The 57,671-nt window shown below is 41.4% G+C and carries 45 protein-coding genes (2 of these 45 only partly in view); 22 read left to right on the top strand and 23 right to left on the bottom strand.

Annotated elements, in window-relative coordinates; translation table 11 throughout:
- From ilvD to V2H41_RS02410, 7 genes are all read left to right on the top strand, one after another.
- On the top strand, window positions 1–109 hold the end of the coding sequence (ilvD, locus tag V2H41_RS02440) for a dihydroxy-acid dehydratase (RefSeq protein ID WP_330973528.1). The gene continues 1,574 nt to the left of window position 1, outside the view; 109 of the gene's 1,683 nt are visible here — the last part of the coding sequence; the start codon falls outside the window, past its left edge; the stop codon is at window positions 107–109.
- A 2-nt stretch (window positions 110–111) separates the two neighbouring features.
- Window positions 112–606 carry a DinB family protein gene (locus tag V2H41_RS02435; RefSeq protein ID WP_330973527.1) on the top strand — a complete coding sequence of 165 codons (495 nt, stop codon included), beginning with the start codon at window positions 112–114 and terminating at the stop codon, window positions 604–606.
- A gap of 47 nt (window positions 607–653) precedes the next feature.
- A complete protein-coding gene (gene ilvB, locus V2H41_RS02430) occupies window positions 654–2,390 on the top strand; it encodes a biosynthetic-type acetolactate synthase large subunit (protein WP_330973526.1) in 1,737 nt (578 codons plus the stop codon).
- 57 nt (window positions 2,391–2,447) lie between these two features.
- The gene (gene ilvN, locus V2H41_RS02425; protein ID WP_330973525.1) at window positions 2,448–3,035 is read left to right on the top strand and encodes an acetolactate synthase small subunit; all 588 of its coding nucleotides are present in this window, start codon (window positions 2,448–2,450) and stop codon (window positions 3,033–3,035) included.
- A 25-nt stretch (window positions 3,036–3,060) separates the two neighbouring features.
- Complete coding sequence (locus V2H41_RS02420) at window positions 3,061–3,522, top strand: DinB family protein (RefSeq protein WP_330973524.1); 462 nt, start codon at window positions 3,061–3,063, stop codon at window positions 3,520–3,522.
- 21 nt (window positions 3,523–3,543) lie between these two features.
- A complete protein-coding gene (ilvC, locus tag V2H41_RS02415; RefSeq protein WP_330973523.1) occupies window positions 3,544–5,025 on the top strand; it encodes a ketol-acid reductoisomerase in 1,482 nt (493 codons plus the stop codon).
- Between the two features lie 123 nt (window positions 5,026–5,148).
- A complete protein-coding gene (locus V2H41_RS02410) occupies window positions 5,149–6,606 on the top strand; it encodes an ATP-binding cassette domain-containing protein (protein WP_330973522.1) in 1,458 nt (485 codons plus the stop codon).
- Here V2H41_RS02410 and V2H41_RS02405 read toward each other — a convergent pair.
- Entirely contained in the window at window positions 6,581–7,726 is a 1,146-nt protein-coding gene (locus tag V2H41_RS02405; protein ID WP_330973521.1) for a methionine aminotransferase, read from the bottom strand. The genes V2H41_RS02410 and V2H41_RS02405 overlap by 26 nt on opposite strands.
- A 121-nt stretch (window positions 7,727–7,847) precedes the next feature.
- Here V2H41_RS02405 and ilvA point away from each other — a divergent pair, with 121 nt between their 5' ends.
- From ilvA to V2H41_RS02380, 5 genes are all read left to right on the top strand, one after another.
- Window positions 7,848–9,092 carry a threonine ammonia-lyase IlvA gene (ilvA, locus tag V2H41_RS02400; protein ID WP_330973520.1) on the top strand — a complete coding sequence of 415 codons (1,245 nt, stop codon included), beginning with the start codon at window positions 7,848–7,850 and terminating at the stop codon, window positions 9,090–9,092.
- 284 nt (window positions 9,093–9,376) lie between these two features.
- Entirely contained in the window at window positions 9,377–13,891 is a 4,515-nt protein-coding gene (gene gltB, locus V2H41_RS02395; protein WP_330973519.1) for a glutamate synthase large subunit, read from the top strand.
- Window positions 13,892–13,990: 99 nt separating this feature from the next.
- The gene (locus V2H41_RS02390; protein ID WP_330973518.1) at window positions 13,991–15,496 is read left to right on the top strand and encodes a glutamate synthase subunit beta; all 1,506 of its coding nucleotides are present in this window, start codon (window positions 13,991–13,993) and stop codon (window positions 15,494–15,496) included.
- Window positions 15,497–15,586: 90 nt separating this feature from the next.
- Window positions 15,587–16,402, top strand: coding sequence for a helix-turn-helix domain-containing protein (locus V2H41_RS02385; RefSeq protein WP_330973517.1), 816 nt, complete (start codon window positions 15,587–15,589; stop codon window positions 16,400–16,402).
- A gap of 74 nt (window positions 16,403–16,476) precedes the next feature.
- The gene (locus tag V2H41_RS02380) at window positions 16,477–18,930 is read left to right on the top strand and encodes a TonB-dependent receptor (protein WP_330973516.1); all 2,454 of its coding nucleotides are present in this window, start codon (window positions 16,477–16,479) and stop codon (window positions 18,928–18,930) included.
- Window positions 18,931–18,984: 54 nt separating this feature from the next.
- On the opposite strand, the gene V2H41_RS02375 is transcribed toward V2H41_RS02380, so the two are convergent.
- Window positions 18,985–19,743 (bottom strand): DUF6515 family protein, encoded by a 759-nt coding sequence (locus V2H41_RS02375; RefSeq protein WP_330973515.1) that lies wholly within the window; start codon window positions 19,741–19,743, stop codon window positions 18,985–18,987.
- A gap of 165 nt (window positions 19,744–19,908) precedes the next feature.
- Here V2H41_RS02375 and V2H41_RS02370 point away from each other — a divergent pair, with 165 nt between their 5' ends.
- Together V2H41_RS02370 and V2H41_RS02365 are read left to right on the top strand one after the other, a co-directional pair.
- Window positions 19,909–21,027: a M42 family metallopeptidase gene (locus V2H41_RS02370; RefSeq protein ID WP_330973514.1), complete on the top strand. Its 1,119-nt coding sequence runs from the start codon at window positions 19,909–19,911 to the stop codon at window positions 21,025–21,027.
- A 247-nt stretch (window positions 21,028–21,274) separates the two neighbouring features.
- On the top strand, window positions 21,275–24,577 hold the full coding sequence (locus tag V2H41_RS02365) for a TonB-dependent receptor (RefSeq protein ID WP_330973513.1): 3,303 nt from the start codon (window positions 21,275–21,277) through the stop codon (window positions 24,575–24,577).
- 61 nt (window positions 24,578–24,638) lie between these two features.
- On the opposite strand, the gene V2H41_RS02360 is transcribed toward V2H41_RS02365, so the two are convergent.
- Both V2H41_RS02360 and V2H41_RS02355 read right to left on the bottom strand, forming a co-directional pair.
- On the bottom strand, window positions 24,639–25,295 hold the full coding sequence (locus V2H41_RS02360) for a peptidase M10 (RefSeq protein ID WP_330973512.1): 657 nt from the start codon (window positions 25,293–25,295) through the stop codon (window positions 24,639–24,641).
- 9 nt (window positions 25,296–25,304) lie between these two features.
- Window positions 25,305–27,689, bottom strand: a complete 2,385-nt coding sequence (locus V2H41_RS02355) for a 3-hydroxyacyl-CoA dehydrogenase/enoyl-CoA hydratase family protein (RefSeq protein WP_330973511.1) — start codon at window positions 27,687–27,689, stop codon at window positions 25,305–25,307.
- 323 nt (window positions 27,690–28,012) lie between these two features.
- Here V2H41_RS02355 and V2H41_RS02350 point away from each other — a divergent pair, with 323 nt between their 5' ends.
- Complete coding sequence (locus V2H41_RS02350) at window positions 28,013–29,689, top strand: glutamine--tRNA ligase/YqeY domain fusion protein (protein WP_330973510.1); 1,677 nt, start codon at window positions 28,013–28,015, stop codon at window positions 29,687–29,689.
- 95 nt (window positions 29,690–29,784) lie between these two features.
- Here the strand turns inward: V2H41_RS02350 and V2H41_RS02345 are convergent, their stop codons facing one another.
- The 10 genes from V2H41_RS02345 to V2H41_RS02300 form a co-directional block, all read right to left on the bottom strand.
- Window positions 29,785–30,891, bottom strand: coding sequence for a metallophosphoesterase (locus V2H41_RS02345; protein WP_330973509.1), 1,107 nt, complete (start codon window positions 30,889–30,891; stop codon window positions 29,785–29,787).
- Window positions 30,892–30,903: 12 nt separating this feature from the next.
- Complete coding sequence (locus V2H41_RS02340; RefSeq protein ID WP_330973508.1) at window positions 30,904–31,815, bottom strand: endonuclease/exonuclease/phosphatase family protein; 912 nt, start codon at window positions 31,813–31,815, stop codon at window positions 30,904–30,906.
- Between the two features lie 68 nt (window positions 31,816–31,883).
- Window positions 31,884–32,804, bottom strand: a complete 921-nt coding sequence (locus tag V2H41_RS02335) for a glycerophosphodiester phosphodiesterase family protein (RefSeq protein ID WP_330973507.1) — start codon at window positions 32,802–32,804, stop codon at window positions 31,884–31,886.
- Between the two features lie 44 nt (window positions 32,805–32,848).
- Window positions 32,849–34,252: an FAD-dependent oxidoreductase gene (locus V2H41_RS02330; RefSeq protein WP_330973506.1), complete on the bottom strand. Its 1,404-nt coding sequence runs from the start codon at window positions 34,250–34,252 to the stop codon at window positions 32,849–32,851.
- A 6-nt stretch (window positions 34,253–34,258) separates the two neighbouring features.
- Window positions 34,259–35,494, bottom strand: coding sequence for an MFS transporter (locus V2H41_RS02325; RefSeq protein ID WP_330973505.1), 1,236 nt, complete (start codon window positions 35,492–35,494; stop codon window positions 34,259–34,261).
- Window positions 35,495–35,794: 300 nt separating this feature from the next.
- Window positions 35,795–36,661, bottom strand: a complete 867-nt coding sequence (locus V2H41_RS02320; protein WP_330973504.1) for a DUF6263 family protein — start codon at window positions 36,659–36,661, stop codon at window positions 35,795–35,797.
- Between the two features lie 34 nt (window positions 36,662–36,695).
- The gene (locus V2H41_RS02315; RefSeq protein WP_330973503.1) at window positions 36,696–37,529 is read right to left on the bottom strand and encodes a DUF2911 domain-containing protein; all 834 of its coding nucleotides are present in this window, start codon (window positions 37,527–37,529) and stop codon (window positions 36,696–36,698) included.
- 75 nt (window positions 37,530–37,604) lie between these two features.
- On the bottom strand, window positions 37,605–38,513 hold the full coding sequence (gene xerD / locus V2H41_RS02310) for a site-specific tyrosine recombinase XerD (protein ID WP_330973502.1): 909 nt from the start codon (window positions 38,511–38,513) through the stop codon (window positions 37,605–37,607).
- Window positions 38,514–38,517: 4 nt separating this feature from the next.
- Window positions 38,518–39,174: a hypothetical protein gene (locus tag V2H41_RS02305; protein ID WP_330973501.1), complete on the bottom strand. Its 657-nt coding sequence runs from the start codon at window positions 39,172–39,174 to the stop codon at window positions 38,518–38,520.
- Window positions 39,175–39,302: 128 nt separating this feature from the next.
- The gene (locus tag V2H41_RS02300; protein ID WP_330973500.1) at window positions 39,303–39,659 is read right to left on the bottom strand and encodes a YraN family protein; all 357 of its coding nucleotides are present in this window, start codon (window positions 39,657–39,659) and stop codon (window positions 39,303–39,305) included.
- A 36-nt stretch (window positions 39,660–39,695) separates the two neighbouring features.
- Between V2H41_RS02300 and manA the strand changes: the two genes are divergently transcribed.
- Together manA and nth are read left to right on the top strand one after the other, a co-directional pair.
- The gene (manA, locus tag V2H41_RS02295; protein ID WP_330973499.1) at window positions 39,696–40,898 is read left to right on the top strand and encodes a mannose-6-phosphate isomerase, class I; all 1,203 of its coding nucleotides are present in this window, start codon (window positions 39,696–39,698) and stop codon (window positions 40,896–40,898) included.
- Between the two features lie 116 nt (window positions 40,899–41,014).
- The gene (gene nth / locus V2H41_RS02290; RefSeq protein ID WP_330973498.1) at window positions 41,015–41,665 is read left to right on the top strand and encodes an endonuclease III; all 651 of its coding nucleotides are present in this window, start codon (window positions 41,015–41,017) and stop codon (window positions 41,663–41,665) included.
- On the opposite strand, the gene V2H41_RS02285 is transcribed toward nth, so the two are convergent.
- The 5 genes from V2H41_RS02285 to V2H41_RS02265 all read right to left on the bottom strand — a co-directional run bounded on the left by V2H41_RS02285 (window position 41,658) and on the right by V2H41_RS02265 (window position 46,094).
- Window positions 41,658–42,563: a sucrase ferredoxin gene (locus tag V2H41_RS02285; protein ID WP_330973497.1), complete on the bottom strand. Its 906-nt coding sequence runs from the start codon at window positions 42,561–42,563 to the stop codon at window positions 41,658–41,660. The two genes, nth and V2H41_RS02285, sit on opposite strands and share 8 nt — an antisense overlap.
- An 11-nt stretch (window positions 42,564–42,574) precedes the next feature.
- Window positions 42,575–43,762 (bottom strand): cupin domain-containing protein, encoded by a 1,188-nt coding sequence (locus tag V2H41_RS02280; RefSeq protein ID WP_330973496.1) that lies wholly within the window; start codon window positions 43,760–43,762, stop codon window positions 42,575–42,577.
- Window positions 43,763–43,864: 102 nt separating this feature from the next.
- Window positions 43,865–44,089 (bottom strand): hypothetical protein, encoded by a 225-nt coding sequence (locus V2H41_RS02275; protein WP_330973495.1) that lies wholly within the window; start codon window positions 44,087–44,089, stop codon window positions 43,865–43,867.
- A gap of 130 nt (window positions 44,090–44,219) precedes the next feature.
- Window positions 44,220–45,488, bottom strand: coding sequence for a hypothetical protein (locus tag V2H41_RS02270; protein ID WP_330973494.1), 1,269 nt, complete (start codon window positions 45,486–45,488; stop codon window positions 44,220–44,222).
- Window positions 45,489–45,647: 159 nt separating this feature from the next.
- Window positions 45,648–46,094, bottom strand: a complete 447-nt coding sequence (locus tag V2H41_RS02265; protein WP_330973493.1) for an Hsp20/alpha crystallin family protein — start codon at window positions 46,092–46,094, stop codon at window positions 45,648–45,650.
- A 295-nt stretch (window positions 46,095–46,389) separates the two neighbouring features.
- Here V2H41_RS02265 and V2H41_RS02260 point away from each other — a divergent pair, with 295 nt between their 5' ends.
- The 4 genes from V2H41_RS02260 (at window position 46,390) to V2H41_RS02245 (ending at window position 50,267) form a co-directional block, all read left to right on the top strand.
- Complete coding sequence (locus V2H41_RS02260) at window positions 46,390–46,806, top strand: BrxA/BrxB family bacilliredoxin (protein ID WP_330973492.1); 417 nt, start codon at window positions 46,390–46,392, stop codon at window positions 46,804–46,806.
- A 139-nt stretch (window positions 46,807–46,945) separates the two neighbouring features.
- Window positions 46,946–48,232 (top strand): prolipoprotein diacylglyceryl transferase, encoded by a 1,287-nt coding sequence (locus tag V2H41_RS02255; protein WP_330973491.1) that lies wholly within the window; start codon window positions 46,946–46,948, stop codon window positions 48,230–48,232.
- Between the two features lie 164 nt (window positions 48,233–48,396).
- A complete protein-coding gene (locus V2H41_RS02250; protein WP_330973490.1) occupies window positions 48,397–49,254 on the top strand; it encodes a sigma-70 family RNA polymerase sigma factor in 858 nt (285 codons plus the stop codon).
- A 119-nt stretch (window positions 49,255–49,373) separates the two neighbouring features.
- Window positions 49,374–50,267 carry an SDR family oxidoreductase gene (locus V2H41_RS02245; protein WP_330973489.1) on the top strand — a complete coding sequence of 298 codons (894 nt, stop codon included), beginning with the start codon at window positions 49,374–49,376 and terminating at the stop codon, window positions 50,265–50,267.
- An 18-nt stretch (window positions 50,268–50,285) separates the two neighbouring features.
- Here V2H41_RS02245 and V2H41_RS02240 read toward each other — a convergent pair whose 3' ends face one another.
- The 4 genes from V2H41_RS02240 to V2H41_RS02225 form a co-directional block, all read right to left on the bottom strand.
- On the bottom strand, window positions 50,286–51,875 hold the full coding sequence (locus V2H41_RS02240; RefSeq protein WP_330973488.1) for an ATP-dependent DNA ligase: 1,590 nt from the start codon (window positions 51,873–51,875) through the stop codon (window positions 50,286–50,288).
- Window positions 51,872–52,900, bottom strand: a complete 1,029-nt coding sequence (locus V2H41_RS02235) for a ligase-associated DNA damage response exonuclease (protein ID WP_330973487.1) — start codon at window positions 52,898–52,900, stop codon at window positions 51,872–51,874. The genes V2H41_RS02240 and V2H41_RS02235 overlap by 4 nt, the downstream gene beginning before the upstream one ends.
- 148 nt (window positions 52,901–53,048) lie before the next feature.
- Window positions 53,049–53,273: a hypothetical protein gene (locus tag V2H41_RS02230; RefSeq protein WP_330973486.1), complete on the bottom strand. Its 225-nt coding sequence runs from the start codon at window positions 53,271–53,273 to the stop codon at window positions 53,049–53,051.
- A 286-nt stretch (window positions 53,274–53,559) separates the two neighbouring features.
- Window positions 53,560–53,802, bottom strand: a complete 243-nt coding sequence (locus V2H41_RS02225) for a hypothetical protein (RefSeq protein ID WP_330973485.1) — start codon at window positions 53,800–53,802, stop codon at window positions 53,560–53,562.
- Between the two features lie 281 nt (window positions 53,803–54,083).
- On the opposite strand from V2H41_RS02225, the gene V2H41_RS02220 reads away from it, so the two are divergent.
- Window positions 54,084–57,671: the 5' portion of a translocation/assembly module TamB domain-containing protein gene (locus V2H41_RS02220; RefSeq protein ID WP_474064769.1), read on the top strand. The gene runs 1,401 nt beyond the window's last position; only the first 3,588 of its 4,989 coding nucleotides appear in the window; the start codon lies at window positions 54,084–54,086; the stop codon falls past the right edge of the window.

Here is a 57,671-nt window from a genome sequence, read left to right as displayed (position 1 = left end):
CAAAGCCAACTGGCAACGCCCGCCGCTTAAAGCCACCAATGGGGTATTGTACAAATACGCAAAACTGGTGAAAGATGCTTCTGAGGGATGTGTAACCGACGAAGATTAAAAATGACAAAAGAGTATTTCAAAGAGCTAGCTTCCTACAATGCTTGGGCTAACGCCCAAGTTTGTAACTGGATCCTGCAATTAAGCAACGAGCAGTGGGGCCAACAGATGACAAGCAGCTTTAACAGTATTGAGGCAACCGTACTACATGTCGTCAGTGCCGAAAATATTTGGCTGCAAAGGTTTCAGGAGCTCGAACACACAGAATGGTTGCAGTCATCGTTCAGCGGAACAAAAGAAGAGCTTGTGGATATTTGGAGAAATGTGTTCAGAGATATAAAAACCTTCCTAGAGACTTTTGAAGAAAGCAAGCTCCATGCGCCTCTGCATTTTAAAACATTGAACGGAACCCCTGATGCAAAACCTTACTATCAGGTCTTTGCTCATATGTTCAATCACAGCACGTATCACAGAGGACAACTGGTAACCATGCTGAGGCAAGTGGGCTTTACGGAAGTAGCATCTACCGACTTATTAAACTTTTACCGACAATCATAAAAGTCTTGACCTTATCGCATGGTGCGATAAATAAAAAGAAAGTTATTATGGAAACAGCAACAACACCACAAACAAAAACAACCGCACCCGAAGTAAAAGAAATCAGCGGTAGTGTAGCTGTATTGGAAGCATTAATAGCTGAAGGCGTGGATACCATATTCGGATATCCGGGCGGTGCTATAATGCCTATTTATGATGCGCTCTATGATTATAACGATAAAATCAAACATATACTGGTCCGTCATGAACAGGGAGGTATTCATGCCGCACAGGGTTATGCACGTGCCAGCGGGAAAGTAGGTGTGGCTTTTGCTACCAGTGGCCCCGGTGCCACCAACCTGGTAACAGGTTTAGCCGATGCTCAGATAGACTCCACTCCTATTGTATGTATCACAGGTCAGGTGTTCGCACATCTGTTAGGTACTGATGCTTTTCAGGAAACCGATGTAATCAACGTCACCATGCCGGTTACCAAGTGGAACTATCAGGTTACCGATGCAAGCGAAATTCCTTCGGTAATGGCTAAGGCTTTCTATATTGCCCGCAGTGGCCGTCCGGGTCCGGTACTGATAGACATCACCAAAAACGCACAGCTTCAATTATTCAAAGCAGCCCCTTATCAAAAATGTACCCATGTTCGCAGCTATCGCCCTAAACCTATCGTGCGCAAAGAGTACATTGAACAAGCGGCCGAGCTGATTAATAAAGCGGAAAAACCCTTCGTAATTTTTGGTCAGGGAGTAATATTGGGCAATGCCGAAAAAGAGTTCAAAGCGTTTATTGAAAAAGCCGGTACTCCTACGGCATGGACCATTATGGGAGAAGGTGCTATTCCTACCGACCACCCGCTGGGCGTAGGTATGCTGGGTATGCATGGTAATTACGGTCCCAACGTTCTAACCAATGAATGTGATGTACTCATCGCTGTAGGTATGCGTTTCGATGACCGCGTAACCGGACGTCTAGACAAATACGCCAAACAGGCACAAGTAATCCATTTAGATATTGACCCTGCAGAGATTGACAAGAATGTAAAGACCACTGTGCCTGTATGGGGCGACTGTAAGGAAACATTACCACTCCTTACTGCATTAATCGAAAAGAAAGAGCATACTGCCTGGTTAAATAAGTTTAAAGAATACGCCGAGGAAGAATACAATCAATGCATTCAACCAGAAATGTATCCTCAGGGCGATATAATGAGCATGGCTGAGGTTATAAGAGAACTCAATGAGCTTACTAAAGGTGAAGCCATCATCGTTACAGACGTAGGCCAACACCAGATGGTAGCCTGTCGCTATGCAAAATTCAATCAATCCCGAAGCAATATTACTTCTGGTGGATTGGGAACCATGGGCTTTGGCCTGCCGGCCGCTATAGGGGCCAAATATGGCGCACCTGATAGAGAAGTAATTGCTGTTATTGGCGACGGAGGTTTTCAGATGACATTGCAAGAACTGGGTACCATTATGCAGTTTGGCGCACCCGTAAAAATTCTAATATTGAACAATGAATTCTTAGGCATGGTACGTCAGTGGCAGCAACTGTTCCACGACAAACGATACTCCTTTGTAAATATTACTAGTCCAAACTTCGTTACATTAGCCAAAGCTTATGGAATAGAAGGTAATTCTATAAGCAAACGCGATGATCTAAAGACTGCACTTAAAATCATGCTGGAACACAATGGTAGCTATTTGCTGGAAGTAATGGTAGGCCGTGAAAATAACGTGTTCCCCATGGTACCACAGGGATGTAGTGTGGCAGAAATTCGATTAAAATAAAAAGGTTGTAGCCCCGATTGCAGTAAAACAGTTGAACTCAATTTAACTATTAACAAAATGAAACAGCAATATACAATTACCGTTTATGCTGAAGACCGAACAGGTTTGCTGGCACGCATTACCATTATCTTCTCCAGACGTAAAATCAACATTGACTCCTTAAGCACCTCTGCGTCCGAGATTCCTGGTATCCATCGCTTCAATATCGTGATTGACGAAACAGAAGAAGTCGTAAGAAAACTTTGTCGCCAAATAGAGAAACAGGTAGATGTATTAAAAGCTTACTACAACCTGAACGAGGAAATTGTATGGCAAGAGCTTGCATTATACAAAGTTCCTACCTCTGAGGTTACAGATAAGATGGTCGTAGAACGCATTCTGAGAGAGTATGGAGCAAGAGTCGTTTCAATCAATAACGACTATACCGTGTTTGAATGCACAGGACACAGAGAGGAAACTGACAGGCTGGTGAAAGTATTTGAAAAATATAATCTCATTGAGTTTGTACGTGGCGCCCGTGTAGCTATCATCAAAAAAAGCGAAGGCTTTCACAAAAAAATCAAAGAATTTGAAGCTAAAGAGCCAGGTGAAGAAGCCGTCGAGAACGAATATCTCAATCAAAATGACAAAGTGTTCACAATGTAATTTATTTTAGTTCATTAAAACAGATATGTTTATTCTCGACAACATAAATACTATAAATAAAAAAATAGTTGAAATCGTCTCCGAAACGGAGTTGGATGTTATTAATAAAATTCCAGAAGGCTTTAATAACAATATAGCCTGGAACTTTGGCCATATTGTAATCAGTAGTTACAGTCTGGCATTTCTTGCCACCGGGGCCGACACAAGCATTCAACTACCATATGTAGAGCAATATAAAAGAGGTAGCAGCCCCCAAGGACCTGTATCGCAGGAAGAAATAAACGAATTAATATCTTTAGCTGATAATTTTACCGCTGAAGTACGTGCGGCATTAGATGCAAATAAATTCAGCCATATCAACACTTATACTACCCAAACTTTTGGTGTACCTATAACAAACATTAACGATATGCTGACAACCATTGCTATGCACAACACACTTCATTGGCAGATTATAAAAGACTATAAAAGAATCCTTAAATCATAAATCTTAAATATTAAAACAACAATGGCGAATTATTTTAACACGTTACCATTCAGAGAGCAGCTAAAACAATTAGGTGTTTGTGAATTCATGGATAAAGATGAGTTCGCAGATGGTGTTAATGCGCTGAAAGGAAAAAAAATCGTTATCGTAGGTTGTGGTGCTCAGGGTTTAAATCAAGGGTTAAACCTGAGAGATAGCGGACTGGATGTTTCCTATGCTTTGAGAAAAGAAGCTATAGAGCAAAAAAGAGCAAGTTGGAAAAATGCTACCGACAACAACTTTCAAGTAGGTACGTACGAAGAGCTGATTCCTATCGCTGACTTGGTAATCAATCTTACACCCGACAAGCAACACACCAGCGTTATCAACGCGGTTATGCCATTGATGAAAAAAGGTGCTACATTATCGTATTCACATGGCTTCAATATTGTAGAAGAAGGCATGCAAATACGTAAGGATATTACCGTAATTATGGTGGCTCCCAAAAGCCCGGGTAGCGAGGTAAGAGCGGAATATCTGCGCGGCTTTGGAGTGCCTACGCTTATCGCCGTACACCCCGAAAACGATCCGGAAGGAAAAGGCTTAGAGTGGGCCAAAGCCTACTGTGTAGGTATCGGCGGACATCGTGCCGGTGTACTGAGATCATCTTTTGTGGCTGAAGTGAAATCAGACCTAATGGGAGAACAAACCATTCTTTGTGGTCTGCTACAAACAGCTTCGATTTTGTCGTTCGATAAGATGATTGAAAAAGGTATCGACCCCGGCTATGCTGCCAAACTCGTACAATATGGAGTAGAAGTTATTACCGAAGCATTGAAGCACGGCGGTATTACAGGCATGATGGATCGCCTGAGCAATCCAGCTAAAATAAAAGCCTTTGAGGTGGCTGAGGAGCTGAAAAGCATCATGCGCCCATTGTTCGAAAAACACATGGACGATATCCTCAGCGGTGAATTCAGCAAAACCATGATGGAGGACTGGGCAAATGGTGATGCCAAATTGCTGAAATGGAGAGCTGAAACTGCTGAAACTGCATTTGAAAAAACTCCAGCAGGAGATATGCCTATTAGCGAACAGGAATATTTTGATAACTACACCCTAATGGTGGCCTTCATCAAAGCGGGCGTGGAACTAGCATTCGAAACCATGGTGGATGCAGGCATTAAACCCGAATCTGCCTATTATGAGTCATTACACGAAACCCCGCTAATCGCCAACACAATTGCTCGTAAGAAGCTTTACGAAATGAACCGCGTCATCTCTGATACAGCTGAATATGGTTGTTACCTGTTTGATCAGGCTTGTAAACCGTTGTTGGCAGATTTTATGAAGAAAGTGGATACCGACTTAGTAGGTAAAAACTTTAATGAAGGTAAAGACAATTCGGTAGACAACCAGTTGCTGATTAAAATCAACGAGGCTATCCGCAATCACCCCGTTGAAGACGTAGGTCGTGTATTGCGTAAAGCAATGACAGCAATGAAGTCTATCAAAGCATCTTAATATTTCACATATTTCGTAGCCCGGTTCCCCGGGCTATGCTATAAATACACAACTATAAACATTGCTGCGAGTGCACAAACTAATTTTGTTGCACTCGCGGCAATTAAATTTTATATCTGTTCCATGACGAGATTGAGGATTGAAAACCTATCGGTACATTACGGTACTAAAACTGTATTAGACAATATAGCATTTAAGGCTGATGCAGGCAGTTGTTGGATCATACGTGGTATAAGCGGGAGTGGGAAAACCACATTAGGACTAGCAATTGCAGGAAGAATAAAATATATGGGTGATATCCATATACAGTATGACGAGAACAGCCCTCTTCCCGCACAGACATTATATGTAGAGAACTGGTATCGTTTTACTAACCTTGAAGGGGATCGAAATTTTTATTATCAACAACGCTATAATCGCCAGCAACGAAGAGAAACTTTAACAATTGAACGTGAACTAGAAGTATTCGGAGCAACACATGCTTTACAAAGAGAAACTCTTGACAAACTCATTGCTGCTTTTAACTACTCAAAAGTATTGGATGAGCAGCTCTTTGAAGTTTCCAGTGGCGAACATAAAAAACTACAGCTGATTAAAGCCCTATGGCTGCGGCCACAACTGCTGATTATAGATCAGCCCTATACTGGATTAGATACCGCATCCCGAAAAACATTGAATCATTTGTTTTACACCTACACGCAGGCGGGAGGTACGCTGTTACTTTTAGGCAACGATCCAGAACTACCAGAAGGAGATTTGCACTTTGCAACAATGAACCATGGCAAACTAGCATTAGGAGATCATCTTCCTACAAGCATTAAAAAGGCATTGAAACCGCTGCCCGATTTTCTAAAAACATCACCTGAGTATACCAGCACAAATTTAATCAGCATGAAGGATGTAAACATCCATTATGATGAAAAGTATGTACTCCGCGACATCAATTGGGAAGTGAATGCTGGAGAACGATGGCTTCTGCAAGGCCCTAACGGCTCAGGCAAATCTACTTTATTAAGTCTCATTACCGCCGACCACCCACAGGCATATGCACATGACATAAAACTTTTTGGCGTACGACGCGGCAGTGGCGAAAGCATCTGGGACATTAAAAAACGTATTGGCATGATATCTCCAGAGTTGCACTGGTATTTCGATACCACCGCAAGTGTGGCAGATAGTATAGCCTCCGGATTCTTTGACGCCAATGGATTGTATCAACCTTTGAGGTATTCTCAAAAAGTACAGTTAGAAGAGCTGTTACACTTTCTCGATCTGTACGATGTAAAAAATGAGCTGCTGGCAACCCAGCCCTTGGGCAAACAACGACTGGCATTGTTGGGACGTACCATTATCAAGAACCCGCAACTACTAGTGCTGGATGAACCCTGCCAAGGATTGGATAATGAACAGACGCAATACTTCAACGACTTAATAGACGAAATCAGCAAAAACGGTATAACGATTATATACGTTGGGCACTTCGAATCACTATTACCCAGCTGTCTAACTCACAGACTAGTATTACAAGAAGGTCGTATTGTAGAACGTACCACTACTACACACGACGCAAAGCTTCCGTAGCAGCCTTTATCACGTTATCTTCCTTTGCAAAGCAAAGACGAATAACTTTGGAATTTTGTGAAGCTTTATAAAACGCGCTCAGTGGTATGGTAGCGACTTTATGCTCCTTAGTCAACCACTGAGCAAATGCTACATCATCGATATCACTAATGGCACTATAATCATATAACTGAAAATAAGTGCCGATGCTCTTATTGAGCATCTTGAAGCGAGATTGTTGCATCCCCTCCATTAGCAAATCCCTTTTGTTTTGCAATAACTTCGCGGCAGCTTCTCTTTCATATATTTCCAAATATTTTGCAAGTGCATACTGGGCAGGTGTATTAACACTAAAAGTTAGATACTGATGTATAGAACGAAATGCCTCTGTAATTTCCTTTGAAGCCACACAATATCCCACCTTCCATCCAGTAATATGAAAGGTTTTACCGAATGAATAAATAGAAATGACTTTATCCTGCAAACCTTCTTGCAAAAATCCGGGAACATGCTTATATCCATCATAAACAATACTGTCATACACTTCATCCGAAACCACATAAATATCCCTGTCTTGAATCAACAATGCCAGCTGTTGCCAGTCGTCTTTCGTCCAAACGTACCCCGTAGGATTATGCGGCGTATTAATCAGTATAGCTTTGGTTTTCTCTGTGATGGCGTCTGCAAGCTGCTGCCAATCCATTTTAAAACCATTGGCAGCATCTAATGTAACTTTTACCGGTACCCCACCGTTAATTTCTATAGCTGGAAGATAGCAATCGAAAGCAGGTTCCAGATAAATCACTTCACCACCTTTATCTATTAAGGCTGTAAGCGCAGTATAAATACCATATGTAGCCCCTGGCGTGATCGTCACCACATGCGGCGAGCAGAAATTCGTATTATACCGTTCATTTAGTTCCTGAGCAATCATCTCGCGCAACTCAACCAATCCTTGCATGGGAGCATACTGATTATATCCATTCACAACGGCTTCTTGTAGTAATACATGCAGCTCCTGCGCTATAGGATAATCAGGCAACCCTTGCGAGAGATTATAAGCATTTTCCTCACGCGCAAGGTTGGTCATGGACGTAAAAATATTCAGGCGAGGTGCCGAGTGTTTCGAATGCAGTTTCATCAAAAAGAATTAGGTTATGCAAATATGCAACAAGTTCTGCTTTAAAAAAGATTTCTCATAACCGTATCCAACCCATGTTTGTATTTTTGCTGAACTATTTAATAACATTTATCATAAACATATGCATTCCGTAACAGTCGAAGCTGTAACTGCCGCCGCACAAAGACTCCAATCCGTAGTTACCCGAACGCCCTTACAGCTGAACATATCTTTAAGTCGTCGCTATAAAGCCAATATATATTTAAAGCGCGAAGATCTTCAACTGGTACGATCATATAAGCTACGCGGTGCTTATAACTTGATGAGCTCTTTGCCTCAAGAACAACTCGACTGTGGAGTGGTGTGTGCCAGTGCAGGTAATCATGCACAAGGATTTGCTTTCAGCTGCAAAGCCCTCAATATTAAAGGCACCATTTTTATGCCTTCCATTACTCCCAAGCAGAAAATTACACAAACCAAAATGTTTGGTGAGGACAATATTGAAATTATCCTCACTGGTGATACCTATGACGACTGTGCCAGTGCTGCCAAAAAGTTTACGGAAGAAAACAACATGACCTTTATCCATCCTTTTGATGATGAAAAAATAATCGAAGGACAGGCTACTGTGGGATATGAAATATGTGAACAACTGAAAGATATCGATTACGTCATTGTTCCTATTGGCGGTGGAGGCCTCTGTGCGGGTGCTGGCAGCTATATCAAAACAATCAGTCCTGCCACTAAAATCATCGGCACCGAACCAGAAGGCGCTCCTTCCATGACGGAAGCACTGAAAGCCGGCCATCCCGTTGAATTAAACAACATCGACCGCTTTGTGGATGGTGCAGCTGTAAAACGAGTAGGTGATATAACTTTTGCAATTTGCCTGGACATTCTTGATAATGTAATTCTAGTGCCGGAAGGGAAAATATGCACCACCATTCTGGAACTGTACAATAGAGATGCTATTGTTGTAGAACCTGCCGGCGCACTTTCTATTGCAGCCCTTGATTTCTTAAAGGACGATATAGAAGGTAAGAATGTAGTATGCATTGTAAGTGGTAGCAATAATGATATCGACCGCATGCAGGAAATCAAAGAGCGTAGCTTACAGTATGAAGGATTAAAACATTACTTTCTTATCAACTTTGCACAAAGACCCGGTGCTTTAAAACAGTTTGTAAATAATGTACTGGGACCAGACGATGATATCACACGCTTTGAATACATGCAAAAGACTAATAAAGAAAGTGGGCCGGCACTCATTGGCATTGAATTGAAAAACAAAAACGATTACAACCACCTCATCGAGCGCATGCAAAAACTGAATATACAGTTTAAAGAACTAAACAAAGACGACTCTTTATTCAGCTACCTAGTATAAATCATCATCTCATTTTCTTGGCAATATCCTGAGAAGGAGAAGGATTTTTATGCCCTAAACGCAACTTCTCGTTGCAGGAATTGAAGTAAGAAAACAGCACTTTTCAATTAAATAAAATCTAAGAAAAACGGCAAACTTTTGTAAAAATTCAATAACTTGGAAATTTCTTTATTTTTTTTATCCTTTTTGACGATTTTTTAACTATTTTACATGGCTCACGATTGCCTGCTCCATATTGAAAAGCTAAATTTTTATGTAAAAAATTTATAAGAGGAACGTAAGGTATGACAAAAAACAAAGGTCTCTATGACCCCGCCTTCGAGCGCGACGCATGTGGTATTGGTTTTGTCGCCAATATTAAAGGTAACAAGAACCATCAAACTATTTCAGACGCGCTTACGATTTTAGAAAATATGGAGCATCGAGGAGCCTGTGGTTGTGAAGCCAACACAGGTGATGGGGCAGGAATTATGATTCAGATCCCCCATGAATTTTTCTACGATGAATGTCTCCACTTAGGTATTACACTACCTGCTATTGAAGAGTATGCTGTAGGTATGGTATTCTTCCCTAAAGAATCACGAACACGAGAAGAATGCCGCGACATCTTCAACAGGGCTGCTGAAAAGTTGGGCATGCGTGTTATACACTGGCGCAAGGTGCCGGTAAATAACTCAGACATTGGCCCTAGCGCCCTAGAGGTCGAGCCTACTATCGAGCAGGTTTTTGTAGAGCGTCCTGCTGGTGTAAAAACAGCCATCGAGTTCGAACGTAAGCTGTTTGTATTACGCAAGTACGCAACCCACATTACCAGTAACGCAGTTAAGAAAGATCCCATTGGTTTCTACATAGCATCTCTATCATGCCGCACCTTAATTTATAAGGGGCAGCTTACTAGCCATCAGGTACGTGAATACTTTCCTGATCTTTCCGATAAACGTGTAGTAAGTGCATTTGGATTAGTACACTCTAGGTTTGCGACCAATACATTCCCATCTTGGAGATTGGCACAACCTTTCCGCTTTATTGCACACAACGGAGAGATTAATACCTTACAAGGTAATCTAAACTGGTTACGCTCCGCTGAGTCCAGCTTCGAATCGCCTTTGTTTAGCGACGAAGAAATGGATATGCTGGTACCTATCGTGAGCAACGATCAGAGCGACTCTGCATGTTTAGATAATATGATAGAGCTGCTGTATCTGACCGGCCGTTCATTACCCCATGTAATGATGATGCTAATACCTGAAGCATGGGATGGTAATGAAGACATGGATCCAGTAAAGAAAGCCTTCTATGAGTTCCATGCCTGCTTGATGGAACCATGGGATGGCCCGGCTTCTATCTCATTCACCGACGGGAAAATCATCGGTGCTACACTGGATAGGAACGGCTTACGCCCATCGCGCTACTGCGTTACTAACGATGGACGTGTAATCATGGGTTCCGAAACAGGAGCTTTACCGGTAGATCAGAGTATCGTAATAGAAAAAGGAAGATTGCAGCCTGGCAAAATGTTCCTAGTGGATATGGAACAGGGCCGCATTATTAGCGACGATGAACTAAAACGCGATATCTGCTCCAGAAAGCCTTATGGCGAATGGCTGAACAAATATAAAATCCGTTTGCATGAGCTTCCTGAGCCTCGCGTAATGTTCAGCGATCTTAGTTCTGAACAAATCTTTAAATATCAAAAAGCATTTGGTTATACCTCAGAAGATATAGAAAACATCATCATGCCTATGGCTACCGATGGTAAAGAGCCGGTAGGATCCATGGGTGTAGATGCTCCGCTCGCTGTATTGAGCGATCAACCTCAACATTTAAGTCATTACTTTAAACAATTATTTGCACAGGTAACCAACCCGCCCATCGATCCTATCCGTGAACGGATGGTAATGTCGTTAGCAACATTCGTGGGTAATAATGGAAGCCTGCTAATTGAAGATGAAAAAGACTGCCACGTTGTGGCACTGAAGCAGCCTGTATTAACCAACTACGAGCTGGAGAAGTTGCGCAGTATCGATACAGGAAGCTTCCAGGCCAAAACCCTGCAGTGTTACTTCGTAGCCGATGGTAAGCCCGGATCTTTACGCCGTGCATTGGACCGATTGTGCCGTTATGCCGAAGATGCAGTAAATGACGGCTTCGAGGTATTGGTATTGCAAGACCGCGCTATCGATGGTCAGCATGCTGCGATCCCTTCGCTGCTCGCAGTTTCGGCAGTGCATCATCACCTTATCAGAAAAAGCCTGCGTGGAAAAGTAGGTTTAGTTGTTGAAGCCGGTGATGTATGGGAAGTACACCACTATGCATGTTTGCTGGGCTTTGGTGCTACCGCCATCAATCCTTACTTGGCACTTTCTACAATTAAACTGTTAAAAGAAACCGGTAAGATAAAGACCGATAAATCTGTAGAAGAACTTGAGAAAAATTACATCAAAGCTGTAAATGAAGGATTGTTGAAAGTATTCTCTAAAATGGGAATCTCCACCCTACAGTCCTATCAAGGAGCACAGATATTCGAAATTATCGGTATCAATAAAGATGTAGTAAACACCTACTTTACCAATGCCACTTCACGTATCGAGGGTATGGGCTTGGACGAAATTGCCCGTGAAGCATTGGCAAAACATAGCTTTGCATTCACTCGTAAACAGTTGCCGGTGGACATGCTACCCACTGGAGGTTTCTATCAATGGAAACGCAAAGGTGAAGCCCACTTATTCAATCCGCAAACCATCCACTTGTTGCAGTACTCAACAAGAATGGGCGATTACAACTTGTTTAAGAAGTTCACCAAGCTTATCGATGAGCAAAGCAAAAAAGCAATCACACTCCGCAGTCTGCTCGACTTCAAACGCACGCGTCCTTCTATTCCAATAGAAGAAGTAGAACCTGCTGAAAACATTTATAAAAGGTTCGCTACTGGTGCAATGAGCTTCGGCTCTATCAGCTGGGAAGCACACACTACCTTGGCAATAGCCATGAACAGACTAGGAGGTAAAAGCAATACCGGTGAAGGTGGTGAAGACGAGATTCGTTATAAACCACTTGAAAACGGCGACAGCATGCGTAGTGCTATCAAACAGGTAGCTAGTGGTCGCTTTGGTGTTACCAGCTTGTATCTTACAGAAGCAGATGAACTGCAGATAAAAATGGCTCAGGGTGCAAAACCCGGTGAGGGTGGACAGCTTCCAGGGCATAAAGTGGATGAGTGGATTGGTCGTACCCGACACTCTACTCCGGGTGTAGGATTGATTTCTCCTCCCCCACACCACGATATTTACTCTATTGAAGACTTAGCTCAATTAATACACGATTTGAAGCATGCCAACCGTCATGCACGCATCAATGTAAAACTGGTAAGTAAAGCCGGTGTAGGAACTATTGCTGCAGGGGTAACAAAAGCTAAGGCCGATGTAGTATTAATCTCAGGACACGACGGTGGTACTGGAGCTTCTCCATTAAGCTCTATTCGCCATGCAGGTCTGCCTTGGGAACTGGGTCTGGCCGAAACACAGCAAACCTTGGTGAAAAATAAACTACGCAGTCGTGTAGTATTGCAAACCGATGGTCAGTTACGTAGTGGTCGTGATATCATTATCGCCACCATGCTGGGTGCCGAAGAATGGGGTATAGCTACTGCAGCCCTAGTGGTAGAAGGTTGTATTATGATGCGTAAATGTCATCTGAATACCTGTCCGGTAGGTATCGCCACTCAAGACCCCGATCTTAGAAAACGCTTCTCTGGAACTGTAGAGGCTGTAGTCAACTTCTTCAAGTTCCTGACTCAAGAAGTACGTGAACTGATGGCTGAACTCGGCTTCAGAACTATCGATGAAATGGTAGGTCAGGTAGATGAGCTGAAAGTAAGAGAGGGAATTGATCACTGGAAATATAAAAATCTGGATCTCTCTCCTATTCTTTATAAAGAGCCTGCTGAAGAAGGTGTAGCAATTTATCACTGCGAAGAGCAGGATCATGGTTTGGATTCCATCATCGATTGGAAGTTTATTGAAGCTGCCAAACCGGCGCTGGAAAACGGTACTCCGGTAAAAGCTTCTTTCGATATCGTAAACACCGACCGTGCCGCAGGTACCGTACTGTCGCACGAACTTACCAAAAAATATCGCGATGCAGGCCTTCCCGAAGATACCATTCACCTGCAACTGAAAGGTACCGCTGGACAAAGCTTCGGAGCCTTCTGTAATCAAGGAATTACGCTGGAGTTAGAAGGCGATGCAAATGACTATTTTGGTAAGGGTTTAAGTGGTGCCAAACTAATCATCTATCCTAATAAAAAAGCAGGATTCGTTCCGGAAGAAAATAGTATTATCGGTAACGTAGCCTTTTATGGAGCTACCAGCGGCGAAGCCTATATCCGTGGAAAAGCCGGTGAAAGATTTGCCGTGCGTAATTCCGGTGCTATAGTAGTTGTGGAAGGCGTGGGTGATCATGGTTGCGAATACATGACCGGAGGTAGAGCCATTATACTGGGCGAAACCGGTAGGAACTTCGCAGCCGGTATGAGCGGTGGTATCGCCTACATTTACGATGCAGCACAAAAGTTTGCTCGTAACTGTAATATGGAAATGGTAGAACTGGATCCCTTAGAAGCGGACGATGTGACTTTCCTACAACAATACATAGAAAGGCACTATAAGTACACCGAAAGTACCGTAGCTAAGTTTATCCTGGACGACTTTGAAAACCAGCTTAAAAACTTTGTAAAGGTATATCCAACCGAGTACAAGAAAGCTATGCAGGCCAAAGTAGCACAAAAACAAACTGCATAAACGACTACCATGCGGAACATAGCTGATTGGATTTCCGATCATCTATGTTCCTTCTGTAATTAATCTCAATATCAAAAAATTAGAAATCTTATATAACAAATGGGCAAACCAACAGGATTTTTAGAATTTACTAGGGAGCTTCCTTCCAAAAAGCCGGTGGAGGAGCGAATCCAACACTATCGCGAATTCGTGGAGCTTTTCCCTGAGGAAAAGTTAAACAACCAGGCAGCCCGTTGTATGGACTGTGGCATACCTTTCTGTCATAGTGGTTGCCCGCTCGGAAACGTTATTCCCGAATTTAATGACGCCGTTTATAGAAAAGATTATCGCGAAGCATACGAAATATTAGCATCCACTAATAACTTTCCTGAGTTTACAGGACGCATCTGCCCAGCACCATGTGAAATGAGTTGCGTACTGGGTATCAATCAACCTCCTGTAACCATTGAAGAGATCGAAAAACATATTATCGAAATCGCTTTCGAAAAAGGCTTCGTTACTAAAAAAGTACCTAACGTTAGAACCGGCAAAAAAGTTGCCGTTATCGGTAGCGGACCGTCAGGTCTGGCGGCAGCGGCACAACTGAACTACGCAGGTCACTCTGTAACCGTATTTGAACGCGATGAACAACCCGGAGGTTTATTACGCTATGGTATTCCAGACTTCAAGCTGGAAAAATGGGTGGTAGACCGGCGTATTGCTTTGTTACAGGAGGAAGGAGTAGAATTCAGATGTCACGCTAACGTGGGGGTAAATGTTAAGGTGAGCGATATCATGCGTCAGTACGATGCTATCGTACTTTGCGGTGGCTCTACTGTACCTCGCGATCTTCCTATTCCAGGACGTAACCTGAAAGGTGTTTATTTTGCAATGGAATTCCTGAAGCAAAATAATAAGCGCGTAGCCGGAAAAGATTTCTTAGCACACAAAGACATCGAGAGCAATATTCTTACCGAAGAAGTATTAGCAACCGGTAAAAACGTAGTGGTGATTGGTGGTGGAGATACCGGTAGCGACTGCGTAGGCACCAGCAATCGTCATAAAGCAGCTTCTGTAACACAGTTCGAATTGCTACCCATGCCTCCGAAAGAGAGAACTCCTTCGATGCCATGGCCTACTTATCCCATATTACTTAAAACTACTACCAGCCATGAAGAAGGAGCACAGAGATACTGGAGCATTTCTACCAAAGAGTTCATCGGCGACGAAAACGGGCATCTTAAAGCGTTAAAAGTAGTAGATGTGGAATGGTCTACACCAGCTCCTGGTCAGCCTGCCCGCTTTACCGAAGTTCCGGGAACAGAAAGAGAAATCCCCTGTGAACTGGCGCTGCTGGCCATGGGATTCGTACATCCGCTGCATCAGGGATTATTGGAAGAATTGGGTGTAGAATTGGATAACCGTGGCAACGTAAAAGCTGAAGAAGGGAAATATGCTACTAATATACCTAAGGTATTTACTGCAGGCGATATGCGTCGGGGTCAAAGTCTTGTAGTATGGGCAATCAGCGAAGGACGCGAATGCGCGCGCAAAGTCGACGAATACCTGATGGGTACTTCCCTACTGGAAAGCAAAGAAAGTTCTATACTAATGAATTTTCAATAAACAAAAAGAATATCATAAATAAAAAAATCCCTTTATGAAAAGGGATTTTTTTATTCGATAACAATCGAATGAAAGATACAACAACAATGCATGCCATCGAATATCGAAATCAAAGACAAAGCCAAGGATAGCACAGGGATAAAGGTTCAAACTTTTAGAAAAAATATTAGAAAAACCAACCCTCACAAGCATAATAGCTACTTGGAATTAATCTACTTATCTCAAGGAAAAGGTTCGCATACTATAGATGCTGAAACCTTCCCTATTGAGCCACCCGTTCTTTTTGTAATCAGACAGGATCAATTACATTTTTGGGATATCACAGTAGAACCCGAAGGATTTGTACTTATTCTTAAAAAAGAATTTGCAGAACAATATTTTGACCCGGAATTAAAATATTTATTTACCCAACTTCATCAATACACCAAATTAAGTGAACCTTCTCAGGAAGCACCATCTATTAGCCACATCTTTCATCTGTTGGAAGAGGAGCTAAAATTGAATACTTATCCCGATATCACATTTTTAAGTCTTCTCAAAGCCTTACTTGCAAAAGTGTTGCGTACAGCATCAGTGTCAAAACCTCAGGCCGGAAGTTTGTATGCTTCATTTATCCAACTACTGATCTCATCCAAAAATCAGATGAATACAGTATCACATTATGCAAAGCTACTTCATACCACACCACAAAATCTAAATACTGCCTGCAAAAAAGAAACGGGCAAGGCTGCAGCAGGAATAATTGCTTCACATGTAACCGCAGAAGCGACAAGGCTTTTGTTATACACCCAACTATCTATTTCGGAAATTGCATACCTCCTTAACTTTAAAGACAACTCACACTTTTCTAAATATTATAAGAAAAATACAGGCACCACGCCTTCTTTCTTAAGAAAGCATCCATAAATACCATATTTTTTTCAAATAGACCACACAAATAGGTTGCTTCTACGCAACTTCGTGATCTCTAACAAGCTTTTATGACACAACGATTACTATTCATGGCATGGATATGTGCCTTCTCCTTGTCTTTAAACGCCCAATCTGTAATAAGTGGAACTATTGTAGATAGTGTAGAACAAAAACCACTCCCAGCCGCTACCATACAAGTACTAAGTGCTAACGGCTCAATAATAAAAAGCGAAAAAACCAATGATAAGGGCTACTTTAAGATAACTACACCCCACATATCAAAGGGGAAAATAATAATTAGTCATATTAATTTTCAACCTCTAGAAATAACGCTACCATTAGAAATACAGCCAACCTACGACCTAGGCATACTTTATTTATTGCCCCAATCCTATTCATTAGCAGCTGTGGTGGTGGAAGGACGTAAAGCTCCTGTATCATTTAAAGTAGATAGACAAGTATATAAATCTTCTCAGTTTACCAATGCGGCTAATGGAACAGCGGTGGACGTAATTCGCAATCTACCCGCCATTTCGGTAGACGCTAATGGGACCATCTCCTTTCGAGGGTCCAACAGCTTTTTAGTGCTAATTAATGGCAAACCTACACAGGGAGATCCTAGCTTTGTATTGAGCCAATTACCGGCAGGAGCCATTGAAGATATAGAACTCATTACAAGCCCTTCTGCCGCTTATGATGCTGATGGGAAAAGTGGGATTATTAATATTGTAACAAAAGATAGTGTAGAGGACGGTTGGATCATTCAGGCCAATCTTATGGGAGGCGCACCCCCTATTAATGATTTCGACAATAAACGTTACAACCATCCTAAACGTTATGGCTTCGATGTTTTAGCAGGGTATAATAAAAATAAATGGAACATAAATGCAGGTATCAACTATTTGCGCAATGATCTGGCAGGATTTAGAGAGGGGGATGTATACACTATCATTGACGAGGTAAAAACATCCTTCCCTTCTACAGGAGAGCGGAGTTATAAAAGATATAATTATGGTGCCAGAATGGCTGTGGATTTCCAAGCTAATTCTTCCAATACCTTTTCAACGGGCTTCTATATCGGAAAAAAATATCAAAGCCGGGTAGCCGATCTATTGTATCATAACTCCCGAGAAAATTTAAATACAGGGGCGATCACCTACTTTAATTATTTCAACGAAAATACACAGAATAAAGAAGGAATTTTTACATTAGCCAACCTAGACTATATACATACCTTTGAAGATAACTCTAAAATCAGTTTCTCTGGGTTATTTGAACAGGCTAAACTATCGGGTACCACATACAATCTTAATCTCCAATATCCGCAGCTAATAGATACCATTCAATATACGGTAAATCCTAGCACCAATCCATTAAAAGCATACAGAGGAAAAGTAGACTACTCTAAAGACATTGCTAATGGCAATCTTCAAATAGGATATCAGTACAGATACGATATACAAAATGGCGACTTTTTGTATCTTACTAAAATCAATGGTTCTAATGATTTTGAAACCGATCCTACATTTCCAAGTAAGGTCGATGTAAAGAATCATATTCATGGCGGATATGTACAATACAGTGGTAGAGCTGATAAATTAAACTACTCAGCAGGACTACGATTGGAACACTCCGAGCGAAACTTATATTTTTCACAGAGCAGTGAAAACAACAAGCTATCTCTTACCAATCTCTTTCCATCCGTACAATTGCGCTACGCCGCATGGAATAAAGGTGTGATAAAAGCAGGGTATAATCGACGTATCAAACGAACCAATAATTATGAGCTCAATCCCTTCCCCGAAAGAGAACACTCTGAAACGCTGGAACAAGGTGACCCGAATCTTCTTCCCGAACTCACAGGGACTTATGAGCTGGGTATAGAACAAGGTTTAAAAAGAGGTAATTTTTTTATCACTTTATATCACCAACGAATACTGAACCCTATTCAACGCGTAAACAAAGTATTTAATGATACCATTTTAAATAGAGTGTTCACAAATGCAGGAAAAGCCACACAAACCGGTGTGGAGGCAAATTTAGATTGGCAGCTTACCCACGTATGGCGCTTTTTATTAGGCGGCAACCTATACAAATACAAAATCAAAGGGGCCATTTTTCATGGAACCATCCCTGTAAACAATCAAAAATGGGTATACAGTATCAATAGTACACAGTCGTTCGCATTGCCCAAAAATTGGTTACTGCAATTAAGCGTTAACTATCTTTCCTTAAGAGCTACGGCGCAAGGGGAAGATGGTGCGTTTTTAACACCGCATTTTACGGTGAAAAAAACAACGACTGATAAACGATGGTATTTCCAATTGCAATGGCTGAATATAGATGCCGGCATAAAGATATCTAACCGCCAGCGTATTACCACTTGGGGTAACGACTTTTATACAACCACTAATTACATTTATGAACCTGACCAACTACAACTTTCGGTGGGCTTTAATCTCCTTAGAAAAAACCGAAAAATTAAACTACCACAGAGTGAAATTGGAGAAAAAGAGTTTTAATAAAAAAAGAGCCGTCGTTAATACGATGGCTCTTTTTCAAAACAAAAAAAACAATCACGGCTTCTTTTTTACCACTTCATAGAGAACCTTTCCATCCTCTCTCACCTCTTTATAATAAAACCCATTAGGTGAAACATATTGTTTCTCTCCATCCACAATTACCTCTCTCGAATTTTTAGGCAACTGCTCAAAACGATCTCCAATTTCCGGCTCAATAAAATAGAAACTAGAGCTATCTTTAGAAGAATGGGATGGCACTTCATCTCCCGATGATTCTTCGTAACGATAAGATGGTGTTCTTTCTGCATCCTCTTTTTCATCGGTGTACAACTCACCATTCTTACCTTTTATGATATATACGGTATTACCGGCATCGTCCCTGTCTTTGTAATAGAACACCCCATCCTTCTCATAGTAATACTTCCCGTTAATTTTTGTCAACTTAGCACCGATGGGAATTCTATGTAGTGTCGCTCCCACCGGTGGTTCCACCACTTCAAATCCGCCATCTTCTCGCTCGCGGAAATAAGTATTGTTTTTATAATAATAAGTAATACCGTTAATTTCTTTTCTCACAGCCCCTGCAGGCAAATGATGAGTTCTGGCTCCGGGAGGGGGCAATACCACATTCACGCCCACACCCACAGCAGGTCCCCAATAACCGCCAAATAATCCACCTACTCCCACCGCTATCACAGGGCGCGTGCGGTATACTGGATAGGGGCGATAATAGCGTACCCGCTGTGCATTAATCTCACTATAAAAAAGAAAGAAAAAAACTACCCAAAAGGCTGAAAATAAAAAACGCTTCATTCCCTTTTGTTTTTTTGAAAGACGCGCTAAAAACTAAAAAGGCTGCATGCGATAAAATAAATTTTATAGAGGGCTTTTCGCTCCATCAGACCTGCATTTTCCCCATTTATTTCTATATTCACATCCAGTATTATTATTTACATTTGAACTTCATACAATTGATTTATGGCAAAGTCTACAAATACGAAAAAGAAAACCACTCAAAAACAAGTTATTACACCAACCTCACTACAATTCCTCAAAGATTACATCAATACCCCTTCTCCGGTAGGTTTTGAAAGTGCAGGTCAGAAGGTATGGTTGGACTATCTGAAACCTTATATTGATGAATATTTTACTGACCCTTATGGAACAGCTGTAGGTGTTATCAATCCCGGCCAGCCCTTTAAAGTAGTTATCGAGGCGCATGCCGATGAAATTAGCTGGTTTGTAAACTATATTAACGAAAGTGGACTATTATTCCTAAAAAGAAACGGTGGCGTAGACCATCTAATTGCACCAGGTCAGCGGGTATATGTGCATGGCAAAAAAGGCATCGTAAAAGGTGTATTTGGATGGCCGGCTATTCATACCCGTATTGGCAAGGATAATGAGACCCAGCCTAAAGTAGAAAACCTGTGTATCGATTGTGGCGTACGTAGCAAAAAAGAGGTAGAAGCCCTAGGGATTCATATCGGAGCGGTAGTTACTTATCAAGACGGCTTTGATGAACTGGCCAATGATTTCTATGTAGGTCGGGCATTCGATAATCGTGCAGGTGGTTTTATGATTGCTGAAGTAGCTAGATTGATTAAAGAAAACAAAAAGAAGCTCCCTTATAGCTTGTATATTGTAAATGCCGTTCAGGAAGAAATTGGATTACGCGGAGCAGAGATGATTGCGCGCCGTATTAAACCCGATGTGGCTATCATTACCGATGTTACACACGATACTAATCACTTCTTAATCAATAAAAAAATAGAAGGAGATATTTCCTGCAGTAAAGGTCCGTCACTGGCTTATGGTCCGGCTATTCATAACAAACTCTTAGCCTTTGTGGAGAAAATTGCGGAAGAGAAAAATATCCCTGTGCAATGGCGAGCATTAAGCCGTAGCACTGGTACTGACACCGACTCATTTGCTTATGCCAACGATGGATGTCCTTCTGTATTGATTTCATTACCATTGCGCTACATGCATACTACAGTAGAAATGGTGCATAAAGATGATATCGAAAATACCATAAGGCTTATGTATGAAACTTTGCTGCAGTTAAGCCCAAAAACAAATCTAAAATACTTGTAGTACCGATTAACTATTTTCATAATACTTTAAAACCTGCCTGGAATGGCAGGTTTTTTTATTAAAAACATAAACGGTTCATTAAAAATTTCTCAAAAAATCCCGTTGAATATAACAAATAATAAAATAAACTGTACGGTTGATTGCAGTCAATTTCTTTAAACCTCTTAATCCGTTTACAATTTGTTAACATATAGTAAGGAAATGTTAAAATTTATTATGTTTCTTTGCCATATTAAAACTCAGTTACATGCTCAAAAAAATCCTTCTCTCTATCACACTAATTATTTTTACAGTTGCACTTCGGGCCCAGGTAACTACTAGTAGTATTACAGGAAAAGTTACCGACCATGCAGGAGCACCCTTACAAGGAGCTACTGTTGTTGCAACCCACACGCCCACAGGTACTGTATACAAGGGCGTAACCAATGATAATGGTAATATCAACCTAGGAAATGTTCGCGTAGGCGGTCCTTACAAAATTGAAATTAGTTATGTAGGACTCGCACCCGATGTTCAGGAAGATGTATATCTTGAACTGGGTCAGCCTTACGTATTGCAGGTAAAACTGCAGCAAGCCGGACAGACAATGGAAGAGGTACTTGTGGTAGGTAGAGCCAATGCGTTAATGAAAAGGAACCGTATCGGAACTTCCACCACCGTAACCCGAACCCAAATTGAAAACCTACCATCCATCAGCAGAAGTGTGAACGATCTTACCCGCCTGGCTCCTCAGGCCAACGGAACCGCTATTGGTGGTGGTAACTATCGCTCTAACAACTTCACCGTAGATGGTGCTAACTTTAACAACCAGTTCGGTATTGGTCAAAATGTACCTGCTGGTGGTTCTCCTATCTCCTTGGACGCGATTGAACAAATTACCGTAAACGTAACCCCTTACGATGTTCGTCAGACAGGGTTTACTGGTGCCGCTATCAATGCAGTTACCCGTTCCGGTAGAAACGAGTTTTTCGGAACTGCTTTTTATACCGGCAGATCTGATAAACAGCAAGGTTATAGAGTCGAAGACTTTAACATTACCAACATCGCTCCTTTAAAAATTCAACAGTATGGAGCTAGCTTGGGAGGTCCTATCATCAAAAACAAACTGTTCTTCTTCTTGAACTTCGAACAGATGAAGCAAACAGAACCGGGACCTACTAAAATCGCGCAGACACCCAGCAACCCCTGGTCACCTTCCAATACCAACGTAGCTAGACCGAGAGCCTCTTTCTTGGATAGTGTACGTAACTACCTGATCAGTAATTATGGATATGATCCCGGACCTTATCAGGGATATTCCTATAAGAGTGATAATACTAAAATGTTCGGAAGAATCGACTGGAACATTGCTACAGGGCATAAAATCAACTTCCGATATTCACAGGTAGAATCTAAAACGCCTTCTTTAATTAGTGCATCTACTACAAACCAAGGGATTTCCTACGCAGGTAGCAGAACTGCCAATACCGCAATGCACTTTGCCAACTCCAACTATTTCCAAGAAGATAACCTGTACACAGGAACATTGGAATACAACGGTAAAATTGGTAATCTGAACCATTCTTTCAGAGCTTCTTATGTACACCAAAACGCACCTAGAAGCTCTCCCGGAGGTTTATTCCCGCTAGTAGATATTCTAAGTAATGAAGGTGGCTTAAGTGGCAATAACGTACTTACAACTTTTGGATACGAACCTTTCACTTTCGGAAACTTAAGGGATGTTAAAACGCTTACCCTCAATTATGATGCGAGCTATACACTAGGAGACCACACTTTAACCGGAGGTATCCAGTACGAAACCAGCCGCACCAAAAACGGGTTCCAAAGATTTGGTACCGGTGCTTATACCTTTGCATCATGGGAAGACTTTGTAAACGGTGCCAAACCCATCAACTATGCTTTAACGTTCCCGCTTACTGAGGATGGATCTCAAGCTTTCCCCAGCTTTAAATTTGCTCAGTGGTCTTTATACTTACAGGATGAGTTTAACATCACTCCAAACTTTAAGTTAATGGCCGGACTGAGAGTGGAACTGCCTTCTTATCCAAACGTAGCAGAGATAAAGACACACCCGCTGGTGGCAGAAGCTACATTTGCTAATGGTATGAAAATTAATACAGGTAGCCTACCCAAGACTACAGCCATGTTGTCTCCTCGCCTCGGATTTAACTATGATATCTTAGGCGATCGTTCTCTGGTATTACGTGGCGGATCCGGAATTTTCACCGGAAGAATCCCTTACGTATGGATTGTGGCGCAGTCGGGTGATGCCGGTATGTTGCAGTTCCTGCAAAGCTATCAGGCAGGAGATCCCAACATGCCTAACTTCAGCCCGGATATCAAGGCTAATTATCCATCTACCTTACCTCAAGCAGGAACATCCATTCCTTCAAGCGTATCAGCGATGGCTTCCAATCTGAAATTCCCGTCAACCTGGAAGTCGAGCTTGGCTTTGGACGTGAAATTACCTTGGAACATCATCGGTACTATCGAAGGTATCTACAATAAGGACATCAATGGCGTAGTAGCAATGAATGCCAACTTAGTAGATCCTACTCGCATGAATATAGCCGGATATCCAGACAATAGATACATCTTCCCTTCAGGAGCGAATAGATATATCAATAAACTAATCACAGATGTTAATGGCAATAGGGTAATTGATCCTAGTGGTACCAGCGGTTTTGATGCGATTGTAATGAAGAATGCAAAAGGTGGTCATTACTGGGCTACAACCGTGTCATTAACTAAACTGTTTGAGAGAGGCTTCTCTGCCACCATCGCATACACTAGAAGTGGAGCTAAAAACTTCGGCGATGGAAGTGGTGACCAAATTGCGAATCTGTGGTCGCTGCCTTTCCAAAACACTGGCAACCCCAACGAACCATCACTTTCCTATACCAGCAACGTGTTGCCTAGCCGTCTGGTGGGTTCGGTTACCTATAGCAACAACTGGATTGGCAACCTGAAAACTTCTGTAACCCTGTTCTACACAGGAGGACATCAGGGTAGATACTCTTATTCTTACTCCAGCGACTTCAACAACGATGGTCAGGTTAATGATCTGATATATGTTCCGAAAGACCCAAGTGAGATTGTATTCGTTACTGCTAGCGGTTCTGCATACGGAGGTAAAACATATACTCCCGAAGAACAAATGGAGATCTTTATGAACTTCATTGAAAAAGATAAATACCTAAGAAAAAGAAAAGGTATGTATGCAGAGAGAAACGGTGCAGTACTGCCTTGGAGAAATCAATTTGACCTGAGATTCGCTCAGCAAATATTCAATGGCTTAGGCGGTGCGAAACACTCACTGGAAGTGTTCTGGGATGTATTTAATGTCGGCAATCTGTTCAACCCCCACTGGGGCGTTTATAAGATCGCTAACTCCAATATTCTGGTTCCTGCAGGTACAGCACCTGATGGCAGACCTCAATTCAGAATTAACAGTGCCAACGGTGATATCATCAGAGATCCCTACCGCACTAACCAGACAATCACTTCCACTTACTACATGCAATTTGGTATTAGATACACATTCAACTAATAAAGTGGAGCACAATAAAAAAACCGGCTTAATGCCGGTTTTTTTATACCTAAGTTTTTGTTCAATACGAAATTTCACGATGATCAGGATGCCACACGCTACTAAATTCTCCTATAACGGCTATACTATCTGAAAAGTCCAACCGATGTATTTTCAGCATTTCAATATCTTGCTGTCTTACCTTCCGATACATAGGATGCAGTGTACCACCCGTTACACCCGCCGGTTTTGTAGGGTCGTACTGATATTGTGGATCTACTAAAGTACCCCGTGGATACATGATGCCTGGAGCTCCTTTGCCTCGAAAATCTAAGTCTGATGGATGCTCCAATCCGAGAGTATGACCATATTCATGTGCCGCTGTTGTGGATCCCCTATACAGGTTCTCCAGCTTGAAGTATCCAGAATTACAGCCTATTCCATCAACAAACGAAATATTACCGTAAGCAAACTCCTCGATACGAAAATAATTATTGCGGGGATTATCGTTACTCAAAACCTCTAAGGGGGTAATCTCCGGGTTATACTCCGCAGTAATGCTAAACTGTACTATGTACACCTCTTTATCAAAATAGATTTTACCCTGCGGTTCGTTCCACATGGTTTCGATTTCGTCCCGTATTTGTTCCGTAATCTTCGGGTCTGCTGCATTGCCATAAGTGACAATATGCGAGCGAATTAGAATCGTTTTATGAGATTGAATTTCTGCAGTACCCATAGATACCTTTTAATTGCGTATCGGTTTGCCGGTTTTAATTACACTTTGCAAACGCTCCAGTGTTTTTCTTTCTCCGCATAACGAAAGAAATGCTTCACGCTCTAGATCCAACAAATATTGTTCCGATACCAATGTAGGTTCGCTAAGGTCTCCACCACACATCACATAGGCCAGCTTCCGGGCCACCTTAGCATCATGCTCGGTGGCATAATTACCCCGCTGCATGGCGTGAATACCAGCCAGCAAAGCGCCAAGTGCACTACGACCTAATACTTTGATATCGTTGCGGGGTACCGGTTGCACATATCCCGCATCATACAAACTGATAACACGGTTTTTTGCTTCTGTAATACGACGATCCTGATTGATCACCACCTCATCCTGTCCGCTACGGTAAATACCTAATTGATAAGCTTCGAATGCAGAAGTTGCAACTTTGGCAGTTGCAATAGTTATAAAACGATTCTGCAAAGGAATGTTTTCCGGAACGCCGGGTTGCACATCATCCGCTGCGCGCAATACAAACTCTTTGGTCCCTCCGCCCCCAGGTATCACACCAACACCTAGTTCTACTAATCCCGTATACGTTTCAGCTGCGGCACATACCTTATCTGCGTGCATGCTCAATTCACAACCACCACCTAATGCAAGCCCATGCGGCGCCACTACTACCGGAACTGAAGAGTAGCGTACCCGCATCATCGTATTTTGGAAGGACCGAATAGCAAAGTCCAGCTCATCAAACTCCTGCTCCACAGCCAGCATGAATATCATGCCCACATTGGCGCCTGCAGAGAAGTTTGTACCATCATTGGCTATTACAAGCCCCTTATAATCCTTTTCGGCTTTATCGATAGCCGTCTGAATGCCGCTTAACACATCGCCTCCAATAGTTCCCATCTTGGTATTCCATTGCAGCGCCAACACATCATCTCCAATATCATAGAGCTTACAACTGTTGTTCTTCCAAATTAATTTATCAGCATAGTTTTTAAGAAGGATGAGCGTTTCCTTACCGGATATGGGTATATATTTCGCTGTTGCAACATCATAAAACAAAGTTTTACCCTGTTCGGATTTATAGAATGTTTTATGTCCCGCAGCAATCATGGCTTCTACCCAGGGAGCTACGGCATAGCCCGCATCTTTCATATCGGCCACTACTTTTTCAGGCCCAAGCAAATCCCATGTTTCAAATGCGCCGATCTCCCATCCAAATCCGGCTTTTAAAGCATCATCTATGCGATAAAACTCCTCACTTATTTCCGGAATACGATGACTGATATAAGAAAACAGCCCGTAGTGAAAATGTCTGTAAAATTCTCCGGCTTTATCGGGTGACTGAAACAGCATTTTCAGCCTTACCGACAAATCCTCAACCGGCTTAGCAGCATCGACTGAAGCAAATTTTGCTTTTACTCTAGGCTTATATTCCAGTGTTTTTAAGTCCAGCGAATAGATTTGTTTTTCTCCTTCCTGTGTAGGGGGCATTTTTTTAAAGAAACCCTGCCCAGTTTTATCTCCTAGCCAGTTATTGGCTACAATGCTATGCAGCCATTCCGGTATTTTAAATAACTCGCGCGCTTCATCTGAAGGGCAGTTTTCATATATTCCGTTGGCCACTTTTACCAAGGTATCAATACCCACTACATCTGCCGTACGAAAAGTAGCAGATTTGGGACGCCCTATTATCGGCCCCGTAAGGAGCTCTACTTCATCAATGGTTAATCCCAGCTTATCTACCAGTGAAAAAACAGACATAATACTGAATACGCCAATGCGGTTGGCAATAAATGCTGGAGTATCCTTGCACAGCACAGTGGTCTTACCCAGTATCACATCTCCAAAATCCATGAGGAATTGCACAACTTCCGGGTCTGTGTCGGCCGTAGGAATGATTTCCAAAAGACGTAGATAACGTGGCGGATTGAAAAAGTGCGTACCACAGAAATGTTTTCTGAAGTCATCACTTCTACCCTCTGCCATCAAATGTATGGGAATGCCAGAAGTATTAGTTGTTATTAGAGTCTGGGGCTTGCGGTATTGCTCTACCTGATCGAAAATGGCTCGCTTCACATCCAATCTTTCCACCACCACTTCTATCACCCAATCACAGGTAGCGATATCCTTCATATTATCATCGAAGTTACCTGTGGTGATTTTTTTAACCACGTCTCGAGTATAAACCGGCGAGGGGTTGCTCTTCAAAGCGGCTTGTAAGGCTTCATTCACCAGTTTATTCTTGTCATAAGATGTGGATTGTCCTTCAGGTGGTAACGGAGCCGGCATATCCAATAATAACACCGGAATACCAACCCCCGCAAAATGACAAGCAATACGGGAACCCATAACACCGCTACCTAAAACAGCAACTTTTTTAATTGTTCTTTTCATGGCTTTTGCTATTAAAACCGGCCGCAATGCTCTTACGTAAAAAGCTCTCGAAATATGAACTTTGATTACAACTAAACGCTCATTCAACGCGTCATAATCATGCAACCGTCTTACGGATATATTTAGTTAGCTAAGCAACTATTTTCTATGAAGATAAGAAAATAAACAAACGATTGATGCACTCGGTCAATTGATTGTACGCAATATTTATACGAACTGAATACAGATCCGATCTAGTTGACTGAAATAGAATGTTTGGGAAAATACATTGATTAAAGCTGTCTAAAAAAAGTTAAATTTGCAGATACTCAAGTTCTACAAATATGAGCGAAGAAAATCATGTGAAGGAAGAAAAGAGCCTTAACTTCATTGAAGAAATCATAGAAAGGGACCTGGCAGAAGGTAAATATGACTCAATAGTAACGCGGTTTCCTCCGGAACCGAACGGCTATCTGCATATTGGGCATGCAAGTAGTATCTGCCTAAATTTTGGTTTAACCCGTAAATACAAAGGCTACACCAATTTGCGATTCGACGACACCAACCCCACCACAGAAGATACCGAATACGTAGAAAGTATTAAGGAAGATATTAAATGGTTGGGCTTCGAGTGGAAGCATGAGCTTTATGCATCGGATTACTTCGAACAGCTGTATGAATATGCCGAAAGACTGATCAAAAAAGGACTGGCATATGTAGATGATAGTACCAGTGAAGAGATAGCCGAACAAAAAGGTACGCCCACTCAACCGGGATATCGCAACAAATATGCGGACCGCACCCCGGAAGAGAATCTGAAGCTTTTTGCCGAAATGCGTGCCGGAAAATATAAAGATGGGGAAAAAGTACTGCGCGCTAAAATAGACATGGCATCGCCTAATATGCTGATGCGCGACCCTATTTTGTATCGTATCAAGCACGCACATCATCATCGTACGGGAGATACTTGGTGTATTTATCCCATGTATGATTTTGCGCATGGGCAAAGCGATTCCATCGAACGTGTTACACATTCCATATGTACGATGGAGTTTGTACCACACCGCGAAGTTTACGACTGGCTCATCGAAAAACTAGAAATTTATCCTTCCAAACAATACGAATTCGCTAGAAGGAACTTGAGTCATACCGTTACCAGCAAAAGAAAATTATTGCATCTGGTTACTGCTGGGTATGTTAGCGGCTGGGATGATCCGCGTATGCCAACTATTGCGGGTTTTCGACGTCGCGGTTTTACTCCTGAAAGCATTCGGGACTTCTGTGAGCGCATCGGTGTGGGTAAACGCGAGAATATGGTGGACATGAGTTTGCTGGAGTTTTGTGCGCGCGAACATCTCAATAAAATTGCGCTTCGCAGAATGGTTGTCTTTAATCCCATCAAAGTGGTGATTACTAATTATGAAAAAGGAAGTGAGCTACTAAAAGCAGAAAATAACCCCGAAGATCCGAATGCAGGTTATCGTGACATCAGCTTTAGTAATGAAATATATATTGAACGGGAGGACTTCATGGAAAACCCGCCTAAAAAATACTTCAGGCTAGCCCCCGGACAAATGGTTCGCTTAAAACATGCCTATATCATCCGATGTGATGAAGTGATAAAGGATGATGCAGGTAATATTATACAACTGAACTGTTCTTACATTCCTGGGAGCAAGAGCGGTGAAGATACATCGGGTATCCATGTAAAAGGAACGCTGCATTGGGTAAATGCAAAAGAATATATTACGATTACTGTAAACGAGTATGATCGTTTATTCACTATCGAGGATCCGGGTAGTGTTGAAAATTATACAGCTTATATCAACCCGAACTCGTTAAATGTGGTTCCCAATGCACTGGCTGAGCCTTCTTTACAAGAAGCAGCCCTGGAACACCGCTTCCAGTTTTTAAGAAAAGGATATTTCGTATTAGATAAAGAAAGCCCTAAAGACAAATTGGTGTTCAACAGAACTGTAACATTAAAAGATACTTGGGCCAAAGCTGCGTCCAAAGCCTAATTTTTAAGCTCTAGTTGCAAAACATAGATAAGCCCATAGGAGTTATTCTCAATAAGATTTCCTATGGGCTTGCTATATATTACATTTTATCCCGTCTAATCAAACTTAAACACATATTCATTTCGCTCATCTTTTTTCCAGGCCAAATGCCTTGTAGATGGCGAAGCTGCAAACAAGGGTGAGAAAGTTTTCACCTTCACCGTTTTACCATCGGGCATAAATTCTAGAATGCGCAACCAACCATCACCGCCATTTCCTTCTCTATGTCCACCTCCCATCGACTGTGCATCAAACAACATTTGATGCACGGTTTTTCCTGCCTTGTTTTTATCCTTACGATAACCTTCGCCTGAAATATGTCCACATAATACCAACTCGATATTAGAAGCAGGTTCTACCAATTTTTGCCATATCTGCTCTCCGTTGTTGGCATTGGGTAATGGTATAGCAGGAGCTTTCACAGTTGCATTGTTTATGATATAAGGTTCCAAAAATCTCCACTTTATTTCACTGGTAGTACGTTTATCCTTCGTGTTAAGATAATTATGCGTAAGCAACACTACGCGATGATTCTGGTACTGCTTTAGGTCCACAATTTTCTTAGCCCAAGTAAGCATTGAATCGCGAGGACCATACTCCAGTGTTAGAAATAAATAATCCTTTCCATTTAGGTTTTTAATCTCATAAGCAGCATTATCCAGAGAGGGTCTTCCCTGCTCATTTTTTCCATGCTGAACTAGATATTTTTTGTTCAGATGATTCCTTTCAATAGTGAAAAAATCATTGTATCGAGTTGATCGATTTCCCATTCGGTCAATACTGTAATCATGATTACCGGTAGCGGCAATATAAGCCACTTTTCCATCCAATCTCGAAAATACTTTAGATGCTGTCTCCCATTGCTGTTGCGTGGTACGATCGCCGTTATTATCGTTGGCAATTTTTTCATCAGTCTCGACTAGATCGCCCGCACACATCACCATTTTAATGTTTAGCGAATCAATATTATCTTCTATCCACGCCATCATTAAATCCAGAATAGGAGTATTTCGGTTCCATTTTACATAATTCTGAATATCCGGAATTAGAATTAACGACCAAGAGTCTTTATTTTCAAGAGTGGGCTTTTTATAATCTTGCTGCGCAAAAACACTTATCGTAATAAATAAAAAAACCAGCGTGGGAATAAGATATTTTTTCATTAGCATATAGTTTTATTCCATTATAAAATCAGATTGCAAAAAGAAATGATCACTGGGGTATTTACCGTTGATGTGATCTTTGACAATAGTTGTAGCAAGAGGTTTAATTTTTCCTCTGTACCAGATATAATCTATTCTACCTTTAGATGGGCCCTTCTCATAATTCAGTCCTTGAAACTCGTGGGCAGTAAAGCCGGCTTCTTTTTCGCCGTGAATAGTTTCATAGCTTTCCTTCCAACCGCCTTTTCGAGCCGACTCCAGCACCTTACTCTGGTAACGACTATTGAAATCTCCGGCCATTATCTGATTAAACTCAGGCAAATATTGAGCACTTTCTTCCACTACCAATTTCAGTTGCTCAGTTTTAGCCTGAGCAGACACATGGTCTAAATGCAAGTTGACTACCCGTAACTGTTTTCCTGAAATTTTATCCTTAAGACGAACCCAACACATGTTTCGAGCGCGGGCAGTATCCCAAGACTTACTTCCTGCAATCAACGGCGTTTCTGACAACCAATATGCACCACCCGAAAGCAGCTCATACCGAGCTTTGGAATACAAAATAGGATTTTTGGCAATCCCATGATAACCTGTAGGATGTACATCCATTTCAGGACCATCGAATCCAAAAAGTTGATAGGAAGAAAAATGCTTCCTGAAATCATCTGCCTGTACTCGCAATACTTCCTGTAAGCAAATAATATCTGGTTTTTTGCTTTCAATGATTTTTAGACAAATGTTTTTCCTGGAAGACCAGCCTACTCCTTTCTTTTCATCTTCATCCAGAGCTACTCGAATATTACAACTCATTACCCTGAAACTTTTTTCAGCCACATGCGTGCCGATTTTAAGCTCTTTCAGAGATAATGCAGGAATAGCTGCTAAAGAAGCGAGGTTCTTTAAGAATTTTCTTCTTCCATTCATGATATGCAATTTATTAAAGCTGTAACAGGTAAGGTAGCAACAAAGATTATCTTACCATTAAACCTTAGTTATCGTTTCTTTATCTGTCTGAGAAATTTATATTTTGAACTTTTTGCAGGTATAAACTCTCGTATCGACTCATAAGCCTCAAGAGCCCTATCGCTTAGCAGAATATCACCTCCCTGTTGTACTACCTTCTTATACGATTGTACTCTTATTGCTTCATCTTCTTCCTTTTCCATAATCTTTGCTGTAAAAATGATCACCATCATGCCTTTACTATGTACCAAATCGTAAAAAGCTTTTTTCTTAGGCTGACCAAAATAAGCCACCATATTGCTTGTAGGCACTCCGGTAGCTTCGTAGGCTCGTAACCGTTCTTCATTGGAAACAAACACTTCAAACATCAGATTAGGATCGCGGCTGTAATAATATGCTGCTTCTTCCGGTTCATACGCCGATATTAGTACATTGTGCTCGGCTTTATTCCTTTTGATGGCATCGTAGATCATCGAAAAGGGCACGTCTTTCTTATCCAACATCAGAATCGTTTTCCCCTTGGCCCATTGCAATACTTCATCAAGTGTATGAATGCGATAGTCGGTAAGATTTCCTTTACTATCCTTTAATCGCAGCTGCTGCACTTCTTTCCAAGTATAATCTATCAACTTCCCTTTACCGTTAGTCGTCCTTTCCAATGTTGCATCATGAAACACCACAATGACACTATCCTTGGTAAGGCGCGGGTCTATTTCAAAAAAAGCAGGCATGTGTTGTAACACATATTCCATACCGGCGATGGTATTTTCGGGATAGAGCGATTGTGCCCCGCTTCTATGACCACATATCATAGGAATGCGATCCTTGGAATAGGTAAAGAATTCGCGAAGCTCCTTGGTGTTTTTAATGTTAAAAGTATTCAACGTCTGTGAAGCGCCTGACAGGCTCCACAACAGACTACAGCAAACAATCCATATATATTTTCTCATTACATGAAAATTGATTTCATATTGGTGTTACCACATTTCAGCAATTATTCAGCAGGCACCACACTTTCAGTTCGCAACCAAGCACCTTTGGCTAATAACTCCTGTTGCAACGCTTTCACATCAATATCTGCCGGTTGCACTTTATTCTTGATAGCCATTTTGGCTGCGCGTCCGGCGGCTTCTCCCATAGCCATACAAGGTGCCATTACTCGGATTGCCGACATTGCCTCATGTGTAGTAGAGATAGCACGGCCCGCGACAATTAGATTTTTTATTTTTTGAGGTATCAGAGAACGATAAGGAATATCGTAGCAATCGCCACACCACTCCAACGTACAATCGCCTCCTACCGGATGATGAATATCCAGAGGATAGCTAGCCACAGCAATTGCATCTTCGAAATGACGACAACTCAATATATCTTCGCGGGTCATTGTATACAACCCACGTATTCTACGGGTTTCACGAATACCAAGGAAGGGTGCGGTTCTTACGAAGTATGCATTTTCGAATCCCGGAACATACTTAATCAAATACTCCTGTACATCTTCTATTTGTTGGCGTCCCAGAATCTCGCCCTGTGTCAGGCTTGCAGGATCGGTTCCATTCACACCATTCACCCTTGTCATATTTACCCATATCTCACCTTTGCGTAAACCTGTAATCAAAATAGTACGTTCGGTAGGCAATTGCATTCCTGCTTCCTTAGCCTGCTTCATCAGGTTGCGTAAGCCTACTAGTACAAACTGATTGTTTTGTCCAAAATATTCGGCAGGGATAAAATCTGTTAAATACGTGCGAGGCTCCTGAGCTATACTGAGGCGCAGCTTCTCCGTGTCCACTCCACCCATGCAGAACATCAATGTAGGTGGTTGTACCCCTCCCTGTTCATTTCCAAACTCGCATGGAACACCTGCTTTATAAGCAACATCGGCATCACCGCTACAGTCGATAACTACTTTAGCTAGAATAGCTTCTCGACCGGCCTTACTTTCAATAATAACACCTTTTAGATCATCCCCTTCCTGCACTACTCCTGCAAAGAAAGCATAAAACAATACCTGCACATTTGCTTCAATCAGCATTTTGAGTGCTACCGTCTTTACAGCTTCAGGCTCTACAAGGGTCAAACTCATATGTAGCGGGCAGGGTCGGTGTTCGCTGGCCGCCTGAACTTCTTTTAAACGATCGATAAATTTTTGTGGTAGCCCTTTAATAATCTGATTTCCTTTTTGTCCTAAGAAACCTAGTATAGGTAGACCTATCGTCATATTACCACCTACAAAACTTCTGCTTTCAATAAGCATTACTTTATGTCCTTCCTCTGCAGCAGCCAAAGCAGCCATAATACCCGAAGGTCCACCACCTACTACCAATACATCGGTTTCATAACGCACGTTTATTTCTCTTGACGGTTCTACTATCTTTTTAGTACTATTGGTTTCCATATTATTTTATGATTGAGGTTTTTCTTTTCTAATGACAGTCCACAGCAGTAGTACTACAATGGGATGTAAAAAAGCCATGAATGTAAAAATCTTGCCTGCACCCAAAGTGCCGATAAGCTGTCCTACAAAATAGTTGAACAACACAGCCCCGGCAGCCCCGAACCCTCCGGCTATTCCCAACACGCTGGCTACATTTTTTACGGGGAATACTTCACTCATCACCACCGGTGTATTGAACACCCAGGTCAAGCACATTATGGCTATAACGCTGAACAAACAGATGGTCAGCACTGGATTATGGGATACATAAGAGATCAATAAGCACAACGGAGCCGCAAGCGATACTGTTGTAAGCATGATTTTACGTGCTTGAAGTGGCGCCTTCCCACGGCGCACCAATCTGTCCGACCAAGCCGATGTGCCAATAGCTCCCAGATCTGCACATAAGAATGGAATCCAACCAAACATGCCTACCTGTGCCAAACTAAGGCCTGAGTTTTCCTGCAAATACCCCGGCAACCAGAACAAACAGAAATACCATACCGGGTCGCTAATAAAACGTATCAACAATATACCCCATAGACTGCGAGTCTTCCACAACTGAGACCATTTAAAAGCCTCAGTATTCACCTGCGTAGCAGAAGCTTTCACATTTTTAGCCAATACCTCAGCAGGTGGATCCCGATAAATCAGAGCCCATAAAATGACAATTATCAACCCTACAGATCCAGACACTATAAACGCTGTCTGCCAATTATAAGAAAGCGCAAGCCATGCGATAAGCGGGGGTGCAATGATGGCCCCCACGGAACTACCGGCTACACACAAGCTATTAGCAGTAGCACGCATCTTATCCGAAAACCAGACCGTCACTACCCGTATTTGTGCGGGGAAATTGGAAGGTTCAGCAATACCTAATAATCCCCTGAAAAAAGTAAATTGCCCTAAAGTTCTAGAAATCCCTCCTCCGATACAAGCCAGCGTCCATGTCAACACCCCGTATAGCATCACTTTACCGGCACCAAAACGGTCTACCAACCATCCCGCCACCGGATACATCAGCGCATAACAAATGGTAAATACATTTACAATTAAAGCATACCCATCGTCATCAATATTAAACTCCGACTTTAACATCGGTTTTAAAACAGACACGATTTGCCGGTCGACATAATTAAATACAATCGCTAGAAAAATAACGGCAACAATCAACCAGCGTCTTGTTTCAGGCCTAATACGCATTATGACTTATTAAGTTTTCGAAAACACTATTTCATTTACGAAACAAACCTGTTTTACTACACGTACTGTTCAGTTTGCAATCGCTATAAAACAAAAAACTCAATCGTTTATAACATTCCCAAGCAACCTATAATCACTCCTCACTGGAACAAATGTAACAATATTAAAGATAAATAAAAATATTTTTAAACAAAATTAAATATAATTAAATACAACTCGAAAGCATTTGATACTGGACTAAAAAATGAAAGGCCGCCTTACAGCAGCCTTTCATTTTCCAATAAATGTATTTCTGCCATCCTAGTGTTTCACAGATGTGCTGTTCATCTCAGTAGTAACTGTCATAGGAATCTTTTGCCCCATGGCTTCGATATCTCCTTTCATATTCTGCTTCGTGATACTAACAACCGATAACCCTGTATCCAGATCCACTTCGTAAGTACCTGTAACATCTCCTTCCAGATGTACCGACATCGTCATCCCTCCGTATTCCATTTTAGCATCGGCGGGAGTATGTAGTTTGCTCAACACTTCAATGAATGCTTTTTTACCCTCTACACGTTTTAGTGTATAGGCACTTTCCGACACTAACTCATATGGATGAGTAAGGGTAATGGTTTTAGTCCAAGTTTGCCCTACTTTTACCGGCTTACCCGGGTAAAAACCCATACTCATAGCCATAGAGCTTTTCACAGCATCGCTACCTACTATACCTTTAACGGTTTCGATTTGAGAAGGATCAGCATCGATGCCATCCAGCAAATTTTCAGCGCCCGTAACTTTTACTATATCTCCTTGAGGGGTTATGCTTAAACTTACGGTCTTCCCCTTCAGTTGTTTTAGTATGGCACTTTGCTTCGTATCATCTTCACTATTGATAGTAGTTACCATACCCAGCATATTCATATCTACTTTCATTTTGTCATACGTAATGTGTAGAGTTTTATTAGCTCCATCATCGTCGAAACTATACACCGAATTCATATCCATTCCCATATTTACCGTCATCTCCTCTCCCATCACTTGCTGCGTAATAGTAGATTTCAAAGTGGTACGTACATCATACGCATCATTTTTCTTCGGCTGAAAATGGATGGAATAATTTTGAGCATTCACAGCTAATACCAGCAGCGTACTAGCCAGAATTAAGAAGAAGTGCCTTTTCATAGAAGTGCTATTTAGGATTATAAATTGTCCCATTTTATTTCAACGAGGCTAATAGTTTCTCGTTCAACTTAACATAATCATCATTTTTAGCTTGCGCTGCTAGCTCTTTCGACTGCAGTGCAACTTTAGCAGCCTCGTCCTTTTTTCCGGCTTTAGCAAGGGCCCGCGCATACTGATATTTTATCCAGAACGCATTAGGCTGTTGTTCTGCTGCCTTAGCAAACCAATCAATAGCTTTATTTAAATCTTTGCCACTCTCGAAATAATAAGTAGCTGCCTGAAAATAGGCAGGCTTATCCGACTTCATGGAAGCATCTATTGCAGCCATCACTTTTGCATCAATATGGGTTTTGATGGGCAATACTACCATTGTTTTATCCCAGATGATTTGCAACTCACAAGACTCCGGCTGAATGTTTTCAAACTGAATAGTAAAGTTCTCTACCTTATTAGCCAGCGTTTGAGGTTTTGCTACCACCCTTACCACATCCTCCTCTTGTTTATAGGCTGCTGGGCTGGTCACATTGGTTTGCTTGGTAATAATCAACACCCATTCTTTTTCACCCGGAATACTTAACAAACCATATTTACCTGCCGGAATTCGTTTACCACCAATACTTACTTCATCACCGAATGTCAATGTAGTGGCTCCATTTGCACCGGTACGCCATACTTTGTTGTATGGAACCAGGTCTCCAAAAACCTTCCTTTCGCGTACAGCCGGACGGCTATAAGAGAGTTCTATATAAGACAAGCCAAAGTCTTGCTTAACGGTTTGAGCCGGACTAGGTGCTGGTAACACGAGCTGCTGAGCATTTCCCAAATGCAGAGCACACAATAACACAATGGACAAAACAATTCGTTTCATGGCAGTCATTTTTTTATAGAATTAAGATAGCAATATAGAAAGATTTATTTAATAGGAAAATATTAAGCGGTAACGTTAAGTATTCCTGCTAAAGGAAGGATGAAACTCTTCCAATGTTTTTCTGAGAAACTCTTTATCCAGATGTGTATAGATTTCGGTGGTAGTAATGCTTTCATGGCCCAACATTTCCTGTACCGCTCTCAGATTGGCTCCACCTTCTATTAAATGTGTAGCAAAAGAATGACGAAAGGTATGCGGAGAAATCGTTTTGGTAATCCCGGCCTTTTGAGCCAGCTCTTTTATAATTAAGAAAATCATTACGCGCGACAACTTTGTGCCTCTTCGATTCAGAAATAAAATATCTTCATTTCCGGGCTTCACATCGATATGTACTCGCACCGTTTGTCGATACAGATTGATGTATTTGACTGCTGCAGCGCCAATAGGCACCAACCTTTCTTTATCTCCTTTTCCTGTAACCCGTATGAATCCTACATCCAAATACAATTGGGAGATGCGCAAATTCACCACTTCGCTCACACGCAAGCCACAACTGTACAATGTTTCCAGAATAGCTTTGTTGCGCGTACCTTCGGGCTTACTTAAATCGATTTGCTGTAAGATGCGCTCAATTTCTTCAAAACTGAGCACATCTGGCAAAGCTCTTTTGGTTTTAGGCGCTTCCAGTAGTATAGATGGATCTTCTTCTACAACATTCTCTAGCAAACAATATTTATAAAATGCCCTAATCCCCGATATAATCCGTGCCTGTGAAGTATCGGCCAACTGCATCTCGGCTATCCACTTTATAAAAAACTGCAAGTCCTGCAGGGTAACCGCTGCAGGACTCTTAGCCATATTATTCATCTCAAGAAATTGCGTGAGCTTATCCAAATCACGCAGATAGGCTTCTGTAGAGTTTAAAGAAAGCGATTTCTCCAATTGCAAGTATGCTTTAAAGCCTTTTTTATACGCCTCCCACATTTGATTATTTAAAATTGAGTGGGTTGTTATGTACGATTTCCTGATTTTTTACTTTAAGTTTTGCGTAAATATTCGTCTTAGTGATGTTTACCGAATCAATCAGGCTATGAATATTGTCATAATCGATTTCGGTCACACCGGTATCTGTTAAGAGCTGCTTAGCGATTTGGCCGGTTTGCATATCCTCTACATAAATGAACGTATTGTCATAATATGCTACCAGACCATCTTCTATGGCGAATTTAGGATCGAAATTATTAATCGCACTGGTAAACTTGCTGGTAACGCCATCTGTATCAAAACCCAGTTTCAAAAGATAGCCACGCCCTGTAGCACAATCGTTAAACTTCACCCATGCGTATTTACCTTCGATAATATCGCAAGTAAGAAACTGCTTGGAAGGTTTTACTGTTTTTTCAATAAATTCATTAAAGATAATATCATTTGCTACGCCACCGCTCTTTTCCCAGTGTATGGAATCTATTTGACAATCTTTAAAGCTAATTCGCACAAAAGGTTTGCCGGGAGCTGTACTTTCCACCAGCATTGGCTCTTCAATACAAGTCTCATCTGCACAGAATGGTTGTGATGAAGTGTCTCCCCCTTTACAAGCTGCAAGCGTTACTACTGCAAAGGCTGAAGCAAAAAATAATAGTCTCATACTGTTTGTTTTTGTTTTTATTTAAAGTTTGAAGGTTGTTTGAACAAGCTAAACCCTCCTCTGTCAGGGGGGTATGGCATAAAATTAAATGCCTGAAAACAAACCTACACATTTTTTTATAAACCGTATTACATAAAAACATCTTCGAGCAAAAAGTATTCAGGAGGTCTATTTTTATGCAGTGTAATGGATAATACATCATACTGTATCCATTTGTAACCCGGGTGCTGAAATAAATATGCATCGGCAGCAGCCTTCAAAGACGCAAATTTTTTCGCAGTTACGCTCTCCTCCGGATAGCCGTAACGGGATGAGCTTCTGGTCTTCACTTCAATAAAATGCAATTTATTGTCTTTCGTGGCGATAATGTCAATTTCATGCCTGCCATAACGCCAGTTACGACAAACAATGAGATAGCCTTTTTGCGTAAAAAACTTTACGGCCATGGCTTCCCCGGCCTTTCCTAACTGATTATGTGCCGCCATTTCCTATCTTTACAACAAGTTACTACAAATTATACTATGCAAGTGTTAGCACCATTAAGCGGAGATATTAAGCATTACGACTGGGGGGGTATTCATTACATTCCTTCACTTCTAGAAATTGAGAACCCTAATATGGAGCCCTATGCCGAATACTGGCTAGGCGTACATCCTCAAGCTAATTGTAAAATTACCTTGGATGACGGGTCCGAAGTATTACTGAGAGATTATATTCAGCAACAACCCGAGAAAACATTGGGCAAAAAGATACTGAAGACCTTCGGTAATATGCCTTACTTGCTGAAAGTGCTGGACGTGAAAGATATGCTCTCGATTCAAGTACATCCTTCCAAAAAGCAGGCGGCCATTAACTTTGAGGAAGAGAACAAAAAAGGCATTCCGCTGGATGCGCCTCACAGAAATTACAAGGATACCAATCATAAACCCGAGTTGATGGTAGCCATGAGTGAGTTCTATCTGCTACATGGGTTTAAGCCCGAAGAAGAAATGGAAGCTATACTCACTCAGACCAAAGAATTGAAATTTTTGAAACCGATATTTAAAAAGAAAGGTTACGCAGGACTGTATAAGACAGTTATGGAAATGCCACAGGAAAAAGTAAATGAAGTACTGCATCCCTTGTTAGCACGCATCATACCTTTATATCAAAACGGTGTGCTGCAGAAAAATGATGAAAACTTCTGGGCGGCTCGTGCTGCACTTACATTTGACAGACCTGGCGTAATAGACCGCGGCATCTTTTCGGTTTATTTCTTCAACCTAGTACATCTTACACCAGGACAAGCTATCTTCCAAGATGCGGGCGTACCCCATGCCTATTTAGAGGGTTACAATGTAGAAATCATGGCCAGCAGTGACAATGTTCTGCGTGGCGGTCTTACTACTAAACACATCGACACTGCAGAATTGCTTAAACACACCAAATGCGAAGCCACGCATCCCAAAATCATTAAAAAGGCGCGTACTGCCAGCCAGCAATACAAAGCGCCCGTGAAAGATTTTGCACTGGCCTCTTATAAATTAAAAAAAGGCGAATCCATAAAATTGGATATTGCCACTACCGAAATATTCCTATTGATGGAGGGCAACGTGACACTGAAAGCGAAAAAGACTACTGTACCCCTGCATCGTGGTAATATTGCTGCTGCTGCATTTGCCGGAGCCAAAGTAACCGTTAAGGCGCTGGAAGATTCTTGGCTGTTCAAAGCCGCGGCGAAATAGTAGATATACCAATGTGTTAATACGCACAGCGCAGCCAAGCATCTTCACCATCTTATCAATAACGCAATCCCAATAAGGGCATTGCAAGAATCATTGGGTCTTTTTTAAATGTAAGGATGACAAAGAAAGAGCGTTATCGGTTTGTTATTGATTATTTTTCGGAACATATGCCCGAACCTGAAACGGAGTTGATATATGATAACCCCTATCAATTGTTGGTAGCTGTAATATTATCCGCACAATGTACCGACAAGCGTGTGAACCTGACCACACCGCATCTTTTTCAAAAATATCCGGATATATACAGCCTAAGTAAAGCCACTCCGGAAGAAGTGTTTCCTATTATCAAAAGCATCTCTTATCCTAACAATAAGAGCAAACATCTGGTAGGAATGGCTAAGAAGGTTGTGGAAGAATTTAACGGCGAAATACCTATGACCGTACAGGAATTAACTACGCTGCCGGGAGTAGGGCGCAAAACCGCTAACGTGATTACTTCGGTAATTGAAAAGCAGCCCAATATGGCTGTAGACACACATGTATTCCGGGTAAGCAAAAGAATAGGACTTGTATCACCCAAAGCGAGCACACCCTTGGCTGTAGAAAAGGAGCTGGTTAAAAATATTGACCCCTCGTTGATTCATAAAGCCCATCACTGGCTGATATTACATGGACGTTATACTTGTATGGCACGCAACCCCAAATGCCGCGAATGCGGATTACAACAGGCCTGCGCATGGTTTCACAAAAATGTTACGCTTATATAACGTCGAAGGGCTTTAACTCTAGCAATCTGTACTTTACAATAGTTTCCGGCGCCCTCGATTTACAGGTAAGCAAGTGCGGATAATCGATACGCTCTTTTAGCAGCACTACTTCGCAGTGAAAATTGCTGGTAGTCTTTACCCCTACGGTATATCGGTCTTCTTCATGATGCAGGAGTTTCATGCTAATGTCAAAATCGATATCATAGTTTTGCAGATACTCACGCACATAACATTCTACAGATTGCTCAAAAAATGAGCGACGGCTTAATCCCCTGTATTTATTCTTGTAAATTTTTCTAAGCAAGGTGCGCACCATAATATGGCCTACATCTTCTACTACTACATGTCCATAATAAATACCAAAAGGCAAGGCCACAACATTAGCCGCAAAGCGGTCTCCACCTACATGAGAACTCTCCCATACTTGCACATCGGTATTGAAAGCCTCAAAAAACTTGAATACAGGATATCCAAACTTAGCGCAACACTTATCTTTTTTCCCATTGGTACAGATTACAAAAAACGGGTCAGTCTCCCATTCAGTAGACTCGGAATGTATGTAATCTGCAAGACGAACCGTAGCCACCTGCTCAATAGGTAGTTGAATAGTAAAGTAGGCGCATTTCTTACAATCGACAAAAATGATACGACAGTCTCTGAAATTGGTTTTCTTATTGCGAATTAGCAAAACTTTCCCTTTTAGAGACTTTGCCAGTTTCTGTATACCTTGAAGCCAAGCTTTATCAAAATGCGCCTCCCCTACTTTTGCCGGAAAAGGATTGCAATGCTCTATCAATATAAAAACGCTGCTGTTGGCAGCAGTTCCTGCCAGTGGTTCTTTAAAATATCGCGAAGCTGCACTGCAAAAAAATACGTCTTTATCAGTTATCTGTTTCAAAAAAATAATCTTTATAACGCTTCAATATAAACAACGCCCTCCTTCACTAGTTGCGTAAGCAGGTTTTTTTTGACTTCCTCGTTCAACTCGCCTGGTAATTCGTCTAATGTAAATTGCTTGCGCTCAAATATAAAATCAATCACCGGTCGCACTGCATTGCTTAACTGGATAGCCTTTCCCCAGAAACGTAGTTCAAAACCGTTATCATTTTCGACAGAAGAGAAAAGTACCCCTTCATTCAAGCGAAAAGACGTTTGCGGCTGAATAGACTGTACATTGCATACGCTTTCAAAATAATTACGTACTGGTTGCGGCTGTGCAGTACGGTAACTTTTATTGAGCCTCTCTATGCCATCCTTAAAATTCAGCTCTGATAATTTTTGCGTAAGAAGTTTTACCTTTTCTTGTATTAGCTCGTCAAGATTGTCTTTCCAAAACGGAACCGCCTCTCTAAATTCTTTAAACGCTTCCAGTTGCGGAAATACTTCGTTGAAGAATCGTACCCAGGTGAAAGAGAGTATACCGATGGTGATATGTGCCGAAACGCCATCATCGGCTACGGCATCATGCACATAGCCACGAGGTACATATAGAAAATCTCCAGGCTTAATCTGAAGGGTTTGTAAGGGCTCTTTGTTATAATCTTTGCTAACGAAAGATTGATTCTTGGTAGGTAGTTCTTTTTCAAAGCCGTATAGGTGCCAAGTTTTGGTGCCAGCTATCTGCAGTACAAATACATCGTGAGTATCCCAATGCGGATGAAATCCCTGCGAACGACTGGGCGTAATGTATAAGTTGGCCTGAACGGGTGAATTAAATTTTTGCGATAATTGCAAACAGCAATGAGAAAGATTATTAAAATAACGTTGTCCTGCCTGAATTACAAAGGTAGCACCGTTGTTAAACAGTGCAAAAGCTTTATCGGTATTGATAATTCCATCTTTTCTGTGATGGCCTATAGGTGTGCTTTTGAGCGTGTATTCGCCATTAGGAACTTCCTTCCCGTCTTTTACCATACGCACAGAAGGGTAAAAGATATCCTGTCTATCCAGATAATCTGAAATTTCCTGTGAAGTAAGTATAGGATTGTAATAAGATGCATCGTTGCGGTTAATGTATAGAATATCCTTTTCGTGGTATCGGGTAAAAAAATCGTCAATAGTATAAGGTGCGATAATCGATTCAAAAAAACGCGTCATATAAAATATGATTTATGTAAATGCAAAATGTAAAAAAGCTGCAGAAAAGAATATCACTGCAGCTTTGTAAAAAGTTTTTTAATAGAACTCAAGCGTTAAGATTTATGCGCCGTCTCCACCATCACCGTCTGCACCACCATCTCCGTCAGCGCCACCATCGCCGTCTGCTCCGCCGTCACCATCGGCTCCGCCATCTCCATCAGCGCCATCGCCTCCGTCAGCACCTCCATCTCCATCTCCGTCATAAGCCTGTGCTGTTGCCGAAGTTTCATCCAATCTTGTTACTTGCAGTTCGTCCTGAGAGAGATCGATATAAGTTGTTTCCATAAAATGCGTTTTTAAAGAATGAAGAAAATTAATTCGTGTTAAGTGTAAAGTAATTAATTTTCTTCAACCGAAAAAATTTAAAAGCGAATAATTACGCACCTTAGCGAACTCTTAACAAGTTCGGCGCCTTTTACCGTAGCCTGTATTTTTTCTGCACTTTCGGATCATCGAAATATTCATTCAGCTGTTTCTCCGAAAGATTTTCCGACATCTCAGTAGGTACTTCTGCTAGCTGTGTCTGACTTTGTCTTAACTCTTTTTTCAGCGTCTCGGTTTTTACCAAAATGAGAGGATCTCTATCGCCCGACAGCTGATTTTCGGTAAGAATATAATCCAAACGCTTAATGTTCGTACGCAACAACGTCGCTTGATTTTGCTCTGTTGTTCTCTGAGGGGCAGCAGCTTCTTTCACCGGCATAGCGACCACACCTATGCTGGGCAGTATTTTCCCCGTATTTTGCTTGCTTTTATTTTCACCCGCAGTTGTTGCCAGCACAGTACCTGTAAGTGTAGTTGTTGCAGTGGTAATATCAAATCCCGACCGCCAGTTCTTCGTTTTTCTAAGCCTTTTGTCTAACTGCAGAAAGGTGTATTTATATCGAAGTATCCAAGTTTTTAGATTATTGAGGGCGTCATTATATTCTTTTGTCGCTATATCATAATTTAATCCGTTTTTCACAATCACCTTTACACGAGCCGTATCAGCATAGTTAAAGTTAGTACTACCAATGAATTCAAGATTCACGACACGCTCCCCTTTGGGGTCTTGATCCGTAACAAAGTCATATCCTGGCACCCACTCAAAATAATCGTCACAGGTTTTGGGCAATTTGAAATTACCAATGGACACATCGCTGGATACAAGTATCTTATCAATGGGGAAATTACCGTTTTCACACAATACACTAAAGCTCAGTCGATCTCCCTCCACAATCGTAACTGGACTTACCACCGAAGGTTTAATTCGGGGATATACTACATCAGTACTATAAAAGATCACACGGACGGTAGTATCCAGCCTATCCAAAGGATTAGACAAACTTTGCACACCAATTTTTACAGGATATTCCTGATCATATTTTAATCGGCCTGCAAGAAACAATGATTTATTAGATTTAAACGAAAGTACCCCATTATCTTTATCCATCTTAAAACCCACCGGAGCTTCTTTCAAGAACCAGTAATATTTTTTGGGATCCTTATTAATCAAAAATTTATAAGAGAGACTGGAATCCACATGCAATGAGAAAAAGGGGCTGAAATTCACTATTCTTAAAGAATCCATGCGGGACACTTCAGTTGCGGGTTTCAATACTATGCTATCGGGTCTCACCTGCGATCTCACTGATAACGAAAGTAAAAACACTACTAATAAAAGGGCCAGCTTGATATTGCGCATAACTGATAAGTGTTTGAATTCACAGAATTTACAAAGTTAGGCAATAGACGTCGAATAGCCTGAATAAGTGGGCTGAGGCTTTCAATATTCTTTAAAAAAAGCCCCTGCGTGGAAACGCAGGGCTTAAACCAAAACTAACTGCTTATGAGAAAAACTTGCTTATTGTACCTCTATTTCTTTTGACGCTGCTTTAGCTTCTTCCTTGCGCTGAAGGGTTACTATTAAGATACCATTAACATATTTTGCTTCAACTTTATTTGTATCAATCTTATCATCAATAGTAAATACCCTTCTAAAAGAGCGCAAATGAAATTCTTTTCTTAAACTCTTACCTTTTTGCTCCTCACTTTCGATTTTCTTTTCGGCTGAGATAGTAAGTAAATTACCATCTACAGTAATTTTAAAATCGGCCTTATCGTAGCCTGGAGCCACTACCTCAATCTGATAGTTTTTTTCGTTTTCAGTAATGTTTACTGGGGCAAAACCTTTTTTATCCGGCACCAGTAAATCAGTTTTAAATAAGCTAGGGATTTCGGTAAAGAAATCATCTACCAGACTGTTGAAAGTTCTTTCAAAAGGAATGCTGTTGAATTTTATTAAGTTCATAGTGTCAATCCTCCTTTTTATTGTTTTTTGGAATATTATTCAATAATCGATTTCGCCTATCTCTATTCAAACTATGAACCAATATCATTTATATAGACATTTTGTCATTTTCAACCTTTGCAAAATGACAATTCGTCATAAAACCTTATTACTAATCGTAAATTTGTCGCTCAAGCATATATCATGCTGGAAGGGGATAAATTCGACGAATAAGAGAGAAGGTTTACAGGCTTACACTAAACAATTTCTCTAAATTTGCGTTGAATGTATTTAAATCTTAAAACAGTATAGAAGTATGTATCCCACTGAAATAGTTCAACCCATGAAGGAGGAGCTCACCGATAACGGGTTCGTAGAATTGCTCACTCCGGAAGATGTGGAGGCCAGCCTGGCCAAAGGAGGAACCAACCTTGTTGTAATCAATTCTGTATGTGGATGTTCTGCAGGAACTGCGCGTCCGGGAGTATTGATGGCTATTGCGAATGCCACTAAAAAACCCGACCATCTCACAACCTGTTTTGCAGGATACGATATTGATGCGGTAAAAAAAATTCGTGAACATTTACTGCCCTACCCACCCTCTTCTCCATCCATTGCTTTGTTTAAGGATGGCAAATTGGTACATTTCATCGAAAGACATATGATCGAAGGGCGCTCGGCGCAGATGATAGCTGAAAATCTCATAGCTGCCTTCGATGAATATTGCGCTTAAGACGATTTTTTTATATCTTTATTACGGAAGATGCGTAGCATTATGCTACGCATCTTTGCTGTATATAATTTATTAACGCTGATATTTCAACCTAGTTTGTTGTAATATTGCCGCTAATAAAATAAAAATCACCTACTGCATGTATCCTAATTTATACTACCTCTTTCGCGATTGGTTTGGCGTAGAATGGAAATTCTTACATTTCCTGAACACTTTCGGTTTTTTTGTTGCAGTTTCTTTCATTATCAGCTCTATTGTTTTAACCCGCGAACTTCGGCGCAAAGGGAGAGAGGGGGTAATGTTTCCAACTGAGGAAACCATTGTTGTAGGTAAACCCGCCAGCTGGGGCGAATTGCTTACCAATTTTATTTTAGGATTTGTATTAGGTTATAAAATTCTGGCCTTACCGTTTGTTGACGAAAGCCTAAAGACCAATACCCAGGAATATATCTTCTCATCAAGCGGCAACTGGTTTACCGGTATTGCACTGGGGGCACTGTTTGCTTTTCTGAAATGGAAAGAGCGCAATAAACAAAAACTGCCACAACCCGAAAAACGCGCTATCCGCGTATGGCCACACGATCGCGTAGGCGAGATGACCATGATTGCATTGGTTTTCGGGCTAGTGGGTGCCAAACTTTTCGACGCTTTTGAAAACTGGGATACCTTTATTCAAGATCCTTCTTCGATCTTTTCCGCTGCAGGACTGACGTTTTATGGAGGATTAATTTGTGCCGGCGTTGCTCTATGGCTGTACACACGCAAGCATAAAATACCATTTGTTCACTTTGTAGATGTAATGGGACCGGTAATGATGCTAGCCTATGCCATAGGCCGAATTGGCTGTCAAGTAGCCGGCGATGGCGACTGGGGCATCTACAATAGCGCTTATAAAACCACGCCTGCAGGAGGCGTATTTCCGGCAACTTCGGGTGATTTTGAAGCGGCTCTTACCACCCATGCCGAGTATTTCGCCCGGCACGGCTCTGCTCACGCATCCTTTGTAAAACCAAAAATTTTAAGCTTTTTGCCTGATTGGTTCTTCGCCTACGACTACCCTCATAACGTAAATGAAGCAGGCGTACCGCTAGCAAACTGTAGCGATTTACAATATTGCACCCATTTACCAGTACCAGTTTTCCCTACACCGATGTACGAGGTCATTATTTCCTTTATCCTATTTGGAATATTGTGGATGTTAAGGAAACGCATCCACATACCGGGAATGCTATTCGGCATCTATCTTCTATTTAATGGATTAGAAAGATTTTTCATTGAGCGCATACGGGTAAATGTAAAAATGCATTTCCTAGGAATGGAAATGACTCAGGCTCAGCTTATTTCATTCTGCCTGATGTTAGGAGGTATTGTTTTAATCATTTATTCCAAAATAAACCACAAAAACATGCAACCAAGGACCAGCTAATTACGTTTATAATATAAATTTATTAACTTAATGCCCAGTTTTGTGGGAGACTTTAGTATATTACTATTGAATTTCTTCCATTTTATGCGTACCTTTGCAGGCTATTATTTAAATTGGGGCGGAATCTTTCACTTTAGTTTACCAAAAGGTTATATATAAACAATATGCGTCAGCTAAAAATTGCTACACAGATTACTAACAGAGACTCACAGGCAGTGGAAAAATACCTGCAGGAGATCTCTAAAATTTCAATGATTACACCCGAAGAAGAGACCGTACTCGCCCAGCGTATCAAAATGGGTGATCAACGTGCTTTAGACAAGCTCGTTCAGGCCAACCTTCGTTTCGTGGTTTCTGTGGCAAAACAATATCAGCACCAAGGATTGTCGCTTAGCGACCTCATCAATGAGGGCAACCTTGGTTTGATTAAAGCAGCCCAACGTTTTGATGAAACCAAAGGGTTTAAGTTTATTTCTTATGCCGTATGGTGGATTCGTCAGAGCATCTTACAAGCTTTGGCCGAACAAGGACGTCTGGTACGCTTACCACAGAACAAAATTGGCACTTACAACAAAGCCAACAAGGCCTACATGGCATTTGAGCAAGAGCATGAAAGAGAACCTTCTACCGAAGAGCTTTCGGAACTGCTGGAGATGAGTGAAACCGAAATCAATAACATCTTCCAAAGCAACACCCGTCACACTTCACTAGACGCTCCGGTACATGAAGCGGAAGATGTGGCTATGGGAGATCTGCTGGAAGGAGGTTCTAATACCGACGAAGATGTGATGAAAGATTCACTGCGCAACGAAATCCGTCGCGTGCTGAAATCTCTCTCTCCACGTGAAGCTGAAATTGTAAATGCCTATTTTGGTCTTGATGGTGAAAACGGTGTAACCATTGAACAAATCGGTCAGAAATACGACTTAACGAAAGAACGCATTCGTCAGATAAAAGAACGTGCGATTAAACGCCTTCAGAAGGCGAGATATAGTAGCGCTCTAAAAGCCTACTTAGGTTAAAAAATTATGAGACTCAAAGCTCCGGTCCGTGGCCGGAGCTTTTTTTATGCCTTCCTGCGAAATGTACTTCATTTCAAATAAAAAAATATTGAATTATTATTGCGTCTAAAAATATTGGCGTGAAGATACTTGTAACAGGCTCTAATGGATTTGTAGGCAGTCATGTTGTAGCTGCTTTGCTGAAAGAAGGACACGAAGTATTTGCCTCCTCTCGCACAGGAGATGCCTCCTCCTTCAATAAACAGTATCCAACCTATCGCTTTATACAGGTGGACTTTACCGATCCATTCTCCCTACACGACGCCTTTGAATTCGTACAACCTGAGGTGGTAGTACATTGTGGGGCTATGAGCAAACCCGATGAATGTGAACTGAATCAGGCTGATGCATACGACGTGAATGTATACGGCACATTGCAATTATTGCTAAATGCAGAAACCTATCAGTCCTTCTTCGTACACCTATCTACTGATTTCATATTCGACGGAGAGAAAGGAATGTATACCGAAGATGACCCTGCCAATCCCATCAGCTACTATGGTCGAACAAAGAAAGAAGCAGAGGACGCCGTTGCTGAATATAAATTCGATAAAGCTATTGTAAGAACTAGTTTTGTATATGGCAAACCTCTTTACGGGCGGGATAGTTTTATTGGACTGATAGCAAAAAAACTGAAAAATAATGAACCCTTTAAAGTGGTAAATGATCAGCAACGCACACCGACCCATGGCGAAGACTTAGCAAAAGGCATTAGAACCATCATTAACAAGCGCGCCTGTGGTGTATATAATCTGGCAGGAAAGGACCTGCTTACACCTTATGAAATGGCCCTTGCCACAGCAGCATATTTAAATATTTCGGCACACCAACTGACACCTGTAACCCGAGCAACATTTCAGGAAAAGGCGCTGCGTCCTCTAAATGGAGGCTTAAATATTGCAAAAGCACAAAGAGAGCTAGATTATCATCCTATGAGTTTTGCAGAGGGACTCGAAAAAACACTGGCTGAATAAGTGCCCTCATCCATATTCTCATCCATATTGCGCCAACAGAGCCTGCACCTCTTCCAAAGTATTGACATCCTTGACGGTTTTATCTTTACGCCAGCGTAAAATACGCGGAAAACGCAGCGCCACGCCCGACTTATGACGGTTGCTTCGAGCAATACCTTCGAATCCTATTTCGAACACCAACTCGGGCTTTACGGTTCGCACAGGACCGAATTTTTCTACCGAGTTGTTTTTTATAAAACGATCGACCTCTTTTATTTCCTGATCGGTAAGACCTGAATACGCTTTAGCAATGGTAACCAGCCGTTCTCCCGATTTTACAGCAAAAGTATAATCGGTATAAAAACCACTCCTGCGGCCACTCCCCTTCTGCCCGTAAATCAAAACGGCATCGATAGATAAAGGGTTTATTTTCCACTTCCACCAATCGCCTTTTTTACGTCCGGTATGATAAATAGAGCCTTTTGCTTTTAACATTAGCCCCTCGCTATTTACCTGCCGTGCCTGTTCCCTTAAGGCTGCCAATTCGATCCAGTTGGCAAACCCTACAACCGGAGATATTTTTATATTCTGTAAAGGAACAGAAGTAATTATTTGCTCTAATAGTTGTCTTCTTTCGATAAGGCTTCTTTCTCGAATATCAGTGCCGTTCACTTCCAGAAGATCGTAAGCATAAAAACCTACTGGCACTTCTTCCTGTAATTTTTTGGAAATAACTTTTCTATTTAATCGCTTCTGCAGATGGTTAAAATTCAGTACCTGTCCATCTTTATAGGCTAGAATTTCACCGTCTATAACCGTACCGTCGGGCAGGTACGATGCTATAAATTGTAAATCGGGAAACTGATCGGTGACCAATTCCTCTCCCCGACTCCATAAAAACAACTCATTGCCCCGCTTAATCATCTGGCCTCTGATACCATCCCATTTCCATTCGGCTTGCCACTCCTCAGGGTTTCCCAGCTCCTCCACAGGCTTATCCATGGGATAGGCTAGACAAAAGGGGTACGGCTTGGAGTGATCGGCATTAATATGCTTACCGGCAATGAGATCGGTATAATCGGCTTCTTCTGGACGCCATTGCCCCATAATACTATGCATAATGGTATTGCTATCTACCCCTGTAAACTTCGAAAGCGCATTGACCAATAATTTGGACGATACACCAATACGAAATCCGCCGCCAATGAGTTTATTAAAAATAAAACGCTCATTATAATCCAGCCCGTTCCAAGCTGTAAGTACAAAAGTTTTCTTTTCTTCTTCGCTTTTGGAAGCCAGCTGTAGCAACTCTTGCATCCATTGTGACAAGCTTTTGTCAATACGTTGTTGAGGCTTAGGCAATATTAGGCTAATGGTTTCACCTAAATCTCCCACATTACTGTAACATTCCAGAAACAGCCACTCAGGAAGTTCCGAAAGCTCCAGCGCCCATTGTCGCATCAGCGTAGTTTTTACAGGTCGTTTAGGGCGACGTCCTGTAAATAAGGCTATCAACCAAAGCTTATCCTCATCCGGTGCTACTGAGAGATATGCGACGATAGCATCCAACTTATCGTTGGTCTTATTGCTAACTTCCAATGCTTGTATCAATGCGGCAAAATGTTTCATACCTCCGGAGAGATTGCTTCTTTGGAATTATCGGCCTCCGCTTCCTCATCACTACCGTATTGCGTTATTACCTCTTGAGCAGCAATACCTATTTCATTAAGATATTTCGAAAAAGTAGCGGTGTAGCCATGTGTCACATATACCTTCTCAGCGCCAGTATACCGAATGGTATCTAACAATCCTCGCCAGTCTGCATGATCGCTCACTGCAAATCCGGCATCCACACTTTGCCATCGTCTGTTGCCCCGCACCTGCATCCATCCCGAACAAATAGCTATAGCCCCGTGGGGTATTTTTTTTATCATATTTGTTCCCAATAAGGATGGTGGTAAAATCACAATACTGTTTTGCAAAGCCGTTCGAGGTGTATCGCTCGTCCATTGTTTGGCATGTGGTAATGTAATACTAGCAGATCGAATGGCTTCATTAAGTCGCTCAATGGAACTATGCACAAAAATGTTGGCCACACCTTCTAGTCCTTTCATGAGTCGCTGCGCTTTTCCTAAACTGTACGCTATGAAAATGCTGGTGCGACCGTTAGACTGATTGCGGAGGATCCACTGCTTGATGTTGTCGAAAATTTGCACTTGCCCTAACCAATTATAAATCGGTAACCCAAAAGTGCTCTCCGTTACAAATTCGTTACAACGCAAAGGCTCAAAAGGTGTAGAGATGCCGTCGTTTTCAGTTTTATAATCACCCGAAACCACGCTCACAAATCCCTTGTACTCCAATCTTACCTGTGCAGAGCCGATAATATGTCCAGCAGGATGTAAACTAAGCTTAACACCGTTGATATTTTTAGTTACTCCATAAGGCAATGTTTCTATCACGGTGTCGGGACCTAATCTTACCTTTAGAATAGGCTGGGAGAATTCATGTGCCAGATAGTATCTACTACCCCAACGGGCGTGGTCGCCATGGGCATGAGTAATCACCGCAAAATCGACGGGCTGCCAGGGATCAATATAAAATTTTCCTACTGGACAATAAATACCTTTAGCAGTAAATTGTAAAAGGCTCAATGATAAAAGAATTTGTATAGAAATTTACCCAAATATCATTCCTTATTTATTATATCAACGAGTAATTGTACGAAAATTTAGTGTGATTATAAAAATGGCCAGCCATTAAGCTGACCTCAAGACTTTATAAGCTTTGACAAAAGCAGCATTAGCTTTCCGCAGCAGAAGTAATTTTGTCCGTTATAATGTAGTACTTCTGACCATTAATCTCCTCCTCATGCCACCGCCAGTCCTTTAGGTTTATGGATGTGGTCACAGAAGATAAATACTTGATGGCATCTGCAGTGAATTTAATAGGCAGTTCCTTGGGATAAGCACTCTCGCCATCAATGACAGTTAACATTGCCTGATTGTTGGTTAGAGCGTTTCTCATATATTAAAAAATTAATATTTTTTTAATATTAAAGAAGTCAAATCCAGCATTTAGACTTTTGTATAACAATAATCTAGCTATAAGGTTGAAAATGGGCTAGCAAGTATTTTCTGAGTAAAAAATCCACAAAAGGTACGCTATACGCTTAAAAAAGCGGCTGCTAATTTAGCATTTTTTCTGTTTTTTACAAAACAGATGAGCCTGACAGGGCTTTTAACAAGTGCTACTGATGCAGGCTATGTTCTTCTACTTTGCCTCGCTAAATGGTATTGACAAATGCCAAGCCTTAAGTTTCGGATTTTGCTTCGATAGCCTCTCCAATGGTTTTTACATCTGCTTCTGCAATATCTCCCCAGATTTGCTTCCACCGATTTTCGTCTTTTCTGATTTGAGTAATCTCTTGACCATCGATATGGCAGATATAAAACGGTATTCCATCGGTAGTCTCAGTATAGGTTACCTGCACCCGTTGCGACTTCCCATTTACCTGTGCATCTATTAAGAAATCATTTTTATTGCCATATTCCATATGTGTATGTTTTTAAGTAGCCCTGGTAGTTGATAATTCAGCCTAGATACACAAAATGGTACCAAAACCAAGCCAAAACTGATTACGGGATGCGAAATCTTAAACCCTTATTATCGGTGTTGTAGCATACATTTTGCAGAATAAGATTTGTTAGGCTACCTTCGATTTTGTGGACTAATTTTTACATTAGTAAAAATTAACATGTATTATATAATTATTTTCTAAGTTTGAACCTAGCCAACAATTCATTAGTATTGTAAGGCCAACAAGATAATATAGTTTTGAGTAAAGGATTAAGAAAAATTTTAAGGATTATACTTTGGACTGTGGCCGGCATTATATTGTTGGTCATACTTGCAGCGACATCTCTTACCGTTCCTGCCGTACAAAATTTAGTGAAAAACAAAGTCATCACTTATCTTAAAAAAAAGACAGACACCGAAATTAGTCTGGAACAGATTCGTATTACTTTTCCTTCTGGATTAAAACTTCAACAGTTTTATATAGCAGATAAGAATCATGATACCTTATTATATGCCGGAAATCTGAGTGTACAGCTGAACATGCTAGGATTTTTAAGAAATAAGGTAGAAGTGAACTCTATCGCATTGGAAAGGGTCTATGCCAACGTGCATCGCCTACATCCCGATACTGTATTCAATTATCAATTTCTGGTTGATTCATTGGTAAGCGATGCTCAGGAAGAAGTGAAACCTCCTAAGGAAGATACTGCACCACTACAACTGAAGCTTGGTAAAATTCTTCTGGATGATATTCGCATCAATTTTAAAGATGATGTAGCGGGAAATGATGCCGGCATTGCATTAACCCGTTTAAACGCAGTGGTGGATAAGTGCGACCTAGAAAACATGCACTATGTGCTCGACAGATTAGATTTAAAAGACACTCGCCTACACTATTTTCAGAACAAACCTCTTACTACCCTTAAACAAGTAGCGGTAGAAGCCATAGAAACAACTCAAGACGAGTCCGGAGGGAGTTTGCCTTTGATTGAAATGAAAAGCTTTTCGTTCAATGGAGTGGAACTGAAATACGATGATCGGCTTTCAGATATGCAAGCCTCTGCATTTCTTAAAACATTCCACCTTCGTGATCTGTTGATAGACCTCACACATGGCAAGTACCAAACCGATAAGGGAGAACTCAGTAACTCAATTATCGAATTTGCTTATCATCCCGGACCTAGTACTAATGAGGATAAAAAAACTACCACAGATACTACTGAGGCCTCCTCATTTAGCCTTAATCTCAATAATATTGTTTTAGCCAATAACAGAATAAAATACGACGATCTCTCCGCACCACGGGAGCAAGGTGGTGTAATGGACTTCAATCATCTGAACGTAAAAGGACTAAGTCTGAACGCGGAAAAATTTATCATAGACCGTTCAGGCATTACCGCAGTTATAAAAGATGCTCAGCTGAAGGATACCTGCGGATTTGAGCTAAACGATCTAAAAGGTCGTGTAGTATACAATACCGAAAAATTGAGTGTGGAAGATTTAATTATAAAAACACCGCACACCTCTATCCATAATAATACGCTACTTACTTATTCATCAATCGATGATCTTACCAAATACCCGGAAAGAGTAGGTGTAGCACTTAGCTTTGACAACTCAACCTTAGGATTAGCTGATGCGGCTTACTTCTCCACTGCAATTCCGGCAACTTATCGCCATCAACAATTGCAAATGGTGGCATCGGTGAAAGGACGACTAAACGATATCACTATTCATACATTTCGTTTACACGGCCTGAAGAATACCGACATCGATATTACCGGCAATATCAGAGGTCTACCTGATACAGACAAAGCATACTTTAATATCAATATCCCCAAATTACGCACCTCAAAAGCTGATATTAATGCGCTTGCACCAAAAGGAACCATTCCCCAAGACATTGAATTACCCGGATACATTGCTGCCTCCGGGAAATTTGCAGGCAGCATAAAAAACTTTACGACCCATTTCAATATAAATACCGACATGGGAAATGCCCAGCTCCATGCAAAAATGGGTGGCTCTGCCAAAACACCTTCCTATACAGCCCATGTAGACTTAAGTAAAGTACATGTCGGAAAGCTTTTAAAAAGAAATGATGTAGGAGAATTGAGCCTGGTATTGGATCTCAATGGTAGCGGCATTACTCCCGAAACAGCAAATGCCGTTGTAAATGGTAAAATATTAAGCGCACAGTATAATAATTATAACTATCAGAACATACAGCTTGATGGCAAGTTTGCCAATCAGACATTGGAACTAGCAACCAGTAGTCCTGATTCCAATGCGCACTTTGATATTGTAGCGCGTGCGAGTATAGGAGGCCAGTACCCCTCCCTTACCGGCAACATCGATTTAAAAAGAATCGATCTGCAAAAACTAAATTTTTCAGATACGGAGCTGAAAATTGCCGGACTTGCAGTATTGGATTTTCCGACCCTAGATCCTGATTATCTAAACGGAACTGCAGTGATTAGTAGCGTCCAAATTGCCACTGATGGGAAAGTTCTTAACATGGATACTGTGCAGCTGGCTGCTCAAGCTACAGATTCTTCCAACTACTTACGACTTACTTCAGAAATTATCAGTGCCGAACTAAACGGAAAGTATCAACTTACCCAAATCAGTCAGGCCTTTATTAACGAAATCAGTAAATATTACGCCTTTGCACCTGCAAAACCTACTCCGCCACAACACATGCAATTTCATGCAACAGTACACGATTCCAAGCTATTGAAAGAGTTGGTGCCGGAGTTGAAAGCTTTTAATACTTCAACGTTGAATGGAGTGCTCAATACGGATGCAAATAACCTGACTATTCACGGAAACTTTCCACGCATTGCATATGGAGACTTCAATATAAATAACATCCAACTGAACATTGGCAACAGAGATACTACAGCTCTGGATTACGAATTGAATATTGCCAACATTCAAAGTCCGTCTATTCAGCTTTATAATGCTGCCGTTACAGGAAATGCTGCGGACAATTTGCTGCATGTAAGCCTCTTTTTACGCGACAGCAAGAACCGCGATAAATATACCATTGGTGTTAATTTCAAAGCAGCAGACGGCACCTATCAGTTTTCACTCGATCCGCAGCAACTGCTATTAAATTATGATCGATGGAATGTTGCAGCCGATAATTTGATACAATACGGCAACGCTGGCATATACATCCGAAACTTTGTCATTAGCAACAACGGTCAAGCGTTATCGGCCAATAGTATATCAGACACACCTAATGCCCCCATTAAAATTGCTTTTAAAGATTTCATGCTGGAAACGCTTACGCGGTATGCCGAACAAGACACTTCACTGGTGGGCGGTTTGCTCAACGGAACCGTGGAACTTCGCAATGTAACGGATTCTATGCAACTAGAAGCTAATCTTGCAGTAAGTCAGCTTCGCTATCAGAATGATCTCTTAGGAGATTTGGAAATATACGCGGATAATTATACTAAGGATGCCTATAAAGCTGATATAACACTTAGTGGCCCTCATGACTTGAGAATCTCCGGATTTTATTATACAAGTGATAAAGGCGCTCTTGATATTACTGCTGCCATTAACCGTATTGACTTGAAATACATCGAAAGCCTATCCGGGGGGCAGGTACGAAATGGAAGTGGTACACTTACAGGTAACATTACGGCTAAAGGCTCGTTAACGTCACCAAAAGTTTTGGGCAACCTGCAGTTTAAAGAAGCAGGACTGAATATCACCCAATTGAACTCTTACATCAGATTAAAAAATGAAACCATCTCATTTGTCGACGACGGAATTCAGTTCAATAATCTAACGATCCTAGATTCATCTAATCAAGTCCTAACGCTGAACGGC

Source organism: Niabella digestorum, from assembly GCF_036409055.1.
GTDB lineage: Bacteria > Bacteroidota > Bacteroidia > Chitinophagales > Chitinophagaceae > Niabella > Niabella composti.
This window is presented reverse-complemented; position numbering and strand designations above follow the sequence as displayed.

Bases quoted from the DNA above. Each gene is read 5' to 3' on its own strand.
- V2H41_RS02365 (WP_330973513.1), top strand. From the start codon at position 21,275: ATGCTCAAAAAAATCCTTCTCTCTATCACACTAATTATTTTTACAGTT.
- V2H41_RS02250 (WP_330973490.1), top strand. From the start codon at position 48,397: ATGCGTCAGCTAAAAATTGCTACACAGATTACTAACAGAGACTCACAG.
- V2H41_RS02315 (WP_330973503.1), bottom strand. From the start codon at position 37,529: ATGAAACGAATTGTTTTGTCCATTGTGTTATTGTGTGCTCTGCATTTG.
- V2H41_RS02375 (WP_330973515.1), bottom strand. From the start codon at position 19,743: ATGAAGCGTTTTTTATTTTCAGCCTTTTGGGTAGTTTTTTTCTTTCTT.
- V2H41_RS02265 (WP_330973493.1), bottom strand. From the start codon at position 46,094: ATGAACTTAATAAAATTCAACAGCATTCCTTTTGAAAGAACTTTCAAC.
- nth (WP_330973498.1), top strand. From the start codon at position 41,015: ATGACAAAGAAAGAGCGTTATCGGTTTGTTATTGATTATTTTTCGGAA.
- V2H41_RS02335 (WP_330973507.1), bottom strand. From the start codon at position 32,804: ATGAGAAAATATATATGGATTGTTTGCTGTAGTCTGTTGTGGAGCCTG.
- ilvC (WP_330973523.1), top strand. From the start codon at position 3,544: ATGGCGAATTATTTTAACACGTTACCATTCAGAGAGCAGCTAAAACAA.
- V2H41_RS02370 (WP_330973514.1), top strand. From the start codon at position 19,909: ATGGCAAAGTCTACAAATACGAAAAAGAAAACCACTCAAAAACAAGTT.
- manA (WP_330973499.1), top strand. From the start codon at position 39,696: ATGCAAGTGTTAGCACCATTAAGCGGAGATATTAAGCATTACGACTGG.
- V2H41_RS02340 (WP_330973508.1), bottom strand. From the start codon at position 31,815: ATGAATGGAAGAAGAAAATTCTTAAAGAACCTCGCTTCTTTAGCAGCT.
- V2H41_RS02325 (WP_330973505.1), bottom strand. From the start codon at position 35,494: ATGCGTATTAGGCCTGAAACAAGACGCTGGTTGATTGTTGCCGTTATT.
- V2H41_RS02410 (WP_330973522.1), top strand. From the start codon at position 5,149: ATGACGAGATTGAGGATTGAAAACCTATCGGTACATTACGGTACTAAA.
- V2H41_RS02405 (WP_330973521.1), bottom strand. From the start codon at position 7,726: ATGAAACTGCATTCGAAACACTCGGCACCTCGCCTGAATATTTTTACG.
- V2H41_RS02350 (WP_330973510.1), top strand. From the start codon at position 28,013: ATGAGCGAAGAAAATCATGTGAAGGAAGAAAAGAGCCTTAACTTCATT.
- V2H41_RS02275 (WP_330973495.1), bottom strand. From the start codon at position 44,089: ATGGAAACAACTTATATCGATCTCTCTCAGGACGAACTGCAAGTAACA.
- gltB (WP_330973519.1), top strand. From the start codon at position 9,377: ATGACAAAAAACAAAGGTCTCTATGACCCCGCCTTCGAGCGCGACGCA.
- V2H41_RS02355 (WP_330973511.1), bottom strand. From the start codon at position 27,689: ATGAAAAGAACAATTAAAAAAGTTGCTGTTTTAGGTAGCGGTGTTATG.
- V2H41_RS02380 (WP_330973516.1), top strand. From the start codon at position 16,477: ATGACACAACGATTACTATTCATGGCATGGATATGTGCCTTCTCCTTG.
- V2H41_RS02390 (WP_330973518.1), top strand. From the start codon at position 13,991: ATGGGCAAACCAACAGGATTTTTAGAATTTACTAGGGAGCTTCCTTCC.
- V2H41_RS02345 (WP_330973509.1), bottom strand. From the start codon at position 30,891: ATGAAAAAATATCTTATTCCCACGCTGGTTTTTTTATTTATTACGATA.
- V2H41_RS02360 (WP_330973512.1), bottom strand. From the start codon at position 25,295: ATGGGTACTGCAGAAATTCAATCTCATAAAACGATTCTAATTCGCTCG.
- ilvN (WP_330973525.1), top strand. From the start codon at position 2,448: ATGAAACAGCAATATACAATTACCGTTTATGCTGAAGACCGAACAGGT.
- V2H41_RS02270 (WP_330973494.1), bottom strand. From the start codon at position 45,488: ATGCGCAATATCAAGCTGGCCCTTTTATTAGTAGTGTTTTTACTTTCG.
- V2H41_RS02300 (WP_330973500.1), bottom strand. From the start codon at position 39,659: ATGGCGGCACATAATCAGTTAGGAAAGGCCGGGGAAGCCATGGCCGTA.
- ilvA (WP_330973520.1), top strand. From the start codon at position 7,848: ATGCATTCCGTAACAGTCGAAGCTGTAACTGCCGCCGCACAAAGACTC.
- V2H41_RS02435 (WP_330973527.1), top strand. From the start codon at position 112: ATGACAAAAGAGTATTTCAAAGAGCTAGCTTCCTACAATGCTTGGGCT.
- V2H41_RS02385 (WP_330973517.1), top strand. From the start codon at position 15,587: ATGCCATCGAATATCGAAATCAAAGACAAAGCCAAGGATAGCACAGGG.
- V2H41_RS02230 (WP_330973486.1), bottom strand. From the start codon at position 53,273: ATGAGAAACGCTCTAACCAACAATCAGGCAATGTTAACTGTCATTGAT.
- V2H41_RS02320 (WP_330973504.1), bottom strand. From the start codon at position 36,661: ATGAAAAGGCACTTCTTCTTAATTCTGGCTAGTACGCTGCTGGTATTA.
- V2H41_RS02280 (WP_330973496.1), bottom strand. From the start codon at position 43,762: ATGACGCGTTTTTTTGAATCGATTATCGCACCTTATACTATTGACGAT.
- V2H41_RS02420 (WP_330973524.1), top strand. From the start codon at position 3,061: ATGTTTATTCTCGACAACATAAATACTATAAATAAAAAAATAGTTGAA.
- V2H41_RS02240 (WP_330973488.1), bottom strand. From the start codon at position 51,875: ATGAAACATTTTGCCGCATTGATACAAGCATTGGAAGTTAGCAATAAG.
- V2H41_RS02330 (WP_330973506.1), bottom strand. From the start codon at position 34,252: ATGGAAACCAATAGTACTAAAAAGATAGTAGAACCGTCAAGAGAAATA.
- V2H41_RS02255 (WP_330973491.1), top strand. From the start codon at position 46,946: ATGTATCCTAATTTATACTACCTCTTTCGCGATTGGTTTGGCGTAGAA.
- V2H41_RS02225 (WP_330973485.1), bottom strand. From the start codon at position 53,802: ATGGAATATGGCAATAAAAATGATTTCTTAATAGATGCACAGGTAAAT.
- V2H41_RS02260 (WP_330973492.1), top strand. From the start codon at position 46,390: ATGTATCCCACTGAAATAGTTCAACCCATGAAGGAGGAGCTCACCGAT.
- ilvB (WP_330973526.1), top strand. From the start codon at position 654: ATGGAAACAGCAACAACACCACAAACAAAAACAACCGCACCCGAAGTA.
- xerD (WP_330973502.1), bottom strand. From the start codon at position 38,513: ATGTGGGAGGCGTATAAAAAAGGCTTTAAAGCATACTTGCAATTGGAG.
- V2H41_RS02305 (WP_330973501.1), bottom strand. From the start codon at position 39,174: ATGAGACTATTATTTTTTGCTTCAGCCTTTGCAGTAGTAACGCTTGCA.